The 55,549-nt window shown below is 65.2% G+C and carries 55 protein-coding genes and 2 tRNA genes (2 of these 57 running past the window's edge); 27 read left to right on the top strand and 30 right to left on the bottom strand.

Annotated elements, in window-relative coordinates:
- The 3 genes from U9J33_RS17085 to U9J33_RS17075 form a co-directional block, all read right to left on the bottom strand.
- Nucleotides 1–87, bottom strand: partial view of a thermonuclease family protein gene (locus U9J33_RS17085; RefSeq protein ID WP_324696935.1) — the beginning only. It extends 423 nt beyond the left edge of the window; only the first 87 of its 510 coding nucleotides appear in the window; the start codon lies at nt 85–87; its stop codon lies beyond the left edge, outside the window.
- Nucleotides 88–102: 15 nt separating this feature from the next.
- Nucleotides 103–456, bottom strand: a complete 354-nt coding sequence (locus U9J33_RS17080; protein ID WP_054439521.1) for a PilZ domain-containing protein — start codon at nt 454–456, stop codon at nt 103–105.
- A gap of 107 nt (nt 457–563) precedes the next feature.
- Complete coding sequence (locus U9J33_RS17075) at nt 564–926, bottom strand: DUF4870 family protein (RefSeq protein WP_054439523.1); 363 nt, start codon at nt 924–926, stop codon at nt 564–566.
- 218 nt (nt 927–1,144) lie between these two features.
- Here U9J33_RS17075 and U9J33_RS17070 point away from each other — a divergent pair, with 218 nt between their 5' ends.
- Nucleotides 1,145–2,605, top strand: coding sequence for a carboxylesterase/lipase family protein (locus tag U9J33_RS17070; RefSeq protein ID WP_324696932.1), 1,461 nt, complete (start codon nt 1,145–1,147; stop codon nt 2,603–2,605).
- Nucleotide 2,606: 1 nt separating this feature from the next.
- Here the strand turns inward: U9J33_RS17070 and U9J33_RS17065 are convergent, their stop codons facing one another.
- Nucleotides 2,607–3,944: a NupC/NupG family nucleoside CNT transporter gene (locus U9J33_RS17065; protein WP_054439526.1), complete on the bottom strand. Its 1,338-nt coding sequence runs from the start codon at nt 3,942–3,944 to the stop codon at nt 2,607–2,609.
- A 102-nt stretch (nt 3,945–4,046) separates the two neighbouring features.
- Here U9J33_RS17065 and U9J33_RS17060 point away from each other — a divergent pair, with 102 nt between their 5' ends.
- The 7 genes from U9J33_RS17060 (at nt 4,047) to U9J33_RS17030 (ending at nt 8,965) form a co-directional block, all read left to right on the top strand.
- A complete protein-coding gene (locus tag U9J33_RS17060) occupies nt 4,047–4,724 on the top strand; it encodes a queuosine precursor transporter (protein WP_054439528.1) in 678 nt (225 codons plus the stop codon).
- 65 nt (nt 4,725–4,789) lie between these two features.
- Nucleotides 4,790–5,689, top strand: a complete 900-nt coding sequence (gene argB / locus U9J33_RS17055) for an acetylglutamate kinase (RefSeq protein ID WP_054439530.1) — start codon at nt 4,790–4,792, stop codon at nt 5,687–5,689.
- A gap of 48 nt (nt 5,690–5,737) precedes the next feature.
- On the top strand, nt 5,738–6,295 hold the full coding sequence (locus U9J33_RS17050; RefSeq protein WP_185998633.1) for a hypothetical protein: 558 nt from the start codon (nt 5,738–5,740) through the stop codon (nt 6,293–6,295).
- Between the two features lie 127 nt (nt 6,296–6,422).
- Complete coding sequence (locus tag U9J33_RS17045) at nt 6,423–6,704, top strand: YggT family protein (RefSeq protein ID WP_054439534.1); 282 nt, start codon at nt 6,423–6,425, stop codon at nt 6,702–6,704.
- A 1-nt stretch (nt 6,705) separates the two neighbouring features.
- Nucleotides 6,706–7,605, top strand: coding sequence for a bifunctional methylenetetrahydrofolate dehydrogenase/methenyltetrahydrofolate cyclohydrolase FolD (gene folD / locus U9J33_RS17040; RefSeq protein WP_324696927.1), 900 nt, complete (start codon nt 6,706–6,708; stop codon nt 7,603–7,605).
- Complete coding sequence (locus U9J33_RS17035) at nt 7,602–8,324, top strand: hypothetical protein (protein WP_324696926.1); 723 nt, start codon at nt 7,602–7,604, stop codon at nt 8,322–8,324. Before folD ends, U9J33_RS17035 begins: the two co-directional genes overlap by 4 nt.
- 5 nt (nt 8,325–8,329) lie before the next feature.
- On the top strand, nt 8,330–8,965 hold the full coding sequence (locus U9J33_RS17030; RefSeq protein ID WP_054439535.1) for a MarC family protein: 636 nt from the start codon (nt 8,330–8,332) through the stop codon (nt 8,963–8,965).
- 84 nt (nt 8,966–9,049) lie between these two features.
- Here U9J33_RS17030 and U9J33_RS17025 read toward each other — a convergent pair whose 3' ends face one another.
- The 3 genes from U9J33_RS17025 to U9J33_RS17015 form a co-directional block, all read right to left on the bottom strand.
- Nucleotides 9,050–10,591 carry a Do family serine endopeptidase gene (locus U9J33_RS17025; protein ID WP_197283087.1) on the bottom strand — a complete coding sequence of 514 codons (1,542 nt, stop codon included), beginning with the start codon at nt 10,589–10,591 and terminating at the stop codon, nt 9,050–9,052.
- Nucleotides 10,592–10,717: 126 nt separating this feature from the next.
- On the bottom strand, nt 10,718–11,557 hold the full coding sequence (gene hflC / locus U9J33_RS17020) for a protease modulator HflC (protein ID WP_054439538.1): 840 nt from the start codon (nt 11,555–11,557) through the stop codon (nt 10,718–10,720).
- On the bottom strand, nt 11,557–12,801 hold the full coding sequence (locus U9J33_RS17015; protein WP_324696924.1) for a protease modulator HflK: 1,245 nt from the start codon (nt 12,799–12,801) through the stop codon (nt 11,557–11,559). Before U9J33_RS17015 ends, hflC begins: the two co-directional genes overlap by 1 nt.
- Before the next feature lie 149 nt (nt 12,802–12,950).
- On the opposite strand from U9J33_RS17015, the gene U9J33_RS17010 reads away from it, so the two are divergent.
- From U9J33_RS17010 to U9J33_RS16995, 4 genes are all read left to right on the top strand, one after another.
- Nucleotides 12,951–13,919: an Mrp/NBP35 family ATP-binding protein gene (locus tag U9J33_RS17010; protein WP_324696922.1), complete on the top strand. Its 969-nt coding sequence runs from the start codon at nt 12,951–12,953 to the stop codon at nt 13,917–13,919.
- Nucleotides 13,919–16,174 carry a molybdopterin cofactor-binding domain-containing protein gene (locus U9J33_RS17005; RefSeq protein WP_324696920.1) on the top strand — a complete coding sequence of 752 codons (2,256 nt, stop codon included), beginning with the start codon at nt 13,919–13,921 and terminating at the stop codon, nt 16,172–16,174. The genes U9J33_RS17010 and U9J33_RS17005 overlap by 1 nt, the downstream gene beginning before the upstream one ends.
- A complete protein-coding gene (gene hemH, locus U9J33_RS17000; RefSeq protein WP_324696918.1) occupies nt 16,174–17,181 on the top strand; it encodes a ferrochelatase in 1,008 nt (335 codons plus the stop codon). The genes U9J33_RS17005 and hemH overlap by 1 nt, the downstream gene beginning before the upstream one ends.
- Nucleotides 17,182–17,375: 194 nt before the next feature.
- Nucleotides 17,376–18,239, top strand: a complete 864-nt coding sequence (locus tag U9J33_RS16995; RefSeq protein WP_324696916.1) for a winged helix DNA-binding protein — start codon at nt 17,376–17,378, stop codon at nt 18,237–18,239.
- A 9-nt stretch (nt 18,240–18,248) separates the two neighbouring features.
- Here U9J33_RS16995 and U9J33_RS16990 read toward each other — a convergent pair whose 3' ends face one another.
- Entirely contained in the window at nt 18,249–18,659 is a 411-nt protein-coding gene (locus U9J33_RS16990; protein ID WP_185998639.1) for a PilZ domain-containing protein, read from the bottom strand.
- A gap of 703 nt (nt 18,660–19,362) precedes the next feature.
- Between U9J33_RS16990 and U9J33_RS16985 the strand changes: the two genes are divergently transcribed.
- From U9J33_RS16985 to U9J33_RS16975, 3 genes are all read left to right on the top strand, one after another.
- A complete protein-coding gene (locus U9J33_RS16985; protein ID WP_185998640.1) occupies nt 19,363–20,430 on the top strand; it encodes an acyltransferase family protein in 1,068 nt (355 codons plus the stop codon).
- A 512-nt stretch (nt 20,431–20,942) separates the two neighbouring features.
- A complete protein-coding gene (locus U9J33_RS16980) occupies nt 20,943–22,457 on the top strand; it encodes an arylsulfatase (RefSeq protein WP_324696912.1) in 1,515 nt (504 codons plus the stop codon).
- Nucleotides 22,458–22,663: 206 nt separating this feature from the next.
- The gene (locus U9J33_RS16975; protein ID WP_324696910.1) at nt 22,664–24,301 is read left to right on the top strand and encodes an arylsulfatase; all 1,638 of its coding nucleotides are present in this window, start codon (nt 22,664–22,666) and stop codon (nt 24,299–24,301) included.
- Nucleotides 24,302–24,704: 403 nt separating this feature from the next.
- Here U9J33_RS16975 and U9J33_RS16970 read toward each other — a convergent pair.
- The 4 genes from U9J33_RS16970 to U9J33_RS16955 form a co-directional block, all read right to left on the bottom strand.
- A tRNA-Thr gene (locus U9J33_RS16970) sits at nt 24,705–24,780 on the bottom strand.
- Nucleotides 24,781–24,880: 100 nt separating this feature from the next.
- Nucleotides 24,881–26,617, bottom strand: a complete 1,737-nt coding sequence (locus tag U9J33_RS16965) for a DUF885 domain-containing protein (RefSeq protein WP_420719890.1) — start codon at nt 26,615–26,617, stop codon at nt 24,881–24,883.
- A 79-nt stretch (nt 26,618–26,696) separates the two neighbouring features.
- A complete protein-coding gene (locus tag U9J33_RS16960) occupies nt 26,697–27,560 on the bottom strand; it encodes a hypothetical protein (RefSeq protein ID WP_324696908.1) in 864 nt (287 codons plus the stop codon).
- 30 nt (nt 27,561–27,590) lie between these two features.
- Nucleotides 27,591–28,913, bottom strand: coding sequence for a replication-associated recombination protein A (locus U9J33_RS16955; RefSeq protein ID WP_054439556.1), 1,323 nt, complete (start codon nt 28,911–28,913; stop codon nt 27,591–27,593).
- Between the two features lie 92 nt (nt 28,914–29,005).
- On the opposite strand from U9J33_RS16955, the gene U9J33_RS16950 reads away from it, so the two are divergent.
- Entirely contained in the window at nt 29,006–29,443 is a 438-nt protein-coding gene (locus U9J33_RS16950; protein WP_054439557.1) for a hypothetical protein, read from the top strand.
- Between the two features lie 18 nt (nt 29,444–29,461).
- Here the strand turns inward: U9J33_RS16950 and U9J33_RS16945 are convergent, their stop codons facing one another.
- The 3 genes from U9J33_RS16945 to U9J33_RS16935 form a co-directional block, all read right to left on the bottom strand.
- On the bottom strand, nt 29,462–30,613 hold the full coding sequence (locus U9J33_RS16945; RefSeq protein WP_185998940.1) for a glycosyltransferase family 4 protein: 1,152 nt from the start codon (nt 30,611–30,613) through the stop codon (nt 29,462–29,464).
- Between the two features lie 111 nt (nt 30,614–30,724).
- Nucleotides 30,725–31,234, bottom strand: coding sequence for a hypothetical protein (locus tag U9J33_RS16940; protein ID WP_054439558.1), 510 nt, complete (start codon nt 31,232–31,234; stop codon nt 30,725–30,727).
- Nucleotides 31,235–31,467: 233 nt separating this feature from the next.
- Nucleotides 31,468–31,848: a hypothetical protein gene (locus U9J33_RS16935; RefSeq protein ID WP_324696904.1), complete on the bottom strand. Its 381-nt coding sequence runs from the start codon at nt 31,846–31,848 to the stop codon at nt 31,468–31,470.
- A gap of 274 nt (nt 31,849–32,122) precedes the next feature.
- On the opposite strand from U9J33_RS16935, the gene U9J33_RS16930 reads away from it, so the two are divergent.
- Entirely contained in the window at nt 32,123–32,998 is an 876-nt protein-coding gene (locus U9J33_RS16930; RefSeq protein WP_054439561.1) for an outer membrane protein, read from the top strand.
- Nucleotides 32,999–33,123: 125 nt separating this feature from the next.
- Here the strand turns inward: U9J33_RS16930 and typA are convergent, their stop codons facing one another.
- The gene (gene typA / locus U9J33_RS16925) at nt 33,124–34,953 is read right to left on the bottom strand and encodes a translational GTPase TypA (RefSeq protein WP_054439562.1); all 1,830 of its coding nucleotides are present in this window, start codon (nt 34,951–34,953) and stop codon (nt 33,124–33,126) included.
- A gap of 616 nt (nt 34,954–35,569) precedes the next feature.
- Between typA and U9J33_RS16920 the strand changes: the two genes are divergently transcribed.
- Nucleotides 35,570–36,052 (top strand): RDD family protein, encoded by a 483-nt coding sequence (locus U9J33_RS16920; RefSeq protein WP_054439564.1) that lies wholly within the window; start codon nt 35,570–35,572, stop codon nt 36,050–36,052.
- Nucleotides 36,053–36,079: 27 nt separating this feature from the next.
- Here the strand turns inward: U9J33_RS16920 and U9J33_RS16915 are convergent, their stop codons facing one another.
- Both U9J33_RS16915 and U9J33_RS16910 read right to left on the bottom strand, forming a co-directional pair.
- Nucleotides 36,080–38,608, bottom strand: a complete 2,529-nt coding sequence (locus U9J33_RS16915) for an ABC transporter permease (RefSeq protein WP_324696899.1) — start codon at nt 38,606–38,608, stop codon at nt 36,080–36,082.
- On the bottom strand, nt 38,601–39,338 hold the full coding sequence (locus U9J33_RS16910; RefSeq protein ID WP_324699078.1) for an ABC transporter ATP-binding protein: 738 nt from the start codon (nt 39,336–39,338) through the stop codon (nt 38,601–38,603). Before U9J33_RS16910 ends, U9J33_RS16915 begins: the two co-directional genes overlap by 8 nt.
- 37 nt (nt 39,339–39,375) lie before the next feature.
- Between U9J33_RS16910 and U9J33_RS16905 the strand changes: the two genes are divergently transcribed.
- On the top strand, nt 39,376–40,107 hold the full coding sequence (locus tag U9J33_RS16905) for an arylesterase (protein WP_420719848.1): 732 nt from the start codon (nt 39,376–39,378) through the stop codon (nt 40,105–40,107).
- Between the two features lie 228 nt (nt 40,108–40,335).
- Here the strand turns inward: U9J33_RS16905 and recF are convergent, their stop codons facing one another.
- Nucleotides 40,336–41,439, bottom strand: a complete 1,104-nt coding sequence (gene recF, locus U9J33_RS16900) for a DNA replication/repair protein RecF (RefSeq protein WP_324696897.1) — start codon at nt 41,437–41,439, stop codon at nt 40,336–40,338.
- 53 nt (nt 41,440–41,492) lie between these two features.
- Nucleotides 41,493–42,332, bottom strand: a complete 840-nt coding sequence (locus tag U9J33_RS16895; RefSeq protein ID WP_324696895.1) for a queuosine precursor transporter — start codon at nt 42,330–42,332, stop codon at nt 41,493–41,495.
- Between the two features lie 98 nt (nt 42,333–42,430).
- On the opposite strand from U9J33_RS16895, the gene U9J33_RS16890 reads away from it, so the two are divergent.
- From U9J33_RS16890 to U9J33_RS16875, 4 genes are all read left to right on the top strand, one after another.
- Nucleotides 42,431–42,507 (top strand) — tRNA-Arg (locus tag U9J33_RS16890).
- A 258-nt stretch (nt 42,508–42,765) separates the two neighbouring features.
- Nucleotides 42,766–43,761, top strand: a complete 996-nt coding sequence (locus tag U9J33_RS16885) for a bile acid:sodium symporter family protein (protein WP_185998294.1) — start codon at nt 42,766–42,768, stop codon at nt 43,759–43,761.
- Nucleotides 43,762–43,813: 52 nt separating this feature from the next.
- Complete coding sequence (locus U9J33_RS16880; RefSeq protein WP_243692639.1) at nt 43,814–44,176, top strand: PilZ domain-containing protein; 363 nt, start codon at nt 43,814–43,816, stop codon at nt 44,174–44,176.
- A 135-nt stretch (nt 44,177–44,311) separates the two neighbouring features.
- Nucleotides 44,312–45,574 (top strand): MFS transporter, encoded by a 1,263-nt coding sequence (locus U9J33_RS16875; protein WP_324696890.1) that lies wholly within the window; start codon nt 44,312–44,314, stop codon nt 45,572–45,574.
- Nucleotides 45,575–45,637: 63 nt separating this feature from the next.
- Here U9J33_RS16875 and U9J33_RS16870 read toward each other — a convergent pair whose 3' ends face one another.
- From U9J33_RS16870 to U9J33_RS16835, 8 genes are all read right to left on the bottom strand, one after another.
- Entirely contained in the window at nt 45,638–46,441 is an 804-nt protein-coding gene (locus U9J33_RS16870) for an NUDIX domain-containing protein (RefSeq protein ID WP_132469151.1), read from the bottom strand.
- A 391-nt stretch (nt 46,442–46,832) separates the two neighbouring features.
- The gene (gene grxD, locus U9J33_RS16865) at nt 46,833–47,162 is read right to left on the bottom strand and encodes a Grx4 family monothiol glutaredoxin (protein ID WP_054434738.1); all 330 of its coding nucleotides are present in this window, start codon (nt 47,160–47,162) and stop codon (nt 46,833–46,835) included.
- Nucleotides 47,163–47,192: 30 nt separating this feature from the next.
- The gene (locus U9J33_RS16860; protein ID WP_054434740.1) at nt 47,193–47,426 is read right to left on the bottom strand and encodes a BolA/IbaG family iron-sulfur metabolism protein; all 234 of its coding nucleotides are present in this window, start codon (nt 47,424–47,426) and stop codon (nt 47,193–47,195) included.
- Between the two features lie 23 nt (nt 47,427–47,449).
- Complete coding sequence (locus U9J33_RS16855; protein WP_185998654.1) at nt 47,450–47,773, bottom strand: DUF1476 domain-containing protein; 324 nt, start codon at nt 47,771–47,773, stop codon at nt 47,450–47,452.
- A gap of 109 nt (nt 47,774–47,882) precedes the next feature.
- Nucleotides 47,883–48,482, bottom strand: coding sequence for a 3-isopropylmalate dehydratase small subunit (leuD, locus tag U9J33_RS16850; RefSeq protein ID WP_132469150.1), 600 nt, complete (start codon nt 48,480–48,482; stop codon nt 47,883–47,885).
- Nucleotides 48,482–48,646 carry a hypothetical protein gene (locus tag U9J33_RS16845; RefSeq protein ID WP_165913233.1) on the bottom strand — a complete coding sequence of 55 codons (165 nt, stop codon included), beginning with the start codon at nt 48,644–48,646 and terminating at the stop codon, nt 48,482–48,484. The genes leuD and U9J33_RS16845 overlap by 1 nt, the downstream gene beginning before the upstream one ends.
- A 7-nt stretch (nt 48,647–48,653) precedes the next feature.
- Nucleotides 48,654–50,087 (bottom strand): 3-isopropylmalate dehydratase large subunit, encoded by a 1,434-nt coding sequence (leuC, locus tag U9J33_RS16840; protein ID WP_324696883.1) that lies wholly within the window; start codon nt 50,085–50,087, stop codon nt 48,654–48,656.
- A 101-nt stretch (nt 50,088–50,188) separates the two neighbouring features.
- A complete protein-coding gene (locus U9J33_RS16835; protein ID WP_054434780.1) occupies nt 50,189–50,560 on the bottom strand; it encodes a hypothetical protein in 372 nt (123 codons plus the stop codon).
- 316 nt (nt 50,561–50,876) lie between these two features.
- On the opposite strand from U9J33_RS16835, the gene U9J33_RS16830 reads away from it, so the two are divergent.
- The 3 genes from U9J33_RS16830 (at nt 50,877) to U9J33_RS16820 (ending at nt 53,301) form a co-directional block, all read left to right on the top strand.
- Nucleotides 50,877–51,398, top strand: coding sequence for a sterol desaturase family protein (locus tag U9J33_RS16830; RefSeq protein WP_324696881.1), 522 nt, complete (start codon nt 50,877–50,879; stop codon nt 51,396–51,398).
- Between the two features lie 247 nt (nt 51,399–51,645).
- Complete coding sequence (locus U9J33_RS16825) at nt 51,646–51,891, top strand: hypothetical protein (protein ID WP_324696879.1); 246 nt, start codon at nt 51,646–51,648, stop codon at nt 51,889–51,891.
- An 18-nt stretch (nt 51,892–51,909) separates the two neighbouring features.
- Complete coding sequence (locus tag U9J33_RS16820) at nt 51,910–53,301, top strand: L,D-transpeptidase family protein (RefSeq protein ID WP_324696876.1); 1,392 nt, start codon at nt 51,910–51,912, stop codon at nt 53,299–53,301.
- A 10-nt stretch (nt 53,302–53,311) separates the two neighbouring features.
- Here U9J33_RS16820 and U9J33_RS16815 read toward each other — a convergent pair whose 3' ends face one another.
- Both U9J33_RS16815 and U9J33_RS16810 read right to left on the bottom strand, forming a co-directional pair.
- Nucleotides 53,312–53,671, bottom strand: a complete 360-nt coding sequence (locus U9J33_RS16815) for a YbaN family protein (RefSeq protein WP_054434752.1) — start codon at nt 53,669–53,671, stop codon at nt 53,312–53,314.
- Entirely contained in the window at nt 53,668–54,084 is a 417-nt protein-coding gene (locus U9J33_RS16810) for a SufE family protein (protein ID WP_324696873.1), read from the bottom strand. Before U9J33_RS16810 ends, U9J33_RS16815 begins: the two co-directional genes overlap by 4 nt.
- A 78-nt stretch (nt 54,085–54,162) precedes the next feature.
- Here U9J33_RS16810 and U9J33_RS16805 point away from each other — a divergent pair, with 78 nt between their 5' ends.
- Nucleotides 54,163–55,549, top strand: the 5' portion of a protein-coding gene (locus U9J33_RS16805) for an NAD(+) synthase (protein ID WP_324696871.1). Its footprint extends 677 nt past the window's final position; the window shows 1,387 of its 2,064 coding nt (coding positions 1–1,387); the start codon lies at nt 54,163–54,165; the stop codon falls past the right edge of the window.

Below are 55,549 nucleotides of genomic sequence, written 5' to 3'. Positions count from 1 at the left end.
GTAGAGACCCGCGAGAGCCGCGAGCGGGAGCACGAAGCCGATCGGCGTCAGGCTCCAGCGGCCCCGCCGACGATATGATCTTGGCATTATGGAGAGCTGTCCTCAGGTTCCGTAGTCGCGTGCCTCTGGCGTGTCGAATTCGCCCCGGCAAGTGCGGATCAGCAAGTCCAGCTCGTGGTGGTGGAGTGCTTGCAGGAGCCGGAAGCCGAGCGTGCCGTTGCCGGTCCAGCGCACGCAGGCGTCGAGCGGCTCGGCCCCATCCGCTGCCACGACCAGCAGGTCGCCATTGGCGATGTCGGCAGGAACGAGATCGACGGGCATGACGCAGCCTAGCCGGCAACCCTGCTGCGAGACTTCCACCAGCAGCCCCGTGCCGACAAGATTTCCGTCGCGCAGGATCGATGCCCTCCGGCGCACGGCATAGCGCTGATGGGCGCGTATTCTGAGCGTATTCACAGGCAAGGCCCCCCGGCCATCCGATTCCCTGGAACTGTGGTCTGACGCCATGTTCTTATGATCCGGTTACCGGGCGCTTCCGCTCCCGATCCCGAATTCCCGTGCCTTCAGACCAGCCAGCTGCCGGGATTGGGCATCGGCGCATGCTTCTGGGCATTGAGCAGGCTCATCACGCAGCGCACGATCACCAATATGCCAACGGCCGCCAGCACGAACACGCCGATCAGCACGATCATCAGCAATATGCCCAGGATGCTTCCCGCCAGGCCCAGCCAGAAGGTGTTGATGAGGTACTGGTAGTGGGACTGTTCCCAGTCCGCCTTGGGCTCTCCCCGCCAGACGTAGGCGAGCACCACGCCGACGATGGCGGTAATCCCGGTAACGCAGGACGCGAGATACAGCAGGCTGATTATCGTCGGTTGATTGAACTCGAATCCCGAATTCGTAGTCGAGCGGTTCAGGTCGTCCATGGCTTTCTCTCCATGATGTACCCCAGGCCCTTGATGCTGCCCGCTTTGCGACTTTGGCGCAAGCATTGGATTCTCGGGCGTTTCCGGAGGGATTTCAGCGGCGCGGGAAAGGTTCGCGGGCCCACACCCGGGCGATGATTGCCGGATGGCTGCAATTGCGCTGGCGCTGCTCCGCCGGGGAGCTAGGCTGCGGCAAAACGGGGGAGAGGACGCAAGCGATGACGGAAACGATCGTCCAGACGCGCGCGGGGCGGGTTTCCGGCCTCGAAGGGGCCGGATTCACGCGATTTCTCGGCATACCTTATGCCCGCGCGGAGCGTTTCGGCGAGCCGGAGGCGGTCGCGCCCTGGTCCGGCGCGCATCCGGCCAACCGCTTCGGGCGGCAATGCCCGCAGCAGTACGGCGGCAAGGTGCGCCGCGATGTGCTGGAAGGCCCGGACTACGGCGAGGATTGCCTCCACCTCAACGTCTACCGTCCCGATGGCGGCGCGGCCGGGCCGAAGCCCGTCATGGTGTGGATCCACGGCGGAGCGTTCATGGCGGGGGGCTCGAATGCCTACGATGCCTCCCGGCTTGCGCAGGAGGGTGACATCGTCGTCGTCACCATCAATTACCGCGTAGGGGTGCTCGGTTTCGTCAACTTCGGCGATGCCCTCGGGCTTCCGGCCATTCCGTCGAACCTCGGCCTGCGTGACCAGATCGCGGCGCTCGAATGGGTGCGGGACAATATTGCGGCGTTCGGCGGCGACCCCGGGCGGGTTAAGATCTGCGGACAGTCGGCGGGGTCGATGTCGGTCTCGCTGCTGATGGTCTCACCGCGGGCGAGGGGGCTGTTCCACGGCGCGGTGATGCAATCGGGCGCCGTGAGCCTCATTCACGATCGCGCGCGTTCGATCCGCGACGCGCAGCGTTTCGCGGCAGTTCTCGGGCTGGACCAGTCGAGCCTCGAACGTTTGCGGACGATGGACCTTGCGGAACTGATCGGCGCGCAGGCTGCCGTGAGCGGGCAACTCAGCAATGCCATTCCGGCGGCGCCCTGGTACGACGGCGACGTGCTGCCGGCCTCCTTCGAGGAGACCCTGTCGGCCCCCACCGCGCCGGTGCCGCTGCTTGCGGGCGCCGCGCGGGACGAGATTCGCCTGTTCGATCTCATGCCCGGCAATATCCTGCCGTCGAAGTGGCCCGATCTCGAAGCCCTGCTGCGCGAGCAACTGGGCGAGGCCCATGCCGCCCGCGTGCTTGCGGCCTATCCGCGCAACCGCAAGGGGCGGATCGCGCTGGGATCGGACCTGACTTTCATCATGCCGACGCGGCATTTCGCCGAGCGTCATTCCGCCGCCCAGCCGACCTGGTTCTATCGTTTCGACTATGCGCACCCGATCGCCGGGGCCACGCACGGATTGGACCTGACGGTGTTCTGGCCGTTCAAGGGCTTCAAGATGGCGCTTGCCCGCGGCGGGCCGGATGCCGGGCGCCGGGCGGAACTGGGCCGCCGGATGCGCGCGCATGTCGCCCATTTCGTGCGCCATGGCGATCCGGGCGACATCTGGCCGCGCTATGACCGCGCGAGCCGGAAACTGCGGGTCTACGATCTGGCCGACCGGATCGAAGCCGACCCCCTGGCCGCGCGCTACGCCGCCTGGGAAGGACGGGACGTGCAGCCGGGGCTCGGGAAGTAGATCAGCCCAGCCCGAGGAACAGGCCGGCCAGCGCGGCGCTCATCAGGTTTGACAGGCTGCCCGCGCAGAGCGCGCGCACGCCGAGGCGGGCGATGATCGGGCGCTGGTTGGGGGCGAGTCCGCCGGTCACCGCCATCTGGATGGCGATCGAGGAGAAGTTGGCGAAGCCGCAGAGCGCGAAAGTGACGACGGCCACGGTGCGCGGGCTGAGCGCCGACATCTGTCCGAGGTCGATGAAGGCGACGAATTCGTTGAGGACGATCTTGCTGCCGAACAGGCTGCCGGCCTGCATCGCCTCATGCCAGTCGGGCGTGGCGAGCAGGTAGAAGATCGGCGCGAAGAGGTAGCCCAGCAGGCCCTGGAAGGTCACGCCGGAGAAACCGAACAGCGCGCCGATCCAGCCGACGATGCCGTTGGCGAGCGCGATCAGGGCGACGAAGGCCAGCACCATGGCGCCGACGGCCACGGCCAGCTTCACGCCGGTCTGCGCGCCCTGCGAGGCGGCCATGATGATGTTGGCGGGCTTTTCCTCGTCGTGCTCGACCGCTTCGGGTTCGTCGACGTGGACGCCCGGCAGGTGAGTCACGTCGGCGCGGTTGAGCGCGGCGGCGGCGGCGCCGGCGGGTGGCAGCGTGCCCTCGTGGACTTCAACTTCGCCGGATGCGGGGTCGACCGGGGCGGGGCGCGGGTCGGGCATGATCATCTTGGCCATGAAGATGCCCCCCGGCGCCGACATGAAGGCAGCGGCGACGAGATAGTCGATGCGGATGCCCATCGAGGCATAGGCGGCCAGGATCGTGCCTGCCACGCCGGCAAGGCCCACGCTCATCACGCAGAACAGCTGCGAGGGGTTGAGCGAGGCGAGGTAGGGGCGGATCACCAGCGGTGCCTCGCTCTGGCCGACGAAGATGTTCGAGGCGGCGCAAAGGCTTTCGACCTTGCTGATCCCCGTGAGCTTTTCCAGCCCGCCGCCGATCCAGCGGACCACCAGCGGCATGATCTTCAGGTAATAGAGGATCGAGATCAGCGAGGCGAAGAAGATGATGACCGGCAGGGCCGAGATCGCGAAGCTGTGTCCGCCGATTTCCGGGCTGGCGAGGGGGCCGAACAGGAAATCGACACCGGCATGGGCATAGCCGAGCAGGCTTTCGACGCCCGAAGCGGCCCCGCCGAGCAGGTCTTTTCCGAAAGGCACATAGAGCACGAGCGCAGCCAGACCGGCCTGCAGCGCGAATGCCGCTCCCACCACGCGCAGGCGGATCGCGCGGCGATTGGTGGACAGAAGAAAGGCGGCAGCCATGATGAGGACGATGCCGAGCAGGCTGTAGGCGACGTGCATCGTCCCCATTTCTCCGAAAAACGTGCTGAATCTGTGCGCAAACCTAGAGGCGCGCATTCGTGACGGCTAGTGCAATTGTTTCGCGCCCGTTAGAGCATCGTCATGGAACCGCAAGCCCCTGCAAGCGCGCAATCCCGCGCCGTCGCCATTCCCCGCTCGATGTTCGTGTTCTCGACGCTCTATGGCGGGCTGGTCGTGCTGGCGGGCGTGCTGGGCATCAAGATCGCCTCGCTGGGCGAGTGGCCCGTCGTCGGCAATCTTGCCGTCGAGTCGGGAATCTTCGCTTTCCTGCTGCTCGTCGTCCTGTCGAGCGCGGTGGCCGAACTGCACGGAACCGCCGTGGCCAACCGGCTGGTGCGCTTCGGCTTCATCCCGCTCATCGTTTCGATGAGCCTGCTGACACTGGTGATCCACGCCGTGCCGCCGGCGCCGTTCTGGCAGGATCAGGAGGCCTTCGCCCGCCTCCTCGGTCAGGGCGCGCGGATGCAGTTCGCCGGTCTTGTCTCCTATGGCGTGTCGCAGACGCTCAACGTCACCGTGTTCTCGCGGCTTGCCGCCGGGCGCGAGGGCGGAATGCTGCTGCTGCGCGCATGGATCGCCAGCCTGCTTTCGCAAGTGGTGGACACGCTGATCTTCATCACGATCTCGTTTGCCGGTGTGCTGCCGCTCTGGGGCATCATGGAGGGCCAGATCATCTCTAAGCTGCTGCTTTCCACGATCATGGTGCCGCCGTTCATCTGGCTTTTCGTGAAGCTCGGTCGCAAACTGGACGGCGAATGAAATATTCGGCCGTCAGGGGCCGAAAACTGGGTTTTAATTCTGCGCAAGGGGTCTAAAGCGCGCCCATGCCGATTCCGCACGATCCCGCCATGCTCTCGAAGGCCGAGACGCTCGTCGATGCGCTGCCCTACCTGCAGCGTTATGCCGGTCGCACGTTCGTCGTAAAATACGGCGGCCACGCGATGGGCGATCCCGAACTGGCGCGAGATTTCGCGGAAGACGTGGTCCTGCTCAAGGCCGTGGGCATCAATCCGGTGGTCGTCCATGGCGGCGGTCCGCAGATCGGCGCCATGCTCAAGACCATGGGCGTCGAATCGCGCTTCATCGACGGGCTGCGCGTAACCGACAAGCAGACCGCGCAAGTCGCCGAGATGGTGCTGTCGGGCGTCATCAACAAGGAAATCGTCGGCTGGATCGCGCAGGCGGGCGGCAAGGCCATGGGGATTTCCGGCAAGGACGGCGGTCTCGTCACCGCCGCCAAGGTGCAGCGCACCGCCAAGGACCCGGACAGCAATATCGAGCGCGTCGTCGACCTCGGCTTCGTGGGCGAGCCTGCGACGATCGATATCGGCGTGATCGAGACGATCTCGTCTGCGGGCATGATCCCGGTGATCGCGCCGATCGCACCGGGAGAGGACGGGCAGACCTACAATATCAACGCAGACACCATGGCCGGCGCCGTTGCCGCCGCGCTGGGTGCCTCGCGCCTGTTCCTGCTGACCGACGTGCGCGGCGTGCTGGACAAGCAGGGCGAACTGCTGACGGACCTCACCCCTTCCGACATCGTGAAGCTCCAGCAGGATGGCACGATTTCGGGCGGCATGATCCCCAAGCTCGAAACCTGCATTCACGCGGTAGAAGCAGGCTGCGAAGCCGCAGTGGTGCTTGACGGGCGGGTTTCCCATGCCATGTTGCTGGAAATATTCACGCAGGAAGGTGCCGGCACGCTGATCCGCGCCGGCTAAGCCGAACTGCCCGGGGGAACTTTCCTGCTGAAAGGCAATTCGACCCACATGCGTAATACCCTCGTTCTCGCCAGTGCCGTTTCGGCCATCACGCTCCTGCTTGCCGCGTGCAACAAGGAGCCTGCAGCCGAGCCCGGCAATGGCGCGACGATGGAAGCGAGCGAGGCAGCCGTCACGACTGACGGACCTTCGGCGGAAGCCACGGGCGCTGCCAGTGCAGGTGCCGGTGTCGCCAGCCCGCTCGATCAGGGCGCGCTCACCGAACGGCGCGATCCGGAACGCCTGCTGCGTTACTACACCAACGCGCTGCGCATGGGTGCATGGGACGAGGCTGTGAAGGCCTGGACCCTGGACGCGCAGATGACCTCGGAGCGACTGGCGAGGGAATTCGGCGGCGATGCCGGTCCAAAGATCGCGGTCGGCAAGGGCGACTTGGCCAATGCGGCCGGTTCGCTCTATTACGAGGCCCCGCTGGTGATCGACTTTGCCGATGGCCGTCCGTCACGCCGGGGCACCATTGTCCTGCGGCGCGTCAACGATGTGCCGGGCGCCAGCCAGCAGCAGCTCAACTGGCGGATCGAGCGGACCTCCACGCTGCCTCAATAAGGCAGCTCACGACCTGAGAGCGCACGGTGTGTAACCGCGCGTTGCTCGAAAGCGGGCCGCGCTTGCCCCGCCTGCCCTGCCTCGGCTATCAGGCGGGCGCTTCATTCCTCAGAAAGGCCCCACGCCCATGCTCGGCGGTGTGATCAACGCCCTTATCTATCTCGTACAGATCCTTACCACGCTGGTGCTTGTCCAGTTCGTGCTGGGTCTGCTGATCTCCTTCAACGTGGTGAACCTGCATAACCGGTTCGTCGAGGCGATCTGGCGGGCGCTCAATGCGTTGCTCGATCCGATCCTCAGCCCGATCCGGCGGATCATGCCCAATACGGGCGGGATCGACTTCTCGCCGATGGTGCTGATCATCGGCCTGAACGTGCTCATCATGATCCTCCAGCCGATGGCCTACTGACATGACCACCGAGAACCAGATCATCGACGGCAAGGCGTTTGCCGAGGGCCTGCGCAGCCGCATCGCGGTTGCCGCCGCGGCATTCGAACGGCAGGCCGCCCGCAAGGCAGGCCTCGCGGTCGTGCTGGTGGGCGAAGACCCGGCAAGCCAGGTCTATGTCCGCAACAAGGGCAAGCAGACCGTGGCCTGCGGCATGGAGAGCTTCGAGCACAAGCTGCCCGCCGACACGTCCGAGGAAGATCTGCTGGCGGTTGTCGAGCAGCTCAATGCCGATCCCGCCGTGGACGGCATTCTCGTCCAGCTTCCCCTGCCTTCGCATATGAACGAGCAGAAGGTCATCGCCACGATCAACCCCGACAAGGACGTTGACGGCTTCCATGTCGTCAACGTCGGGCGCCTCGCCACCGGGCTGCCGGGCTTCGTGCCGTGCACGCCGCTGGGCTGCGTGATGTTGCTCAAGGACCGGCTGGGCTCGCTTTCCGGGCTGAACGCGGTGGTGATCGGCCGTTCGAACATCGTCGGCAAGCCGATGGCGCAGCTCCTCATCGCGGAAAGCTGCACCGTCACCGTGGCGCACAGCCGCACCAGGGACCTGCCCGAAGTCGTGCGCGGCGCCGATATCGTGATTGCGGCCGTCGGCCGCCCCGAGATGGTGAAGGGCGACTGGCTCAAGCCCGGCGCAACCGTGATCGACGTGGGCATCAATCGCGTGCCGGCGGCCGAAGAGGGCAAGAGCAAGCTGGTGGGCGACGTGGACTTCGCCTCGGCCGCGCAAGTTGCGGGCGCTATCACCCCGGTTCCGGGCGGGGTCGGCCCCATGACCATCGCCGTCCTGCTGCGCAACACGATCGTCGCCGCGCATCGCAATGCGGGTCTGTCGCTGGACGAGAGCGTGCTTTGAACCGCGCGCTGCTCGGCGCCCTTGGCGGGGTCGCGACGCTTCTGCTGATCGCCGCTCCCGCCGTGGCCGAGCGGCGCCCGCCGCGCGCACCCGGCGTAGGCACCGCCAATCCCAGCGCACTGATCGCGTCCGAGATCGCCTTCGCGCGCATGGCGCGCGAGAAAGGCCAGTGGAAGGCCTTCGACGAATTCGCGGATGACGCGGCAGTGATGTTCGTGCCGCAGCCGGTTCGCGCCAAAGAATGGCTGAGCGGCCGAAAGGAACCGGCCGCCGCCGTGCAGTGGCAGGCTCACCAGGTCTGGATGAGCTGCGATGGTACGATGGGCGTGACCAGGGGTGCCTGGCAGCAGGCAGACGGTTCGGTCGGCTATTTCACCACGATCTGGCAGCAGCGCAAGAAGGGCGATTTTCGCTGGGTGCTCGACCAGGGCGATACGCTCGCCCAGCCGATGCAGGAGCCGGAGATGCTGTCTGCCTCCGTGGCGGACTGCGCGCGGGGCGGGAACGGCGCCTCGCCCGGCGATGAGCTGCTGGTCGAGCGGGATTCGGCCAAGGCGGCGCCGGGCATGGATGGCAAGGGGCGTTCGAAGGACGGCACTTTGACCTGGAGCTATCACGTGAACGCCGACCATTCGCGCTCGCTGGTCGTCTCGCTGATGAAGAATGGGGGCATGGCCGAAGTTCTGCGCAGCGATGTAGCGGCCCCGAAGGGACAATAACCGGCATGTACGAGCTTTTCCTGAGTGCTTTCGTCACGCTCTTCGTGGTGATCGATCCGCCGGGCTGCGCACCGATCTATGCCGGGCTCTCGGCCGATGCCAGCCGGTCTCAGGCGATCTCCATGGCCGCGCGTGCCTGCGTGATCGCGACCGCCATTCTGGTGGTCTTCGCGCTTTTCGGCGCGCGGCTTCTGGGGGCGCTGCATATCGAACTGAATGCCTTCCGCATCGCGGGCGGCATCATGCTGTTCATGATCGCCATCGACATGGTGTTCGAGAAGCGCACCCAGCGCCGCGAGGAGCGGGCGGAGAAGATCATCGCCCATAATGCCGAAACGCCCGAGGTGGACGATGTTTCGGTGTTCCCCATGGCCATGCCGATGCTGGCGGGGCCGGGCTCGATCGCGACGATCATGCTGCTCACCTCGCGCGCGCACGGCGCGGAGCAGACCATGGCGATCCTCGCGGCGATGGTCGCGGTCATGGTGCTGAGCTTTGCCGCGCTGGCGGCTGCCGGCCCGCTGATGCGCATTCTGGGCGACAAGGTGGAGGCGGTTATCACGCGGCTTCTCGGCGTGTTGCTGGCGGCGCTCGCGGCGCAATACGTGATCGACGGCGTCAAGGCCGTGCTGCTGAACTGACCTTCCCGCAGCAAGCCATGAGCAGGCAATGAAAAGGCCCGCCGGATCGCTCCGGCGGGCCTTTTTTGTCGAAGCCCCTAAGCCTCAGCGCAGGCGCAGCGGCACGAAGGCGGCGGGCTGACCACGCGGCTGCACGCGCAGCAGGATCGCCGAGCGGCCATCGGCCTTGGCGGCCTTGATGGCGTTTTCGAGGTCGGCCTGCGTCGAAACCGGCGCATTGTTGGCCGAGAGGATGATGAACCCGCGGGCAAAGCCCTTCTGGCCGGCATCCGAGCTCGGATCGACGGCGACGATGACGAGGCCCTTGGTGCCTTCCGAGGCCCCGAGCTGCCGCGCGATCTGCGAAGTCAGCGGCGTTACCGAGAGACCCAGCGACTTTTCGACAACGCTCTGGCCCTGTTCCTTGGGCGGATTGTTGAACGGATCGCTGTCCTGATCGGTGCTGGGATCGAAGGTCTGCTGGAGTTCGTCCTCGCTCGGGCGCTTGTCGACCGTGGCGGTCAGCGTCATGCGGCGGCCGTTGCGGATCAGCTCGATCGGGATGCGCGTTCCCGGCGCGGTGTTGGCGACGAGGAACGAGAGGTTCTGGTCGCGCGTCACTTCCTTGCCGTCAACCTTCACCACGACGTCGCCCGCCTGGATTCCGGCCTTGGCCGCGGCACCGTCCGGCACGACGGCCTGGATGAATTCGCCCTTGTTGTGTTCGAGGCCCATCGAATCGGCAAGATCCTCGTTGAGGGCCTGGATGGTCACGCCAAGGTAGCCGCGCTCGATCGCCTGGCCCTTCATCAGCTTCTGCACGATGGGAGCGGCGGTTTCGGCGGGAATCGCGAAGCCGATGCCGACGCTGCCGCCAGTGGGCGAGAAGATCGCGTTGTTGATGCCGATGACCTGGCCGTTCATGTCGAACATCGGCCCGCCCGAGTTGCCGCGGTTGATCGCCGCGTCGGTCTGGAGGTAGCGATCATAGGCGCCCGAGCCCGAGCCGGTGTTGCGGTAGACGGCCGAGATGATGCCCGCCGTCACCGTTCCGCCAAGGCCGAACGGATTGCCGATGGCGATGATCCAGTCACCCACGCGGGCCTTCGAGCTGTCGCCGAACTTCACGTAGGGCAGCGGCTTGCTGGAAGTGATCTTGAGCACCGCGAGATCGGATGCGGCGTCCTTGCCGATCAGCTTGGCGGGATACTCGGTGCCGTCCGGCATGGTCACGGTGATCGATTCGACCTGACCCTTGCCTTCCGCGGTGATGACGTGGTTGTTCGTCACCACATAGCCGTCGGCCGAGACGATGAAGCCCGAGCCGAGCGACTGGGCTTCGCGGGTTTGCGGGCTGGCGCCGCCACCGCCGCCGCCGCCGAACAGACCCTCGAACGGGGTTCCGGCGAAGGGATTGCCGCCGCCCTGCACCTGGACGCGCTGGCGCGTCGAGATGTTGACTACCGCAGGCTGAAGCTGCTCGGTCAGGTCCGCAAAGCCGCTGGGCGCGCCGGCGCGGGGCACCACGTTGGCCATCTGGCTGGCTTCGTTCTGGGCAACCTGGGCCCCTGCGGGATAGCCGGTCACCAGCGTGGCGGTGGCGCCTCCCAGCAGGAGCGCTGTGGTCAGTCCATAAGCGTATCGCACGGGCTTCACGTCCTTTGATTCCTCCGTCTTGGCGGTGCAGCGTCACCATCCGCCGACTGATGCCGATTGAAGCTCTGGGAGCTTAACCGGATTTGAATAGGCGGCCTTTCAAGCGCTTCGCGCCGGTCACGGTTCCCTGAAGTGGTTGAGATAGGCATTGTCGGGAGAAAGCAGGATGGTCTTCCCGGCCTCTCCCTTGGCGAACGAAATTCCATAGCTCTGCATGGAGCGGTAGAAATCGTAGAATTGCGGGTCCTTGCCGAAGGCGGCCGCATAGATCTTCGAGGCCTGCGCTTCCGCGTCGGCCTGAATGATCTGCGCGTCCTTCTGGCCCTGCGCGGTGATCGTCTTGGCTTCCTCGTCGCGCGAGGCCTGCATGCGGGTGAAGGCGCTTTCGAGCGCGCCTTCGGGAAGATCCGCGCGCTTGATCCGCACGTCGACGACTTGCGCACCATATTCGCGCGCCTCGCGGTCGAGCCCGTCGCGGATGTTCTCCATCGCCTTGCCGCGTTCGGCGGTCAGCAGCGACTGGAACGTGCGCTTGCCCAGTTCCTGGCGAAGCACCGAGGAAAGGATCGGTTCGAGCTGTTCGGTCACGCGTTCGCTGGTGCCCGCGGTTTCGACCATCTTGACCGGATCGATGATGCGATAGCGCGCATAGGCATCGACGTTCAGGCGAAGCTGGTCGGTCGAGAGGACCTGCTGCTGCTGCATGTCCACGGACAGCAGGCGCTTGTCGATGCGGATCACGCGGTCCACCATCGGAATGCGGAAGTGAACGCCCGCGCCGGTCTGGCCGTAGTCGGCCTTGGGCACATAGGGGTTGTACACCGCAATGGGCCTGCCGGTGCGAACGATGACCGCCTGCTCCGTTTCCGGCACCACGATCATGCTGAGCATCAGCCCGACAACGGCGGCCCCGCCCAGGAACCAGGCGGCCTTGTAGTCCTGCCAGAGGCGATTCATCACTGGCCTCCCTTGGATGCGTCGACGGTGGCGGCCGGCGCGGGCGCGGCAACCACGGTTTCCTCGGCGACCGGGGCCCGGCGCTTCATCTCGGAAAGGGGGAGGTACGTGTTCATGTTCTTGGCTTCGGCGACGACGGTGTCGTTGTCGCGCAGCACCCGCTCCATCGTTTCGTAGTACATGCGGCGCTTGGTCACTTCGGGCGCGAGCTTGTACTGTTCATAGACCTTGTCGAACGAGGCGGCCTCGCCCTGGGCGCGGGCAAGCGTCTGCTGCGCCCAGGCACGAGCCTTGGAGCGATCGCGGTCCGCTTCCTGCTGGGAGACGTTGACCTGGTCGAACGCTTCCTTGGTCTTGGCCGGGGGATCGGCCTTCTTGATTTCCACGCCCTGGATCGAGACGCCCGAGCGATAGTAATCGAGAATGCGCTGGGTCCGGTCGCGCACGTCCTGCTCGACCACGGCGCGGCCGGCGCCGGACAGCGTCTCGTTCAGCGTGATCTGGCCGATAGACGCGCGCATTGCCGCTTCCGCCACTTCGCGCACCGTTTCGTCAGGATCGGCGAGACGGTAGGTGTAGTCTTTCAGGTTCTTGATGTTCCAGCGCACCAGATAGCTGAGATCGACGAGGTTCTTGTCGCCCGTCAGCATCAGCTTTTCGCCCTCGCCCTCTGGGATCGTGTAGACGGTGAACGAACGCACGTCCTTCACGTCGACCTGTTCGATCGGCCAGGGGAGGGTGAGCGAAAGGCCGGAATCGATCGTGCGGGAATACTGGCCCAGCCGCGAAACGATGCCCTGCTCCTTGGGGCCGAGCATGTGGACCATGGAGATGCCGAGCATCGCGGCAACCGCGATGCCGATGCCGAGCGGCAGCCACGACTTGCCGTCGGGGCGGCGCGGCAAGTTGGGGAATCCGCCGCCGGGTCCGAAGCCGCCGCCTCCGCCGCCGGGGCGGCGCGGATCGCGCGGGCGGAAGATGTCCTCGATGCCGGCGGAGCGGCGCGGCGGGGTTTCACTGCCGCTGGGAAGCCACGGGTTGCGAGGGCCCTTGCGATCATCGGGACGGCTTTCCGGCGGCTTGCCCTGTTCGCCCCTGCTGCCGGGGGCTTCGCCTGAAGGCTCGTCGTTACGGCCTTCGTCCTGACCCTCGGGCACGCCTTCGTTGCCGCCTTCGCCGGGTTCTCCCGCAGGACCATTGCCGTCATTTCCGCCGCCGCCCCAAGGGCTTTGACGTCCGGTCATGGCGAGGCCTGCGCGCGTGATTGCACCACCAATAGCTTTCATAGGCTTATCTATAGGTGCGCTATTCGCACAAAAACAGTGCCTCTCTTGCCCTTTTTCCTCGACTGCTTCACCTGAGCGGCAAATTCACCATCATGTGAAAGGACGAAATGACAAGCCCGGATGCCGATCGACTGAAAGCGCTCCTGCCGCCGGAGGTGGCTCGCAGAGTGCAGTCGTTGCGGCTCGCCGACGGCAGGGCGAGCGTCGTGATCGATGCCACCGGCCTTTCCGTGCAGGACCGCGCCGGGCTTGAGCAGATCGTATCCGGTGCGCTGGAAGGCAAGCCGGGCGTCGCCGACGTGCGCGTGGCGATCACGGCCGAAAAGCCGGTGCAGCGCATTCTCGCGGTGGGCTCGGGCAAGGGCGGGGTCGGCAAGTCGACGCTGGCCGCAAACCTGGCGGTCGCGCTTTCGCGCATGGGGCGCAAGGTGGGGCTGGTCGATGCGGACATCTACGGGCCGTCGCAGGCGCGGTTGCTCGGCATCGAGGGGCAGCGTCCGGTGGCGCACGAAAGCCGGCTGGTCCCGATCGCCAGCGCCTTTGGGGTGCCGGTGCTGTCGATGGCCAATCTGCTGGAGCCGGGGCAGGCGATCGCCTGGCGCGGGCCGATGGTTGCAGGTGCGCTGACCCAACTGCTCGAAGGGCACTGGGACAACGCCGAAATCATCGTCGTCGACCTGCCCCCCGGTACCGGCGACGTCCAGTTGACCATGCTCCAGAAGTTCAAGCCGGCGGGCGCGGTCATCGTGTCCACGCCGCAGGACCTTGCCCTCATGGACGCGACCCGCGCCATCGAACTGTTCGAGAAGAGCGGGGTGCCGATCGTCGGCGTGGTGGAGAACATGGCCGGATATGCCTGCCCCCATTGCGGCGAAGTGAGCGACCCCTTCGGCGCTGGCGGGGCCGAGGCTGCTGCCGCGGAGATGGGCAAGGCCTTCCTCGGCCGTATCCCGCTCGATATCGCGATCCGGCGTGAAAGCGACGCAGGCACGCCTCCGGCCGCCGGACAGGGGCCGCAAGCAGAGGCTTTCGCGGGGCTTGCGCTCAAGGTCGCCGATTGGCTGGACCGCCCCTGATGGCGGTCACGCGCCGGGGTGTCCTGATCGGCGCGCTGGCAGGCGGCGGGCTCGCAGTCGGATATCTCCTGCGCCCGCGCCGCTTTCCGATGCCCTTGGAACCGGGCCGGGACGAATATGCGTTCGGGGCCTGGATCAAGATCGCCGCTGACGGGGTGGTGAGCGTGGCCGTGCCCCAGGTGGAAATGGGGCAGGGAATAACCACGCTGTTGCCGCAAGTGGTGGCCTACGAACTGGGCGCCGACTGGCGGCAGGTGGCCGTCGAGCCCGCGCCTGTAAGCGCGATCTACGCCAATGCCGTGCTCGCCGCGAAATGGGCGCCGCTCTGGCTCCCGTTGTTGCCGGAGATCGCCGAGAATCCCGATGGCTTCGCCGCGCGCCGCTTTGCGCAGGACCATCGTTTCAACGTCACAGCCGACGGCACCTCGCTGGCCGCATACGAGGGTCCGGCCCGCGCCGCCGCCGCTTCGGCCCGCGCGCTGCTCGTGCAGGCGGCGGCTGCCCGCTGGGGCGTTGCCCCGGAACAATGCGAAGCGGCGAACGGCCTTGTCCTGCATGAGGGCAAGCGCTTGCCCTTCGGGCCGCTCGCCGCCGAGGCAGCAGGGTTCTCCCCGCCCGATCCGCCGCCCCTGCGCGCGGATGCCATGGCGGAGAAGCCCGGAGAGTTTCCGCCCGGTGCTCCTTTGCGCTGGCCCCGCCTCGACCTGCCGTCCAAGGTCGATGGATCGTGGACTTTTGCCGGAGACGTGCGCCTGCCGGACATGTTGCGCGCGGCGATCCGCCACGCGCCCATCGGCAAGGCGGAACTCTCGGGCTTTGACGAAAGCGCGGGGAAGGGCCTCAAGGGTTTCAGCCGTTTCGTGCGCGGGCCTGACTGGATCGCCGCGCTGGCGGGCGACTGGTGGACTGCCGAAACCGCGCTTGACCGCGCCAGGCCGCGCTTTCGCGTCGCCCGCGGAAGTGACAGCAGCGAGGCCGACAATGCGCTGGACGAGGCCATGCGCATGGGCACGCCCACCCGCCTTCACGCAGAGGGCGACATGGCGGCGATCGAGGGGGGCTTGCCGGTGCAGATCCGCTACGAGGTCGCCCCGGCCGTCCATGCTGCGATCGAGACCGGGAGCGCCACGGCGCGCTTCGAGAATGGCCGCCTCGAACTCTGGATCGGCACCCAGGCGCCCGAGGCGGCGCGCGAAGCCGCCGCTACCGCGCTGGGACTGCGTGCGGCGGATGTCGTCCTTTATCCGATGCCGATCGGTGGCAGCTTCGACCGGCGGCTGGAATGCGCCCACGCCGCACAAGTCGCGCTGCTGGCGAAGGAGGCCGGCCGCCCGGTGCAACTCACACTCTCGCGGCGGCAGGACCATTTCGCGGCTTATCCGCGCACGCCGGCCGTGGCGGTCATGGCGGCGCGAACCGACGCGGAAGGGGGCGTGGCAGGCTGGCGCGCCCGCATCGCCGTGCCCGCTACCGCGCGGGAGTTCGGGCGTCGGTTCTTCTCCGGCGAAGCCTCGTTCGGTGCACTCGACGCGGTGGCCGATGTCGCCGATCCGATGGCGCTGGAAGGTGCGGTCCCGGCCTATGCAGTGCCCAGCCTGGCTGTCGACCATGTGCCCGCCAATATCGGTCTTCCGTCCGGGCGGATGCGCGGTAATGCCCATGGCTATACCGCCTTCTTCAACGAGAGCTTCGTGGATGAACTGGCGCACCGCGCCGGACGCGAGCCCCTGGCCTATCGCATGGCCATGCTGGGGCACGATCCGCGCCTTGCCGAATGCCTTCAGCGCGCGGCGGGGCTTGCGCAATGGGGCGGCGGCGGGGACAACAGCGGGCAAGGCATCGCGTGCCACCTGATCGGGGAGGGGCGCATCGCCGTGGTCGCCTCGGCCCGGCGTGACGAGAACGGGGTGCGGGTGGACAAGCTCAGCGCCGTTGCCGACATCGGCCGCATCGTGAACCTCGATATTGCCCGGCAACAGATCGAGGGCGGGCTGGTCTTCGGTCTCGGCCTCGCGCTGGGATGCAGTCCCAACTATACGGGAGGCAGGCCTGACAGCGAACGGCTGGCCGACCTTTCCCTGCCGACGCTGGCTGACTGCCCTGCCATAGAGGTGGACTTCATCGAAAGCACCGACGATCCTGCCGATCCGGGGGAACTGGGCGTAGCCGTGGTCGCCCCGGCTGTCGCCAACGCACTCTATTCGGCTACGGGATTGCGATTCCGCCGCCTTCCGCTTTTTGCCGAGGACATGTGATGCCCCCCCAAGACAGAAATTCCGCCGCCGCGGGCGAGATCGGCGTGCTGCTGGTCAACCTCGGCACGCCCGACGCTGCCACCCCTGCCGCAGTCCGTCGCTATCTCGCGGAGTTCCTCTCCGATCCGCGCGTCGTGGAGATTCCGGCCATCGCCTGGAAGCCGATCCTGCACGGGGCGATCCTGCGGACCCGGCCTGCCAAGTCCGCTCAGGCCTATCGCCAGGTCTGGACCGACAAGGGCTCGCCGCTCGCTGCGATCACCGCCGCGCAGGCGGCCGGGCTTCAGGCCTTGCTGGGGACTCGCGCGAAGGTCGACTGGGCGATGCGCTACGGCAATCCTGCCATTCCCGCGCGTCTGCAGGCGATGAAGGATGCAGGCTGCGACCGGATACTCGTCGCGCCGCTCTATCCCCAATACTCGGGGGCGACGACGGCCTCGGTGATGGACAGGCTGGGCGAGGCGCTGCGCGCGATGCGTTGGCAGCCCGCGATCCGCACCCTGCCGCCCTATTTCGGCGATGCCGCCTATATCGGCGCGCTGGAGGATGATCTGGTCCGTCAGATCGGGGGGCTGGACTTCGTGCCGGAAGTGCTTCTGCTGTCCTACCACGGAATGCCCCAGCGAACCGCGGATCTCGGCGATCCCTACCACTGGCACTGCCGCGAGACCTCGCGCCTGTTGACCGAACGCCTGAATCTGCGCGTTCCGGGATTACGGATTGAAACGAGCTTCCAGTCGCGCTTCGGCAGGGCAAAGTGGCTGGAGCCGTCCACCGAAGACGTGCTGGCGGCAGAGGCGAAAGCGGGCACGACCCGCATCGCCGTAGCGGCGCCGGGCTTCTCGGCAGACTGCGTGGAAACGCTGGAGGAACTGGCGATTCGGGGCAGGGAGGTCTTCGAGGAGGCCGGACGCCGCGAGATGGCCGTACTGTCCTGCCTGAATGATGGTGCGTCGGGCATGGAGATGCTGCAAGCGCTTGTTAATCGGGAACTTTCCGGTTGGTGACAAGGATTTAATAGCCGCGTTTCTTGACTATCGATGGCTTCGTTCTACTCCTGTTCCTGATTGTTGGAATGGGGCGAACGGTCATGTGGAACACCGATGCCACCGATTTTTCCTATGGAACGTCGCAAGACGTGTCCGGAGGAAGATCGGTTTCACTATCAATCTTTGCGGATCGGGCACACTTGCGCTCGACCATGCAGGAAGATGCCGCGGGTGCCGGCCTCCACGTCGCTTTCGCTGGATCACTCGGCGATCTACCGGCCGCGGAGGGGCGCTCGCTCGGCGATGTCGTCATGCTCGATTGCCCCGTCATCGATGCTGCAACCCTGGCGGCGCTCGCACGGTTGGACCTGCGTGCAGCGGGCGGTGACACGCGGTTGATCGTATCCACCAGCGTCGAGATGCTGGATGAGGTATTCGCCTGCATGGACATGTCGATGCCGGTGCTGCTGGTCGATCCCAACCGCGCGGAGCGGGTGATCGCATTGGGGCAGGTCATGGCCGGTTTCCCCGCTGCCCGGCTGCGTGAATTGTCTGAAGACGATCGCTTGATGCTGCTTCGTCTGAGCGAGCAGGTCGGGCAGATCGCCGGCCATATGGACAGGCTGGCGCCTGCAGGACCGGCGCGGGCAGGGCGATCGGGCGCTTCTGCCGAGGCCCCGGATTTCGCGGGCAATGGCCCTCCTTACGCGGCGAAGGACCCTTCCTTCTTGTCCGACGCGCGCATGCTGCGCAGGATCATCCGGCAGCGCCAGTTGCGCGCTCGCTTCATCGAGGGAGACCTGTTCGCAGACCCTGCCTGGGATATGCTGCTGGATCTTGCCGCCGCGCGGGCCGAAGGCAAACAGGTGTCGGTCACCTCGCTCTGTATCGCTTCGGCCGTCCCGCCCACTACAGCGCTGCGCTGGATCGGCCAACTGGTGGAGGCGGGCCTGTTCCAGCGTGTTTGTGACGAGAACGATCGCAGACGAGCGTTCATCGAACTGACGGACCAGGCGGTTGACCGGCTTGCCCGCTACTTCGGAGAAATCGCGCTGACCCAGCCGGTCCCGGTCTGAACCGGCGCTTCAAACGGCCATCTTGCGCGGGGCATGCGTGGCCGGCGGAAGGTGCTCGCAGTCATCGACGAGGCGTGTGGCGAGCACGATCTGCAAGGGCAGCGGTTCAAAGAACGCGATGCCGCAATGGTTTGAGCGACACCAGATCACTTCCCCGAATCCTTCATGGCCCGGCGCGTCATGGCCGAGGATATGACGCTTTGCCCATTCGACGACCACTTCGCATCCGGTCCTGAGTTGAGCCTGGACGTGCAGTCTGGCGCCTGAGGCCGACAGGTCGAGCAGCACCGCCTGATGTGTACTCCCGAGCGTGACGAGCCTTGCGGGGAGTCGTACATGAAGGCGGCTCTGCCGGCGCCGCCCATAAGCGGTCAGATTGCATGGCGGCGGTTCATCCTGCGGGAGTTCGTGGCTTTCCATGGGCACGATCTTCCGCAACCGATGCTAGCGCAGGGTTTCGAACGCCTAGCGACTTCAACCTAGGCCCGTCTGAAGGAAGTGGCTGCCTGTTCTCCTCCTTCCGGGCAAGCTTCGCCACCAGACCCGTCAGACCACCACACTGCCGCCGGGATCGATCCCGTTCAGGCGGGTTCAGGCCCGGCTTCTCCAGGTTCCGCGCTTGATCCGCCGAATGCCGGTGCCGCAGTGAAGGCACTCGCTTTCATACTCGATTCCCGTCCATCGGGTCTTGTTGCCTCGGCTGTGCCGGTCGAAAATGCAGAAAATTCGCTTAATGCGAGAAATCATGAAAGCCCCCCTCCACCCCCCAATGGATGGCGGCCGGACTATATGTTCACTTTTCACACTTCCCAGCCCCGATTTTCTATATGTTATATAATCGGACATACTGAAAAACGATATCGCTGTGGCGGTGCAGAGCGCGGAGCCGAATTACCAGGCGGGACACTGGTTGTCCGCTTCGAAAGCCGCGGCCAGAGGGCCCTTCACGGAAAAGATCAATTCGGCTCTTATTTTGGTCAAACTTCGCAGAAAACCTTCGATCTGGCGCAAATTGTAGTTAAATTGTTGCAATGGGTTGGTAGCTTGGCGATACCGCGGGAAAGGGGAGCGACTGGCGATATCTGCCTGACCCCTTTTTTTCTCGCAGGGGTGCCTGAGCAGAATGCGCAAGTATTACAACGCCATAGATTTGATCCGGTTCGTTGCGGCCTGCCTGGTTCTGATCCACCACATGGCGACGAAGGCCTGGTTTCGGCCCGAGGAGTTTCCGGCCAAAATTGCGCATATGTCCGGCCCCGTTTCCTTTTTCACTCAATATGGCGGGCCGGGCTGGGTCGGCGTGGAAATCTTCTTCGTCATATCCGGCATCGTGATCGCCAATTCTGCATTCGGACGTGGGCCTGCGAAGTTCGTGATCGGGCGCGCCTCGCGCCTTTATCCTGCGGCTATCCTGTGTGCGCCGCTTGCCGCGGTCCTTCTCTATCTGACCGGGGCATTACCGGCGGGTTGGCCATTGATGGTCATCAAATCGATGGTGCTGCTGCCGAAAGGTCAGTGGATCGACCCGGTCTTCTGGACCCTGGGCGTAGAGATCGTGTTTTATGGCCTGGTCGCGCTCTGGACGATGCAGAAGCGCGTTTCCCTTGAGCAAGTGGCGGTGGGGCTGACGCTGTGGTCCACGATCTGGACCATACTGGCGCTTGGCGGCGTGGAATTCTACGTTCCCGTGGAACGGGCGCTGCTTCTGCGCTTCGGTTCGTTCTTCGCCCTTGGCATTTTCATGTGGTTGCGCTCGGAACAGCGCGCGACGCTGGCAACTCGGATTTTCATGCCGCTCGCGGTATCGCTGGGCGCCATCGAGATCGTCCTCAACAGCAAGACCTTGACCGTTGTGAGCTACAACAGCGTTGCTCCGCTGTGCCTTTGGGGCGCTGCGGTTTGGGTCATGGCAGATTCGCTGGCAAACGCATCCACCGCGCGTTCCGGATGGATGACCGGGCTCGGTAAGCTGACCTATCCGCTCTATCTCAGCCATACTACGGTCGTGGGTGCGGCCATGTACGGCCTCGGGTTGATCGGCTTCAACGCGACGTGGGCGTTCCTGATTGGCTCCGGCGTCGCGATCTTCGTGGCCTGGGTCATTGCGAACTACTGGGAGCCGCCGGTTTGCGCCGCAATCAAGGCCGCGCTGACAAACTGGCGCGGCCGGCTTTCGCGGTCGATAGCGTAGGCTGCGCAAGGCATGCGAGCCGGAAGATGTCCGGTGCGCATGTGCCTGGCAAGTTCGGCGGATATTTCAGCGACGGAAGAAGCCTGCAGCGCCGGCAGTGATGCGCTCTGCAGAGGGCATGGGAAAAAGCCATTGCCGCGCCCGAAATCGTCGGCTGCGGTTGGATATTCCGAGAGCGCTTTCGACCTAGTATCGGGCAGATCGACGCCGCGCTCGGGGATTTGCCCATTCATAACATCCGCAAGAAACGGTGGTGTCCGCTTTGGACATGAGGCCGGCGATATCTGAATTCTACTATATTTGAGATGGTCGCGCGCGATTGGCCATCCTTGCGGCAAAGTAGAGCTGCATTACCGATGCGCGGACAACCCCGCTGATATCTCAGGGATAACCCCGATCCCTCGCCCCCAGGTGATGCCTTAGCACATGGGGCCTGATGTTCGGCATTTCACGAGACCGATTCTATTCTCATGGGAAGCCCGTTTTTCACACCACGCGTGGAGTTGGAAATTATGGCAAAGCGTCCCAATATCCTTGTCATCTGGGGTGACGACATTGGCTGGCAAAATGTCAGCGCTTACGGCCTGGGAACAATGGGATACACCACGCCCAACATCGACAGCATCGGCTATGGCGGTATCCGTTTTACCGACCACTATGCCCAGCAGTCCTGCACGGCGGGCCGTGCGGCCTTCATCACCGGCCAGTACCCGATCCGCTCGGGCATGGTGACGGTGGGGCAACCGGGAGACCCGCTCGGCCTGCAGAAAACCTCGCCGTGCCTTGCCGAAGTGCTCAAGGCCGCGGGTTACCGCACCGGCCACTTCGGCAAATCCCATCTCGGCGATCGCAACGAGCATCTGCCGACCAATCACGGCTTCGAGGAATTCTTCGGCAACCTCTACCACCTCAACGTGTCGGAAGAAGACGAGCAGCGCGACTATCAGGCCTTCGCCAAGGCTTACGCGGGTAGCCTCGAGGAATACGAGAAGAAGTTCGGCGCGCGCGGCGTAATCCACTCGTGGGCGACCGAGGAAGACGATCCCACCGAAGACCCCCGCTTCGGCAAGGTGGGCAAACAGAAGATCGTCGACACCGGGCCGCTTCACCAGGAGCGCATGCACGAGATCGACGAGAAGGAGTTCATTCCTCCCGCGCTCGAATTCATGAAGAAGGCGAAGGACAGCGATGAGCCGTTCTTCGTCTGGCTCAACACCAGCCGCATGCACCTCTACACGCGCCTCAACGACAAGTGGCGCTATGCGGCCGAGAAATACACCTCGGAAGCCGACCTCCATGGCTCGGGCATGCTGCAGCACGACCATGACGTGGGCATCGTGCTTGATTGGCTGAAGGAAAACGGGCTCGATGAAGATACCATCGTTTGGTACTCGACAGACAACGGCCCCGAGCATTCCTCATGGCCGCACGGCGCGACGACGCCCTGGCGCGGCGAGAAGATGACCACTTACGAAGGCGGCGTGCGCGTCATCTCGATGCTCAAGTGGCCCGGCGTGATCGAGCCGCTGCAGCTCAAGAACGGCATCCAGTGCCACCAGGACATGTTCACCACACTCGCCGCCGCAGCCGGGGTAGAGGACGTGGCCGAGAAGGTCATGGAAGAGAAGCAACAGTACATCGACGGCGTGAACAACCTACCCTACTGGAAGGGCGAGGCTGAGGACTCGGCGCGCAACCACGTGTTCCACTACAATGAATCCAAGCTCACCTCGATGCGCATGGGCCCGTGGAAGTGGCACTTCTCGACCAACGAGGACTACTACGGGAACATGGTCGGCCGCTCGAAGCCGCTGGTCTTCAACATCCGCATGGACCCCTTCGAGAGCTACGACAACTCGGACAGCTACGGGCACCTCATCCAGAAGGTCTCCTGGCAGACCGGGCCTATGGGCGAAATGATGAAGGACCACCTCATGACGCTCGCCAAGTACCCGCCGGTACAGGGCGGCAAGAGCTTCGACATGTCCAACGTGGTCGAACAGTTCATGAGCAAGGGCCACGACTGACGACTCCACCACGGGCGACATCATCCGCGCCTGCATCTTTCCATTTGATCCGGATTCAGGGTTTCCCGCAGTGGGACAAACCCTGGATCCGGAAATTCTGGCAGTGTGAATGGAGCGTTGGGCAGCCGCGCCTGTGCATCCATTGAGGCAAGGGGATATTCATGAATCACGAAGACTAGGATGGATTGAACAGGGTCGATAATGGGATGGAGGCTGGTGCCGACAGCCGCCTCTCACGCCGCAAGCTGCTGCTGGGATCGAGCATGCTGGCCGCGACTCCGGCACTATCCTCGTTGATCGGTTCGAACCCGGCCCAGGCACAGACGGTTTCCGGCAGGCGCCCGAACATCCTCGTTATATGGGGCGATGACATCGGGTGGCAGAACGTTTCGGCCTACGGCATGGGCATCATGGGTTACCGCACCCCCAATATCGATCGGATCGGCAAGGAAGGGATCAAGTTTACTGACCACTACGCGCAACCTTCCTGCACTGCAGGACGCGCGGCCTTCATTACCGGTCAGTATCCGATCCGCTCAGGCATGACGACAGTGGGCCAGCCGGGTGCCGCGCTCGGCCTCCAGGCGGCTTCGCCCTGCCTTGCCGAGGTCATGAAGTCGGCGGGATACCGCACTGGCCAGTTTGGCAAGAACCATCTCGGCGACCGTAACGAGCACCTGCCTACCGTTCACGGCTTCGACGAGTTCTTTGGCAACCTCTACCATCTTAACACCCAGGAGGAGTCCGAGCAGCGCGATTATGAGCGTTTCGGCAAGGATTTCTCGGGCGATCTGGAAACATATGAAAAGCGCTTCGGCACACGAGGCGTCCTCCACTGCCGTGCCACAGCCAAGGACGATGCCGCAGTCGATCCGCGCTTCGGAAAGGTGGGCAAGCAGACCATTGAAGACACCGGCCCGCTCACGCAGGAACGCATGAAGAACTTCGATGCGGGAGAGGTAATCCCCAAGGCGTTGGCATTCATGGGCGCTGCAAAGGCGGATAACGAGCCGTTCTTTGTCTGGCTCAATACCAGCCGCATGCACCTGTACACGCGCCTCAACGACGAATGGCGCTACGCCGCCGAAGAGGACACCAGCGAAGCCGACTTTCACGGCTCGGGCATGAAGCAGCACGACCACGACATCGGCCTCGTACTGCAATGGCTTGAACAGCAGGGTATGCTCGACAACACGCTGGTCTGGTATTCGACCGACAACGGCCCGGAACATTCCTCTTGGCCCTATGGCGGTACCACGCCCTTCCGTGGCGAGAAAATGACCACCTATGAAGGAGGTGTGCGTGTAATCTCGATGGTGCGCTGGCCGCAAGGCCTCCCGCAGGGTGTCGAACTCAACGGCATCCAGGGGCACCAGGACATGTTCACCACCCTTTCAGCGGTCGCCGGGGTGCCCGATGTCGCAAGCAGAATGCTGAGCCAGAAGAAGCAGTACATCGACGGAGTCAACAACCTCCCGTACTGGACCGGACAAACCAAGAAATCGGCGCGCAGCCACATCTTCCATTACTACGAAAGCAAGCTCACAGCGGTGCGTATGGGGGTGTGGAAAATGCATTTCTCTACGAAAGAGGACTACTACGCCAACGTCATTCCGCGCACCGTGCCGCTCTTCTTCAACATCCGCATGGACCCCTTCGAGAGTTATGACAACTCGGACAGCTACGGACATCTCCTGCAGAAAGTCAGTTGGCTGATCCAGCCGATGAGCGCGCTCATGCAAGAGCACCTGAAAACACTTTCCGCCTATCCGCCCGTCCAGGGCGGTGCCTCGTTCGACATGTCGAACATCGTCAAGGAATATCTCGAAGCCGGCAACCAGTAGCTGTTCGGTGCGGCAAGTGCCTGCATGACCAATGCGGTGCTTATCAAGCTGAAGGTCAGCCTAGGCGGCGTGGACAAGTTCGACAGACCAACCCCTTCGGGGCCGTAGCCAAAGCCATCCCTTCGGCGGCGGCTCGGTTGGAAATATCGACATATTCCGTCGCCTCGCCTTCTTGAATTGACGGCTCTTGGCTGCGGCCGTGGCTACACCGAACTTGTCCACGCCGCCTAACCCCGGAAGCGATTGACCGCTCGCTTCCACACTGGCTCATCCGGCATGAGAAGGCTGATCGTCGGCGTAGCGCGCCACATCAACACGCGCCCTGGCGCTTCGCCAGCACGGTCGCGCAGGCGATGGCGCCGGTCATCTAGGGGCCACTTGGGGCAAGGTTGGGAATAGTGAGTGGTGCCGGCTACAGGATTCGAACCCGTGGCCCCCTGATTACAAATCAGGTGCTCTACCAACTGAGCTAAGCCGGCCCGGCGCGTCGGCGATGTGCGATGCGCGAAACAAGTCCGGCGCCCTTACCGCGAGGGAGGGGCGCCGGTCCAGTGCTTTTGTATCTATCTGCGTTCAGGCTCAGAATACCGCGTGCGGCGCGGCTTCCTTCATCATTGCCTGACGGACGAGCGGGACCGGTGGGCCGCCGTAGCTCAGGAATTCGTCATGGAACGGCTTCCACGCAGTGCGGCCGCCACGCGTGGCTGTCCAGTCTTCGCGCAACTTGCGAATCATCAGCTTGCCGAGCGTGTAGTTGAGGTAGGCCGGGTCGTATGTGCCGCGCGCGGCCTGCTGTTCGGCCGTGCCTTCGTCCTGATAGCATTCGTCCATGAACATGCGCTTGGATTGTTCCTGTGTCATGCCCCGCGCATGCAGGCCGATGGCCGACAGATAGCGGCAGTTGCGCAGCAGGGCATTGGAAAGCTGGCCGACGTGGACCCCCGCGTCTCCGTTTCCGAGCCCGGCGTCCCACATCATTTCCTCGGCATAGTGCGCCCAGCCCTCCGCGAAGGCGTAGCCGACCCACAGGCGCCCTACCCAGGAAGGCGAGCGGTTCGAATGCAGGAATTGCAGGAAATGGCCGGGCATCACCTCGTGGACCGAGGTGAACAGCAGGTCGTCCTTACCGGGGATATAGTCCTGCTGCATCTGCTGGGACCACGATGGGTCGGGCGGCGAGATATAATAGACGGAGGGGATGCCCTTTTCCAGCGGACCGGCCGGATCGATATAGGCGGAGTTCTGGCGGTTGTAGGGCGGGCTTTCCTCGACGAGGGCCTGTTCGGTGCCGGGTATAGTGGCGATGTCGTGCTGCCGCACGAAGGCGGTCAGTTCAGGAATCTGCAGGCGCGCTGCGGCAACGGGGCCACCTTCCGGCTTGTCGGCGCGCATCTTGTCGAAGCAGCCCTGGATGTCCTTGCCCGGCGCATATTCCGCGCAGGCGGCCTTGAGGAGATCCTGGTTGCGTTTGAGATCGGCGCGCCCCACCGCCTCCAGTTCATCCAGTGACGCGTCCACCGCCTCGGTGGCGGCCACCATCCGGGAAAAGCGGGCCGCGCCCAATGCGAAGTCCTGCGTCGGCTTTGCCTTGCCGAGCCAATCTGCCAGATCCTGCATGGATTTCGCGGCCGCTTCGGAACTGGTCCTGAATTCCGCCTGCAGCCTTGCGTCCTTCACGTCGGCGAAGGCGGTTCGGGCATCGCCGCGATAATACTCCGCAAAACCGCCGAAGCCTGCGACCCCGAGCTTGATGAAGCTGGCGGGCATCTGCGTCTTCAGGTTGCCGCGAATCTGGGCAGCAGCCTTGGGTACGGCCTTGAAGAAGGCGATCATGGCTTTCATGCGGGTAGGCTTGTCGGCATAGCCGCGGCTCACGTAGACGTTCGGGTCGAGGCCGTTCTCGATGTAGTAACCGGGATTGGTATGGGGCTTGTCGGCGTCTTCCAGCCAGAACAACTGCCCCTTGGCCACCTGCACCAGATAATCGCGCTCGAACCGGTCTTCGGCGGAAAGGGCGTTGAAAGCGCCGGCCTGCGCGATCACCTTGCGAAGGAAATCCCCTCTAGCCTTGAGGCCCGCGGGGCTCCAGTCAGGAAGCCTGCCGTCGAACTGGTGAGCGCCCTGATAGACCGCGAAAGAAGGGTCCTGGGCCATCCAGGCCTCGATGGTGCGGTTGACGAAGGCTTTCCACGGCGTTGCCGGCTTGCCGAGTTCGGCGGCCGCCGATGTGGCTGCGGGTGCGGCGAAGGCGGAAGGCATTTGCGCGCCGAGGCCGAGGGCAAGGCAGGCAATGCCTGCCAGCAGCGTGTTCTTCATAGCGGGGCAGTCCCTGTCAGTCATGTTGGGGGCCATGGCGTTCGAAATCTCGCCGGGCCCCGATGGCGCAGGTTGTGAGCTAAGGCGCGCCGAAGGTCCAGCCCTCGGTACGGGCCAGTTCCTCCGTAAGATCAGTGGGTTTCCACAAGTCCGCGCGCGGGGCGGCGATGCGTAGCCAGGCGGCGGTGAGGAGTGCATCGGCGCTGTGATCGTCTATCGGGCCATGGCCCTCGACCGGCGGAGAGCCAAGTCCCGCAAGGGCGCCGTTCAGCGCATCATGGTCGGTCATCTTGGCCCGGCCCGCTGGGCGTCCTGCGGCGACGGCAGCGAGGGTCGTGTAAATTTCGGTGACCACCGATCCCGCCTTCGGGAGCGGATCGACCGGCCATACCGGCAGGGATCTGCCAAGGCGGTGCAGCAGCCGCATGCCGGTGAGGCTGGACTTGCCGACTTGCGCGGCTCCGACCAGGTTGAAGTTGGAGTAGGGCCGGCAGCCGGCGCGTGCCTGCGCCCGTTCGGTCACGCGCATGCGCCCTCTTCGATCCGGCGCATCCGGCAGATGGAAGTGCACGCCTTCCCGGCCGCCGTGACGGCGGAAGAATGCGCTGAGTTCCGGGTGATCGACGAAACTGGTCGCCGCGAAATGGCCGTCAGTCGCGCAGATGGCATCGACCAGCGCCCATAGCGCGCGGGCATCGGGAGGGCTTGCCGGCCAGCCGGGAAAGAACGCGCCTGCATCGGCGAAGGGAAGTGAGATGCCAAGGTCCAGGCCGATGAGCGTGTTTTCCGGCAGGCCCCGTTGCAGGAGGTCAAGCGCATCCTCGCGGGACCAGTGGACATGACCTTGCGGACGCAGCAGGACGGGCGGGCCTTCCAGTCCGCAAAGAGCCACCGCGATGCCCTTTTGCCGCGGTCCCAGTGCACCGGACCAGTCGATTCCCATGAAATGCCGGAAGCGCGGCATGAGTTTGCCCTATTCCGCGCGGCGTTCGGCGCGCTTTCGGTCCCACCATTCCAGGCGCTTGAGGATTTCCCGTTCGAACCCGCGTTCCACCGGCTGGTAATAGGTCTGCGGTGCCATGTCTTCGGGCCAGTAGTCGTCGCCCGAAAAACCGTCAGGCGCGTCATGGTCGTAGGCATAGTCCTTGCCGTAGCCGATGTCCTTCATCAGCTTGGTCGGCGCGTTGAGGATATTGGCGGGCGGGGCGAGGGAGCCGGTTTCGCGGGCGCTCTTGAACGAGGATTTGAACGCGGTGTAGGCCGCGTTCGATTTCGGCGCCGTGGCGAGGTAGAGGCAGGCCTGCACGATCGCCAGTTCGCCTTCGGGAGAGCCGAGGAATTCGTAGGCATCCTTGGCCGCAAGGCATTGGACCAGCGCCTGCGGATCGGCCAGTCCCACGTCCTCGCTGGCGAAGCGCACGAGGCGGCGCAGCACGTAAAGAGGCTCTTCGCCCGCCGTCAGCATTCGCGCCATGTAGTAGAGCGCGGCTTGCGGATCGGAGCCGCGCAGCGACTTGTGAAGCGCGGAGATGAGGTTGTAGTGCCCGTCCCGGTCCTTGTCGTAAACCGCCACGCGGCGTTGCAGGAACTGGCCCAGTCCGGCCGGATCGAGCGGCTCGGGGATTTTCGCGGAATAGAGCGTCTCGGCCTGGTTGAGCAGGAAGCGTCCGTCCCCGTCGGCCGATGCCACCAGCGCGGCACGCGCATCGCCATCGAGCGGAAGCGCGCCTTCGAGCGCTTCGCCTTTGTCGAGCAATGCACCGAGCGCCTCGGGGCCGAGCCGGTGCAGGATCAGCACTTGCGCGCGGCTGAGCAGCGCGGCGTTGAGTGCGAAGCTGGGGTTCTCCGTCGTGGCGCCGACAAGAGTGACGGTCCCGCGCTCGACGAACGGAAGAAAGCCGTCCTGCTGGGCGCGGTTGAAGCGGTGGATCTCGTCCACGAACAGCAGCGTGCGCTGGCCGGCCCGCGCGGCGAGATCCGCTTCGGCGAATGCCTTCTTGAGGTCTGCCACGCCCGAAAATACCGCGGAGACGGCGGTGAAGCGCATGCCCACCGCATCGGCGAGCAGGCGTGCGATGCTGGTCTTCCCGGTGCCGGGCGGACCCCAGAGGATCATCGAGGACAGGCGGCCCGCCGCGACCATGCGGCCGATCGGTCCTTCCGGCCCGGTCAGGTGTTCCTGTCCCACGACGTCGGCAAGCGTGCGCGGCCGCAGGCGGTCGGCGAGCGGGGCATCCTCGCGCGGGGCGTCAGGCGCGGGGGAGGGCGGAAGATCGTCGGCGAAAAGGTCGGCCATGGGAGCTATCTAGCGATTATGGCGCGCAATTGCATCGGTTCGGCGGCAGGAGTAGCCTGCCTGTCCATAAAACGGGACGAAAGGGACGGGAGATGATCGGATCCACGCGCGTCAGGGCGCCTTGGCAGTTGTGGGTGGTAGGCCTCGTCTCGCTGCTGTGGAATGCCTTCGGCTGTACCGATTTCGCCATGACCGTGACGCGCAACCCGCAGTGGATGGCGCCTCTATCGCCGGAGATGATCGACTGGCTGGACGCCGCGCCGACCTGGACCGTGGTGACCTGGGCGCTCGGTGTCTGGGGTGGGCTGGCGGGATCGCTGCTCCTGCTGCTGCGTTCGCGCTGGGCCGTCGCGGCCTTCACGATCTCGCTGCTCGGGCTTGCGGTGAACCAGCTCTATCCCTTCCTATCCGACGTGCCCGACATGATGAAGGGCGCCGGCAGCATTGCGCTGACGGCGACCATCTGGGCCGTGGCGGTGTTCCTGCTCTGGTATGCCGTCAGGATGCGGACGCGCCGGGTACTGGCCTGACGGGCGCGCGGGGGCCGGTCAGCGCTTCGTACGCTGCCGGATCAGGCGGACATACGTATCGGCGACGGCCTGGTTGATGCGGTCCCAGCTGAATTCGAGAGCGCGGGCTTCGCCGGCCAGGCCGTGGCTTTCGCGCAGGGCAGGGCTTTCGATATAGGCCTTGAGCGCTTCGGCGAACTGGTGGATCGCGCCGGGCGGGATCAACCTGCCGGAAGCGTGATCGCTGACCAGGCTCTGGCTGCCGGTTGCGGCGGCGGCCACGACCGGCAGGCGGCAGGCCATGGCTTCCAGCGTGACATTGCCGAAGGTTTCGGTGACCGAGGGGTTGAACAGCATGTCCATGCCGGCGACCGCGCGGGCGAGGTCCGTGCCTTGCTGGAAACCGACGAAGGCAGCCTGCGGAAGGCGTGCCTCGAACCATTCGCGGGCAGGGCCTTCGCCGACCACGAGAACCCGGTGCGCGACGTTGCGGCGGCGCAGGTCGTCAAGCGTGTCGGAAAACACGTCGAGACCCTTTTCCATGACAAGCCGGCCGAGGAAGCCGACCACGACCTCATGATCGGCAATGCCGTGGCTGCGACGCCACGCCATGTCCCGCCGGTCGGGGTTGAAGATCTCGCGATCGACCCCGCGTGACCAGATCGACACGTCGTAGTTCATGCGCTGCTCGCGCAGGAGCTGCGCCATCGATTCCGAAGGCGCCACCAGGGCGTCGCAGCGGCGGTAGAAGCGGCGCAGGATCGCCTCGATCAGCGGCTCGCCCCAGGCCATGTTGTAATAGCGAAGATAGGTCTCGAAACGCGTGTGCACCGATGCGAGTACGGGCAGCTTGCGGTTGCGGGCCCAGGTCACGGCCTGATGGCCAACCGGATCGGGCGACGAGACATGGACTATGTTCGGCGCGAATTCCTTGAGATCGCGCCGCGCCTTGCCGGCTATCGACAAGGGCATCCGGTATTCCGAACGCGTTGGGATAGGCATCGCGCGGATGCCGACGAGATCTCCGGTCGGTTCGAATGCGGGATTGTCGACGACGGGCGCGTAGACGCGAACTTGCGCGCCCTGGCGCAGAAGGTAGCCGACGAGGCGATTCAGCGCCTGGTTCGCTCCGTCACGGACATAGTTGTAGTTGCCCGAAAAAAGGGCAATTCGCAGGTCGGCGGTTTCCATGGTGGGCAGCCCCATAGCCTCCCTCGCTGCAATTGGCGAGTGGACTTCACGGATGCGTGTGGGAACCTGCGGAAAACCGCCGACTGCGTTCATTGCCTTGGGGACGGTCGCCTAGCGGCGCCAATCCCTGCGGCGATCGTCCCGGCGCCGGTCATCCCTGCGCCAGTCCCGCCGGCGATCGTCCCGCCAGCCATCCCGGCCGCGATCCCAGCGGCGATCGTGGCCCCAGCCACGACGATCGTCCCGCCAGCCGCGACGGTCGTCCCGCCAGCGGTCCCGGCCGGCCCAACGGTCGCGGTAGTAGGGGGCATAGTACCGGTCGTAGTAGCGATCGCGGTAGTAGCGGTTGGGCGCGCCCTCATAATAATAGTAATAGCCCGGCCGATCGCGCACGGTAACGTAGCGACGGGAATCGTAATAGCCGCGATCGTAATAGCGACCATCATCCCGGTCGGCGAGCGCCGCCCCGAGAGCCAGGCCGATGATTCCGGCGCCGATGGCCACGGCAGCATCGTTGCCGCCCCGATCGTAGTAATCGCGCGCCATCGCGGGCGCCGATGCGGTCAGGGCCGATGCCGCAAGGGCGGTGGCCAGACCCAGGGTCTTCCAAGTCAGTTTCATGATATCGCACTCCTTTCCGGGCCAACCAAGTTACGGCGGAATCAGCGGGCACGTTGGATTGTCAGGATCGCCTGGGGGCACTGAACTAGGGGTGAACTTTCCGTTCAGTACAGGACGAGGCGAGACGCGCTTTCGCCGGGATGCAAACGAAAGACGCCCGGCCAGGAGGAATGGCCGGGCGTCTCTGGCAGGCGGCGAGGGGTATTGTCCGCCTGCCTCGGTGGCTCGTGGGATCAGTAGCCGCGGCGGTAGTCGCCACGGTCATGGTCGTAGCCCCGGCGATAATCGCCGCGCTGGTTGCGATAGTAATCGTCACGGCTGTGGCGCCCGCCATCGCGGTCCCAGTACCAGCCGTCGCGATATTCCCAGCCGCTGCCGTAGCTGGGGGTATAGGCATAGCTGCTGTCGTAATAGCGATCGCGATCGCGGTCATGATCGTTGCTGTTCGAGGCGATGATCGCGCCGAGAGCCAGACCGATCACGCCCGCGCCGATGGCGACGGCTGCGGTATTGTCGTTGCCGCGATGATAGTCGCGGGCCATCGCCGGAGTGGCGCCGGCAAGCGCGGTGGCGGCAAGAGCGGCGGTAATGGTCGCGTTACGGAAGAAGGTCATTGGTCGAAACTCCTTGCGGGGAAGGTGCTCCGGAGGGGCCGGGGTCTCATCCCTTGTTGAGTTTCTTCTACGCCCCCGCTTCTGAACCGGATCGAAGCAGGTTCAGCAGAATTCGTTCAGGTTTGTACGAGTTTGTATGAACCTGGCACACCTTTTCCGGTCGGCGTTTTCGGCCTGCCCCATCCTGCTCCTCGGCTCGGCGCAAGACCGGCAACTAAAGCGGCGCTCCAGTCTTCGGGGAAGGCAAGACACGAATAGTGACAGGGATATTATCATGAAAACGCTACGCTTTCTCACGTCGGCGGTGAGCCTCGCCGCTGCCGCCGCGGCTCTGCCCGCCATGGCGCAAGAGGATGCCGCCGCGCCGATGGCGACTGACACGCCCGCACGCAACAGCCATTTCGACGGTCCTTACATCCAGGCCTTCGGCGGTCTTTCCGCTCGTGGAAACGATCGCGGCGACAGTCTGCGTTTCGATACCGATGGCGATGGCCGCTACGACAACACCGTGAATACGGCGGGCGGCGCCAATGCGTTCAGTCCGGGCTTCTGCAATGGCCGTGCGCGCGGCGCCACTCCGGCGGATGGGTGCCGCAGTGACAAGGACGGTGCGGAGTACGGCGTCCGTTTCGGATATGACAAGCGCATGGGCAACTTCGTGCTCGGCGGCCTGGTCGAGGGCGTCAAGAGCGAAGCAAAGGACGCGACCTCCGGCTTCAGCACGACGCCGGCGAGCTACTCGATCCAGCGCAAGCTCGACTACGGTGTCTCCGGTCGTCTGCGGGCAGGCTATACGCCCGGCGGCGGGGCGCTGTTCTATGTGACCGGCGGCGGCGGGATGGCCAAGATCGACCATCAGTTCCAGACCACCAATGAAGTGAATTCGTTCGATCCGCAGCGCAACAACAAGATGGTCTGGGGTTGGCAGGCCGGCGGTGGCGGCGAGATCATGGTCGCCCGCAATGTCAGCCTCGGCCTCGAATATCTCTACAATCGCTACAACGACAACAAGTACAATGTCGAAGTGGGTCCGGGCACTGCCCCGGCAACCAATCCATTCCTGATCGATTCGGGCTCGACCCGGATCAAGGGTTCGGACAAGAACTTCGACTATCACTCGCTCCGCGCGACCCTGGGTTTCCAGTTCTGACCATCTGACAAGATTGGGAGAGAGCCGAAAACGGCAACGGGCGGCAACCTTGCGGTTGTCGCCCGTCATGTTTCCGGATCCGGCTTTCAGATCCTGTCCGATCCCGGCGCCAGGGCGCCGAGAGATCAGGCGTCCTTCTTGCGGCTCTGCTTCTTGCGCTCGTTCGGGTCGAGGTAGGCCTTGCGCAGACGGATCGACTGTGGGGTCACTTCGACCATTTCATCGTCGTCGATGTAAGCGATCGCCTGCTCCAGCGTCATGACGCGGGGCGGGGTGAGGCGGATGGCGTCGTCCTTGCCGGTCGAACGGAAGTTCGTCAGCTGCTTCGACTTCATCGGGTTCACTTCGAGATCGTCGGGCTTGGCGTTTTCGCCGATGATCATGCCTTCGTAGATCTTTTCCTGCGGCTTCACGAACAGGATGCCGCGATCTTCGAGGCTGTTCAGCGCGTAGCCCACGGCCTCACCGGTGCCGTTCGAGATCAGCACGCCGTTCTGGCGGCCTTCGATCGGACCCTTGTGGCTGTCGTACTTCTCGAACAGGCGGTTCATGATGCCGGTGCCGCGGGTGTCCGAGAGGAACTCGCCGTGGTAGCCGATCAGGCCGCGCGAAGGAGCCGAGAAGGTGATGCGGGTCTTGCCGGCGCCCGAAGGGCGCATGTCGGTAAGCTCGGCCTTGCGGCGCTGCATCTTCTCGACGACCGTGCCCGAGAATTCGTCGTCCACGTCGATCACGACGGTTTCGTACGGTTCGGTGCGGCCACCCTTCTCGTCCTTGCCGAACAGCACGCGCGGACGGCTGATGCCCAGCTCGAAGCCTTCGCGGCGCATCGTTTCGATCACGACGCCCAGCTGAAGTTCGCCGCGACCGGCCACTTCGAAGCTGTCGCGGTCGGCCGATTCGGTGACGCGGATGGCGACGTTGGTTTCCGCTTCGCGCATCAGGCGGTCGCGGATCATGCGGCTGGTGACCTTGTCGCCTTCACGGCCCGCGAGCGGCGAGTCGTTGACGGCAAAGCGCATCGCCAGGGTCGGCGGATCGATCGGCTGCGCCTGGATCGCGGTGGAAACCGAAGGATCGGCGATGGTGTTCGACACGGTGGCCTTTTCGAGGCCGGCCAGCGCGATGATGTCACCGGCGCGGGCTTCTTCCACGGGAACGCGGTCAAGGCCACGGAACGACAGCACCTTGGTGGCGCGGCCGACTTCGATGACCTTGCCGTCCATGTCGATGGCGCGGATCGGATCGTTGACCTTCAGCGTGCCCGACTGGACGCGGCCGGTGAGGACGCGGCCCATGAAGTTGTCGCGATCAAGCAGGGTGGCTAGGAACGAGAACGGCGCGTCCTGATCGAGGTCAGGGGCCGGAACGTGCTCGACGATCTTTTCGAACAGCGGGGTCAGGTTGCCTTCGCGGGCATCCGGATCGTAGCTGGCGTAGCCGTTGCGGCCCGAAGCGTAGAGGGTCGGGAAGTCGAGCTGTTCGTCGTTGGCGTCGAGGCTGACGAAGAGGTCGAACACTTCGTCCAGCACTTCGGCGTGACGGCCGTCGGGACGGTCGATCTTGTTGACGACGACGATCGGCTTCAGGCCGAGGCCGAGCGCCTTGCCGGTGACGAACTTCGTCTGCGGCATCGCGCCTTCCGACGAGTCCACCAGCAGGACGACGCCGTCGACCATCGAGAGGATGCGTTCCACTTCGGCGCCGAAGTCGGCGTGGCCGGGGGTGTCGACGATGTTGATGCGGTAGCCGTTCCACTCGATCGAAGTCGGCTTCGCAAGGATGGTGATCCCGCGTTCCTTTTCGAGGTCGTTCGAGTCCATCGCACGTTCTTCGATGCGCTGGTTGTCACGGAAGGTGCCGGACTGGCGGAAAAGCTGGTCGACGAGGGTGGTCTTGCCATGGTCGACGTGCGCAATGATCGCAATATTGCGCAAGGGAAGCGGGGCTGACATGCAGTGCCTATCGGTTCGAGGAGTTGGCCAGCAGCGCATGCTGCGCCGCAAAATTGGCGCGCCCTTACCTGATATGCGCGTTTGCGGCAAGCGCTGAGCCGATGCGCGCAACCGTTGCCTGTCTGCCACAGCTGCCCGGAAGACCTGCCGGAACCCTTTTGAGTGATTGTTCAGGCCGCACAAATCGCCTAATGTCCTCCCTGTAATCAAGGCGAGACGGCGCTAACAAAAAAAGTGCCGCCGCATGGAGAGAGGAATGCCGAGGCTCCCCCACACAGGGCGTTTCGCCAGACCTGGTTGAACAAGAATCCAGTCGTGCCTTCTGGGCGCGGCGGCGCGTTGCCGGCTAAAGCTCGGAACGCGAAAGCGCGGACCTGAGCGGCAGGGAGGAGACGCAAGGGATCGCAAACTCAGCCAGGGGCGCCGGGCTTTGCCTGAGCGCCCCTTTTCCTGTGGCATCTGCCCGGATCGGCTGAAGCGGTCTTTTCGGCAGGTAAACGTGTCATAACATTTGCAATTTTGGCTTCGTCATCGCGGTTTCGATGGCTACGCTGTTTCAGGGCGGCCGTGTCTTGCGGTCGGCAAACATCGTGCTTCGAGCAAGGGGATAGCGAAGATGGTGCCATACGGTGGATTCTGGTGGCGGGTTCTCGCCTACTTCATCGATTATTTCATCGTGAACATAGGCATCGGGATTCTCGGCATGTTTACCGGCTTCGGGATCGGTTCGATCATGAGCGGGGGCGCGAACGCCGACATGGCAGCGGGGCTTTCCATGCTGCTGGGGGCCGGCCTCGGGCTCGTCTGTTCCTGGCTTTACTTCGCGGTTCTCGAAAGCTCGCCCTGGCAGGCGACTGTCGGCAAGCTGGCGGTGGGTGTGATCGTTACCGACATGCACGGAAACCGCATCAGCTTCCTGCGCGCGACGGGGCGCTATTTCGGCAAGATCCTGTCGGGGCTGCTCTTGGCGATCGGCTTTATCATGGTGGCCTTCACCGAGCGCAAGCAGGGTCTGCACGACGTGCTGGCAAGCACGCTCGTCTATCGGACCCGCGATCCGCACGAAGTCCGCCAGATCGAAAACAGCGTTTTCGCCTGAACGCTCAATCTGCCGCTGGGGAGGGCTCTACAACTCCCGTAGAGCCCTTGCGGGTTTCGCCCGCAGCAGCGGCAGCGAACCGGCCAGGGCAAAGCTCACGATCAGCACCAGTCCGGCGCCGAGCACGGCCAGGATGCGCGGCCAGTCCGGCAGCCACTCGAATTCGAAGAGCTTGACGATGACCGCCCAGGCCATGGCGCTTCCCGTGGCCAGCGCGATGACTGCCAGCACCCCGGCGATCAGTCCGTATTCGGTGATTTGCAGGAGCAGGAGCTGCCCCCGGCTCGCGCCCAGTACGCGCAGGATCACGTTGTCGTAAGTCCGGCTGGCGCGGGCGGCGGCGATGGCGCCAAGCAGCACGGCCAATCCCGCCAGCACGGCAACCGAAGCGGCGGCGAGAATGGCCAGCGTCATCTGGTCGAGCAGGTCGCGGGCATCGCGCAGCAGGGTTCCGGTCTCGATCACCGAACTGGAGGGGAATGCGCGGACGAGCATGGGCAACAGGCCTGCCGTGGCCTTGCCGCGCGGAAGCTCGATGGTGGCGGCAAGGTTGTGCGGCGCATCGGCGATGGCATTGGGCGAAAACACGAGGACGAAGTTGAAGCCCAGCGTATCCCAGTCGATCCGGCGCAGTGCGGCGATCCGGGCAGTGCGCTCCACGCCGAGCAGGCCGACGGTCACATAGTCGCCGACTTTGAGGCCCACGGTCTGGGCGAATTTTTCATCGACGGAAACCAGCGGCTCGCCGCGGTGGATCTCGGGCCACCACTTGCCGGACGTGACGGTGCTGCCTTCGGGCACGCCGACCGAATATGTCAGGCCGCGCTCGCCCTTCAGTGCCCAGGCATCTTCGGGAATTTCCTTCAGGTCGGCCACGCGGGTCATGTGATCCCTGGGGCCATAGGCGAGGATGCGGCCGCGCAGGTTTGGAACCATGCGGACAACCGCTCCGGGGACCTCGGCCTTGACCGTGTCGCGAAATGCCCCGGCCTTGTCCTTCGGAACGTCAAGCACGAAGAAGTCCGGCGCCCGGGCGGGGACGGTCCTGCGGATATTTGCGTCGAGGCTGGTTTGGACGGCAGCGATCAGCACGAAAGCGGAGAGACCGAAGCCCAGCGCGGTGACGAGGGCGCCGGTCTGGGCTCCCGGGCGGTGAAGATTGGCGAGCCCTGCGCGCAGCATCGGGTTGCGAGGCCGGGGCATGCGGGCCGCAAGAGTGCGGATGCCGGTGCCGATCAGTGCCAGCAGTCCGAGCAGGGCGGCTGCTCCGGCAAGGAACCCGAGCGTTACCAGCGGCTGCGCGGCATTGAGCAGCGCCAGCGCGACGATGGCGCAAAGGCCGAGGCATACCGGCAGCAGCCACGCCTTGGAATTGCCTGCAAGTGGAGAGACCCGCGCCCGCATGAGCGCCATCGCCGGAAAGCTGCGTGCCCGCGCAAGCGGCGGGGCAGCGAATACCAGCGCCACCAGCAGGCCATAGGCCATTGCCGTCAGCAATGCTGCGGGCGATATGGTGAAGCCGGTATCGACGGGCAGCAATGCGCCCAATGCCTGTGCCAGCAGCGGCGTTACCAGAACGCCCGCGAGCAGCCCGGCAAGGCTCCCGGCCAGCGCGGCCGCGCCGACCTGAAGCACGTAGATTCTTGCGATGTCGCCGCTGGTCGCGCCCAGCACCTTGAGCGTCGCGATCGAGGTGCGACGGGCTTCGAGATAGGAGGATACACCGCCGCCGATCCCGATTCCCGCGATCGCCAGCGCTGCGAGGCCGACGAGCGCGAGGAACTGGCCCATCCGGCTGACGAAGCGCTGGGTGGATGGCGATGCGGCGTTACGGGTGCGGGTTTCGAAGGCATCGTCTCCGAACTGCTTTGCCAGCGCATCGATCACGATTTCCGGGTCCCGCTGCGGATCGGCGAAGCGGACGCGCGTGGCGCTGCGGTACATCGCGCCTGCCGTGGTCAGCCCCGCGCGTTCGGGAAGATCGAGCGCGGAGATCGCCGAATCGCCCAGTGCGAAGCCTTCGGACAGCTTTTCGGGGTCGCTGGCGATGATGCCGCCGATCCGCTGGTCTACCCCGCCGAGCGATATCCTGTCGCCGGTCCGCGCGCCGAGCCTTGCGGCGGTTCCTTCGGAAAGCCAGACGCTGCCGCGGGGCGGCGCGCCGACCTTGCGGCCGTCCTGAAGCTCCAGCCGGCCATAGAGCGGCCAGTTGGTGTCCACGGCCTTGAGCGCGACAGGTGCCGTCAATTCGCCCTTGCGGGCGATGGCCTGCAGGCGCAGCCCCGGCGAAACCTTGCCGTAGCGGGCAAGTGCCTTGATCTCCTCCTGGGACAGACTGCGCTGCCAGGTCCTGAGTTCGATGTCGCCGCCGAGAACTTCCCTGCCCCGCGTCGTCAATTCGCGGTCGATGGAGCCGGTCAGGGTGCCGATGGCGGCGATCGCGCCGACGCCCAGGAACAGGCAGACCAGCAGAAGCCGCAGGCCCCTGAAGCGGGCGGAAAGATCGCGACGGGCGAGTGTCCATGCCGTTCGCCACGGCAGCGCGCGGTCAGGCAAGGACGGAATCCGTGCCGCGGGCTGCAAGCGTGTCTCTCGCGATCCTGCCGTCAGCCAGTGCCACCACCCGTTCGCAATGTCCGGCAAGGCCTTCGTCATGCGTGATGATGAGCAGGGTCGCTCCCGTCTCGGCGCGGCGGGCGAAGAGCAGGTCGATGATCGTGGCGCCGGTCGCCGCGTCGAGATTGCCGGTCGGTTCGTCCGCGAAGACCAGCGAAGGGCGGGGCGCCAGGGCGCGGGCAATGGCGACACGCTGTTGCTCGCCACCGGAAAGCTGGGCCGGGTAGTGCGAAAGACGGTGGCCGAGGCCGACCGCGACGAGTTCTGCCTCGGCTCGCTCGCGCGGATGGTCCAGCCCGGCAAGTTCGAGGGGAGTCGCCACGTTTTCGAGCGCGGTCATGGTGGGGAGAAGGTGGAAGGCCTGGAGCACGACGCCGATCCGCCCCCGCCTGGCGCGGGCCAGCGCGTCCTCGTCCATCGCCGCGAAATCCTGTCCGGCGATGCTCAGCGAACCGGAACTCGCCCGCTCCAGACCGGACAGCACCGCCATCAGCGAAGACTTGCCGGAACCTGAAGGCCCGAGCAGCGCCAGTGTCTGTCCTTGCGGGACGACGAGGTCGATGCCCTTGAGGATTTCGACCGCGCTTTCGCCGCTGCCGAGGGTGAGGCGCAGGTCCTGCGCACGAATTGAAGGGGCGGGGGGCTGGGAAGGATCGCTCACCTGCACCATATGGGTGGGCAAAGCCCCGTAGTTCAAGGAGAAAGCCTTGCGCGCTCACGCGAAAGTCCTGCTCGTCCCGTCGCTTCTGCTGCCGTTCCTGCTCAGCGCCTGCGACAAGGCGGCGCCTCCCGTGCCCGAGCAGACACGGAGCGCGGTCGATACGTCGCCCTCGATTCCCGTGATGGGACCGGAGCGACCGATCCTCGCCTTCGGGGATTCGCTGCTGGCGGGTTATGGCCTGGATGACGGCGAAAGCTACCCGGACCGGCTCGAACAGGCCCTTCGCGCACGGGGCGTGAACGCGAAGATCGCCAATGCGGGGGTTTCGGGAGACACGACGGCGGCCGGGCTGGAACGGCTCGATTTCACGCTGAAGAGCCAGTCTCCCAAACCGGAACTCGCGATCGTCAGCCTTGGCGGCAACGACATGCTGCGTTCGCTTCCTCCGGCAGAGACGCGCAGGAACCTCGAAGAAATCCTCAAGCGGTTGAAGGGGGACGGCATCCGCATCGTTCTGCTCGGGATGATGGCCGCACCGAACCTGGGCAAGGACTATGCGGCGAACTTCAATCCGATCTATCCGCAACTCGCACAGAAGTATGGCGCGGTTCTGGTGCCGTTCTTCCTTCAGCCGGTGATCGACAAGCCGGACCTCATGCAGAAGGACCATGTCCACCCGACCGCGATCGGCATCGATGCCATCGTCACCGCCACGGTGGACGACGTGGCGGACGCGCTTCCGAAGACTGCGGAGGCAAGTGCCGACCCTAGGTCGTAAACTCATAAACGGAACCATCGAGGCGCCCAAATGGCGAACGGCTTCGGCCCGAGATGGAAGCCATTTGGGCGTCCCTTCGGGATTTACCTTGCGGTGAACTACGTTTGACCAAAATGGCCCAGCGCCGCGTCAGGAAGGATTGAAATATCGACATATTCCAGCGCCTTCCCTTCTGGCGCTGAGCCATTTTGCCTCAAGCCTCGATGGTGTCGTTTATGAGTTTACGACCTAGTCCAGCCGGTGCACCGAACCCGAACTGACTTCCCACACGGCGGCCTCCCGGGCGATGGCATCGAAGGGGGCGAGTTCCGTGCCCGTCAGCCAGACTTGGGCCGATCCGGCGCGGAGACGGTCGAACAGAGCTTCGCGGCGAAGCGGGTCGAGATGGGCGGCAACTTCATCGAGCAGGAGCAGGCGAGGGCGTTGCTCCACACCGCTTTCCAGTAGCTGCGAATGAGCCAGCGTGATCGCGATCAGCATGGCTTTCTGCTCGCCGGTGGAGCATTCGGCGGCAGGCTGGCCTTTTCCTGCCATGGTTACGAGCATTTCGTCGCGGTGAGGGCCGGTCAAGGTGCGCTGGGCCGCGCGTTCGCGGGGGCGCCCATCGCGCAAGGCGCGGGCAAGGGCTTCGGCGTCGATCGGCCCGCCGGGCTGATAGGCGAGGGAAGGCCGCGCGAACGGCGATTCCGGTAGGGATGTGAGGGTTTCCTCAAGCCTTTGCACCAGTTCCGCGCGCGCTGCGGCAACCATTGCACCGGCTTCGGCCAGTTGCGTCTCGATTGCATCGAGCCAGCGCGGGTCGGGCGCGAGGTCGTCCGAGAGCAGGCGATTGCGTTCGCGCAGGGCATTGTCCAGCCGAGTGGCATGGCCGGCGTGATCCGGCCGGACCGCCAGGACCAGACGGTCGAGAAAGCGCCTGCGCGCGCCGGCCCCTTCCACGAAGATGCGGTCCATCGCGGGGGTCAGCCAGCCGATCGACAGCCATTCGGCAAGGCGCACCGCCGGAGCCTCGGCGCCGTTAATCTGCACGACCCTGCGGCCGGGACGTTCGGCCATGATGCCGGTTCCCAGTTGCACGGGTTCCTCCTCGGCCCCCGCCCCGGGCGTTGCCAGAGCGGCGCTTACCGCGAAGCCGCCGTCGAAGCCCTGCCCGGGCATGTCCGCCAGGCTCGCCCGCCGGAGTCCGCGTCCGGGCGAGAGCAGGGAGATGGCCTCCAGCACGTTGGTCTTGCCCGCGCCGTTTTCTCCCACGAGGAGGTTGAACTGAGCCGTGCCTTCCACCGCGGTCTCGCGGTGGTTGCGGAAACGGGACAGGAGGATGCGGTCGAGCATGGTCGCGCCGGACCTACCGGGGCGGGCCGGTCATGCCAAGCGGAAGGCGCGCTTTATTCGGGGGTTGCCACGGTCTTGCGGGTCTTGGCGAAAGGCGAGAAGTCCACGTTGCTGTCGAACACGTCCACGCCTTCACGCTTTTTGAGCCAGCCGACGACCACGTAGGTCACGGGGGTCAGCACGACTTCCCAGCCCGTCTTGATGAGCCACTGGGTCAGCGCCAGCAGAGCGATGGAATGAGGGGTGAATCCGGCCACGCCAAGGAAGGCGAGCGGATAGAACAGCGCGCTGTCCACGCCTTCGCCGAACACCGTCGATCCGATGGTGCGGGTCCACAAGTGCTTGCCCTGGGTCATGACCTTCATGCGCGCCAGCACGAAGGAGTTGACGAATTCCCCCGCCCAGAATGCGCAGACCGAGGCGAAGACGATACGCGGGGTCTGGCCGAAGATCGAATAGTAGGCCGCCTGATTGGGCGCGGTCACCTCCTTGCCGGCGACCGTATAGGTCGCCGAGGCGAGCGCCCATTCGGGGTTGGCGGGTATTTCGACCACGACCACGCTCATCAGTACCATGAACAGCAGTGCGAAGAAGCCCACCCAGATGCAGCGGCGGGCGTTGGCATAGCCGTAAACCTCGGTGAGCACATCGCCGATGATGTAGGAAACCGGGAAGAACAGCACACCGGCGCCGAATGTGACCGGCCCGATGAAGGGGAACGAAACTTCGGCCTGCTTGGCGGCGCCGATCAGGTTGGAGAGCAGCAGGATCACCACGAAGGCGACCAGCATATAGTCGAAATATCGGAAGTGGCGCCGGGCGCCGGCCATGCCGTCGATACGGGAAAGGCCTGAGCCCGAAATGCCGGGGCTTGAAGGGTCTGCTTCGCTCATCGGCTGTGCGTAACCTGCCACTGCAACGTCGCAAAGCACAACTTGCGCCGTCCATGCGGTTTGCGCTGGCGGCGAACCGCGCTATGGGGAGCCGGCGCGCGCCCGTAGCTCAGCTGGATAGAGCACGAGCCTTCTAAGCTTGGGGTCGCAGGTTCGAACCCTGCCGGGCGCGCCAATTCTCGCGAAAATAGTCATTCGGCGCCGCGTGAGGCGCGCTGCTGGGCCGGCGATCCGTAGTCAGAGATGGCCGGTGCAATAGGCCAGCAGCAGAATGATTGGAATGGGCACGCCTATCAGCCACAAAAGTCCGGAACGCATGGTAGATCCTTTCCCGAGTTGTTGAGGAGATCAACCCGTCGCCGCGCGACTTGTTCCTCGCAAGGAGGCGCTTCGGGGGCTTTTGCCGGGCGCGGCAAGGCTTTAGAGAAGCGGGATGAATCGCCTGCTTTCGCGCCTGAACATCGACCCTTATCTTCTCCTGCTGGTCTCGACGGTGGGGCTGGCCTCGGTGCTTCCGGCGCGCGGGGTCTGGGCGGATGTGGCGGGCGGGGTGGCCGATGCGGGGATCGCGCTGCTGTTCTTCCTGCACGGCGCCAAGCTCTCTCGCGAGGCTATCCTCGACGGGGCGCGGGCGTGGAAGCTGCATCTGACGGTGGCCTGCCTGACTTTCGTGCTGTTCCCGCTGATCGGCCTTGGCGTGAGTGCCATTCCGGGCCTCGAACCCTCGCTGGCAACCGGGGTGCTGTTCCTGACCCTGCTGCCCTCGACGGTGCAGAGTTCGATCGCCTTCACCGCGATTGCGGGCGGCAATGTGGCGGCGGCGGTGTGCAGCGCCTCGTTCTCGAACCTTGCGGGCATTTTCCTGACCCCGGTGCTCACCGCGCTGCTCATCACCGGCAAGGCGCAGGGCTTCTCGACCGATCCGATCGTCACGATTTCGCTCCAGCTGCTGCTGCCGTTCGTGGCGGGGCACCTGCTGCGGCCGTGGATCGGGGGCTTCGTCCAACGGCACAAGAAGCTGCTGGGCTATACGGATCGCGGTTCGATCCTGCTGGTGGTCTATACCGCGTTCGGGGCCGCCGTGCTCGAGGGACTGTGGCAGAAGGTGACGCTTTCCGAACTGGCGCTCATCGCGGCGCTTTCGCTTGGGATTCTGGCGCTCGTGATGGTGCTGGGAAATGTGCTGGGCAGGCTGCTGGGCTTCAATCACGAAGACCGCATCGTCATCCTGTTCTGCGGCTCGAAAAAGAGCCTGGCGACCGGCGTGCCGCTGGCAGGCGTGCTGTTTCCCGCCGCGCAGGTGGGCGCGATCATCCTGCCGCTGATGTTCTTCCACCAGATCCAGCTCATGGTCTGCGCCGTTCTCGCCCGAAGGCTCGCCGCCAAGGCCGAAGAGCGGAAGGGCGACGGGGCGCTTTCTCCGGCGTGATCAGGCCTTGCCACTTAAGGGTTGGTCAACCGGTTTGCGCCATAAGCAGACCATGAACCGCCCCTTCCTCCAGCGCCGCGCCGAACGACAGCCGATATCGCTGGCGGCACAATGCCGAGCGAACAATGGTTTGCACGATGGGGGGCTGCACGACGGGGGGGGCTTGCACGACGAGGGCGAGATTTCCGACCTTTCGACCGAGGGATGCTGCGTGCGAATCGCGGCGCCTTTCCTGTGTGTGGGCAGCCGTGTCGTCATCCGGCCCCAGGGTTTGGCAGGCATGACCGGCATCGTGCGCTGGCTCAGCGGCGACTTCGCCGGGATCGAGTTCGATCGCCCGCTCTTCGGCTCCGTGATCGAGCATCTGGTTCGGCTCCACCCCACGTTCGTGCCGGAGCGCCGCGCCATCGGCTGAGCGGTGCCTGGTTCGCCCCGGCGGTATCTTGCCGGGCCTCGGCCAATCTCCTCGTCAGCATCACAGGGCCACGTATCCTCCCCGGGACATAATGTCCGGCGCAAAGCCGGCACCTTCGTCTCTTGGGAGAGAGCCATGGCACATGCACCCGGTCAATCGCCGGATATTCCAAATCATCCGCTTGCCGTCCGCATGGGCGTGATCGCGGGCGTTTCGCACAATCTGGTGATCGGCACCGTGATGGGCTCCTTCGGGATCATGCTCGCTTCGGTGGAGCAACGGCTCGGTGTGAGCGCGGAAGCGGCGGCGGCCGGCATTCCGCTGGTGCTGGTCGGGTCCTGCCTGCTGGCGCCCTTCGTTGGCGTGCTGATGGCCCGGGTGTCGTTGCGGTTGCTTCTTCTGGCGGGCGCGCTGCTGACGGTGGGCGGCTACATGATGCTGGCCTTCACGCAAAGCTATGCTCTCTACCTCGTTGCCTACGGCCTGTTCTTCGGTCCGGCGCTCAGTCTGGCGGGCTCAGTCGGGCCGGCCACGCTCGTCACGCGCTGGTTCCACCGCAATCGCGGACTGGCGCTGGGCGTGGTGCATCTGCCGGTCGCCATCGCGATCATGCCCTGGCTGCTGCATGAGGCGCTCGACAGTTTCGCGCCTGGCACGCTCTATCTTGCCATCGGCCTCGTTGCGGGGGCCGTGATGATCCCGCTTTGCCTGTTGACGATCGACCATCCCCCCGGCCTCGAAACCGCTGCGCCCGTCTCGCCTGACCGTCGCACGTCGGACGGTTCGTTCAGCGTCGCGCAGCTGCTGGCCCGGCCGCGCTTCTGGGCGCTGTGCATCGCGGCGGTGGCGAGCATGACAAGTTCGGTGCTGCTGGGATCGCTTCTGGTGCCGATGGGCGAATCCTGGGGCTTCTCCCGTGCCGAATCGGCGCAGCTCCAGTCGATCATGTCGCTGGCCGGGATCGCGGGGTCGGTGCTGTTCGGCTGGCTTGCGGACAAGATCGGCGGCGGGCGTTCGCTGGCGCTGATCGGCTTCGATTGCGCGCTGCTCTGGGCGCTCCTGTTGCTGCACCCGCCTTTCGCCTTCACCGCCGTTGCGGTGGCGCTGATCGGAATGCATGGCGTCGGCGCGATCCCGACACTGGGGAGGGGGCTTTCCGACGCGTTCGGACAGGCGAGCTACAGCCGCGGGTTCGGCCTCAACTCCCTGATCAGTCTGCCCTTCGTTGCCTTTGCGGTGATCGGATCGGCAAAGGCTTTCACGCTGACCGGCAGCTACGATCTGGCGATCAAGGCGATGGTGGCCCTGTTCGTCCTGGCTATCGCTCTGGGGCTTTACGGGGCAAGTGGCCGCAAGATCGAGGGGCCGAACGCCTCGGCCGCGCCCGAGCCGGCCTGACGGGGCGAACCGGACCGGCGAGGTGCGCGGGGAACCTCGAGCCTTCCCTGCGCACCCTGCAGGTCAACCGCGATCGGCGCTGGCCTTGACCTGGCCCCGCACCGGATAGCCGTGGCCGTCCGGGATCATCAGCCATTCCTCGCCGTCCACCAGCTCTATCCGGGGATGGATGCGTTCGACCGGATGCCGGGCGATGTCCGCCAGCGCATCGTCGTGGTTCGCAAAGCGGGCCAGGCGCTCCAGATTGCGGCGCGTGGGGAATATGACCGAGATTTCCCCGCGATCCGCCATGTCGATGGCGTGGGAGGCGCTGGTCCAGAACAGGCGGGTGTTCTCCGTGGCATCCACGGTAACGTCCACCGCGCCGGTCCCGAGATCGGTGACGAAGAAGCGCGTATCGAAACCCTTGTCCCACGGCGGGCACCAGTGTGCATAGAGCGTGAGCCGCTCAGGCTCCAGCTCCCAGCCGAATTGGGCAAGGACCGGGGCGAGGCGGCCGTCCTTCAGCAGCATGTGCCGTGCTTTCGCCGCAGCCGGTGCGCTTACCGGTTGCCGGACCGCGACCATCAGGCCGGTCTCCTCCAGCGTCTCGCGGATTGCGGCGATGCGCGCGGCGGCCAGTTCGATGGGCGCGTCCGGCATGAGGTTTGCCGCCAGATCGCGGTCGGCCGGATCGACCCGTCCGCCCGGAAAGACGGCGGCGCCGCCGGCGAAGCGCATTTCGCGGGCGCGCTGGACCATCAGCAGTTCAGGCGGTTGTCCGGCTGCTTCCCCTGCGGGCCGGCGGAAGATCACGAGTGTGGCTGCTGGCACCACGCTGGGGCCGTCCGCCGGCATCGGTTCGTTGCTGGGAGTGTAGACCGTCATCCCATGGCATTCGCGCGGGGGGCCATGGGAGGCAAGCGGAATTGTCCTGCCGGCCGGGCGGCAGGATGTGTCGCTCAATTTTACAGTCATGCTGCTGGAGGATGGCCGGCCGTGCAGGGAAATCCCGGAATTTCAAGGAAATCGGGAACTGGCACGGGTCATGCTTTGTTTAAAAGGTACCTCGAGTAGTTTCGACCGAGGCGGGGCCGAAATGTCTCCCGGCCCCGCCTCCCCGAGCATTCGGTTCCCAACATCGCCAGGGCGAAGGCCTGCAACGGGCCGGACAAGGCGCCGGACGCGCGCCATGAACGGCAAAACGCCCGGGGTTTCCCCCGGGCGTTCGGAATGCCTGTTTCGCGGAAGCGCTGGAAGCGCTGGAGGCGCCCGGCGATCAGCCCTGGGTCGCGAGCCCGGTGTCGATGAAGAGCTGGTGCAGTTCGCCAGCCTCGTACATCTCCATCATGATGTCGCTGCCGCCGACGAATTCGCCCTTCACGTAGAGCTGCGGGATCGTCGGCCAATCGGAATAGGCCTTGATGCCCTGGCGGATTTCCATGTCCTGCAGAACATCGACGCTCTCGTAAGGGGCGCCGAGCTGTTCGAGGATGGCGATCGCCCGGCTGGAAAAGCCGCACTGCGGAAACAGCGGCGTGCCCTTCATGAAGAGGACGATGTCGTTGTTCTTTACAATCTCGCCGATGCGGGCGTTGACGTCGGACATTTCAGAGTACCTTCAAACTGTGCCAACAAGTCAGTTGGGAACGGCGGTGGTGAGTTGCAAGGCGTGAAGCACGCCGCCCATGCGGCCGCCCAGGGCTTCGTAGACCATCTTGTGCTGGGCGACGCGGGGCTTGCCCGCGAAGGCGGCGCTGGTCACGCGCGCGGCATAATGGTCGCCGTCTCCGGCAAGATCGGTGATCTCGACCGAAGCATCGGGCAGGGCGGCGCGGATCATGGCTTCGATTTCGCTGGCGGACATCGCCATGGCGGGGTTCCTTTTCGTTCGACTTACGCTTCGCCGAGGAAGGCGCGGCGGGCCTCGACCTGCTTGGCTTCGAGCGCGGCGCGGATTTCCCCTTCCGAAGCATCGACGCCCGCGGCGATAAGGTCGCCCAGCAGCTTGCGGATCACGTCCTCGTCGCCGGCTTCCTCGAAGTCGGCCTGGACCACGGCTTTGGCGTAAGCCTCGGTCTCGGCGGTGGAGAGGTCCATCCGGACGGCCGCCCATTCGCCCAGCAGGCGGTTGCGGCGCGCCTGGATGCGGAACTGGGTGTCGGCATCATGCACGAACTTAGCCTCTTCGGCGCGCTCGCGATCCTGGAAACTCGTCATTCGGACAACCTCGGTTAGGGCTTTATCCTGCCGATAGGGTGCGAAGCGGACGGGGGCAATGCCGATTTGCGTTACCGCGTCCCGGACCGGGTCCGGGACGACGGCCGCGTCACACGGTTGCGGGAGTTTTCGCCAGGAACGGCAGCTCGTTGCGCGCCTTGGCCTCGTGCGCCGAAATGGCATCGCCCTGCGCCATGGTCAGGCCCACTTCGTCGAGGCCGCCAAGGAGGCAGTGCTTGCGGAACGGATCGATCTCGAAGCTGTAGCGGTCCTGGAAGCGCGTGGTGACGGTCTGCGTTTCAAGGTCGATGTCGATCGGATCGGTTTGCGCCACTTCCATCAGACGGTCGATCGCCTCCTGCGGCAGTGCCACGGTGAGGATGCCGTTCTTGAAGGCATTGCCCGAGAAGATGTCCGAGAAGCTCGGCGCGATCACGCAGGTCACGCCCATGTCGAGCAGAGCCCAGGCGGCGTGCTCGCGGCTGGAGCCGCAGCCGAAGTTGTCGCCCGCGATCAGGATCGGCGCGCCCGCGAACTCGGGGTCCGCAAAGATGTTGCCCGGTTCCTTCTTCACCGCCTCGAACGCGCCCTTGCCCAGCCCTTCGCGGGTGATGGTCTTGAGCCAGTGCGCCGGGATGATGACGTCGGTGTCGACGTTCTTGCGGCCGAACGGGATGGCCCGCCCGGCGACGTGGGAGATCGCCTGCATCAATCGGTCTCGGGGGCCTGTTCGGGATGCAGCGGCTTTTCGTTCGCGCGGGCCTTGCGGCGCTTCACGAAGAGCAGGGCAGCGGCGATCGCGGCCGAGCCGATAGCGGCACCGGCGGCGAGAGCGGCCTTGCTGGCGAGGTTGTTTTCGGGATCGTTGGACATGTCGTGCTTATCCTACCAGTTCGCGCACATCGGTGAGCTTGCCCGTCACGGCGGCGGCGGCGGCCATGGCGGGGCTCATCAGGTGGGTACGGCTGCCGGGGCCCTGACGGCCGGTGAAGTTGCGGTTGCTGGTCGAGGCGCAGCGCTCGCCTGCCGGAACCTTGTCGGGATTCATGGCGAGGCAGGCCGAGCAGCCCGGTTCGCGCCATTCGAGGCCCGCGTCGATGATGATCTTGTCCAGCCCCTCGGCCTCGGCCTGCGCCTTCACGAGGCCGGAGCCGGGGACGACGATCGCCCACTTCACGTTGTCGGCCTTGTGGCGGCCCTTGAGCACTTCGGCAGCGGCGCGAATGTCCTCGATGCGGCTGTTGGTGCACGAGCCGATGAAGACGTTCTGCACTTCCACGTCCGTGAGCCGGGTGCCGGGTGTCAGGCCCATGTATTCGAGGCTGACCTTGACCGCGTCGCGCTTGGAGGCATCGGCGAAGTCTTCCGGTGCGGGCACGAAGCCGCCGATCGCCGACGTGTCCTCGGGGCTGGTGCCCCAGGTGACGGTCGGCTGGATATCCTCGGCACGGATCGAGACGGTCTTGTCGAAAGTTGCGCCTTCGTCGGTCGCGAGGCTCTTCCACCAGGCCAGGGCCTTGTCCCAGTCCTCGCCCTCGGGCGCGTAAGGACGGCCCTGGACATAGGCGAAAGTGGTCTCGTCCGGTGCGATCAGGCCGGCGCGGGCGCCGCCTTCGATCGCCATGTTGCAGACGGTCAGGCGGCCTTCGACGGACATTTCCTCGAAGACGTTGCCGCGGAATTCGATGACGTAGCCGGTGCCGCCCGCCGTGCCGATCACGCCGATGATGTGGAGCACCACGTCCTTGGGGGTGATCCCGGCGCCCAGCTTGCCGTCCACGCGGACTTCGAAGCTCTTCGACTGCTTGAGCAGCAGGGTCTGCGTGGCGAGCACATGCTCGACCTCGCTGGTGCCGATGCCGAAGGCCAACGCGCCGATGCCGCCGTGGCAGGCGGTGTGGCTGTCGCCGCAGACGATCGTGGCGCCGGGCAGCGAGAAGCCCTGCTCGGGGCCGACGACGTGGACGATGCCCTGCTCGGCATCTGTGGCGTCGATATAGCGAATGCCGAAGGCGGGCGCGTTCTTCTTCAGCGCGGCAAGCTGCTGCGCGCTTTCGGGATCGGCGATGGGCAGCACATGCCCTGCCGCGTCCTTGCGGGCCGTGGTCGGCAGGTTATGGTCGGGAACCGCAAGGGTAAGATCGGGACGACGCACCAAGCGTCCGGCCACGCGAAGGCTCTCGAAAGCCTGCGGGCTCGTCACTTCGTGGACGAGGTGCCGGTCGATATAGATGAGGTTGGTACCGTCGTCGCGCGTGTCGACGACGTGGGCGTCCCAGATCTTCTGGTAGAGGGTGCGCGGTTTCGTTGTCATGGTGAAAGCGCGATTAGGCGCGCCGGACCCGCAATTCAAGGGGAACCGGCGCGCCTTTTCGCGCAACATTATTCGCTGGGCGATCAACTGGAGCTATTTGCTCAGCGGCGATGGCCGTTGCGATCGTTCCGTTCCGCGTGGAGCGCGGCGTGTACGCGATTGATCTTGCTTTCGAGCGTCTGCATCTCGCGGGGGTTCAGTCCGCCGCGCGCGTAGCTGGCGTGCAGGCGCTGGATTTCGGCGGCATCCCGGCGCAGGCCGGTCGCTTCGCGCTGGCTGATCGTGCGGCGCGCGGCGGCGCGGTCGATCTGGCTGCGCAGGCCGGCGATGTCCGAGCGGATCTTCGCTTCGCGATTCGGCGTGTAACGGGCAGCTTCGTGGCGCGGCGCGGCTTCGGCGATGCCGGGTGCGATGGCCGAGATACCCAGCGCGGCGACGAGGGCGGGAGCGATGAAACGGGCGATCTTGCGCATGGGACTTTCCTTCTCTTTCCGGGTCTTGTTCCGTGCATTCAGATTTAGTGCGGCGAACATGAACGGGAGAAGACTGACACGTCACAGTCCTGTCGGCATTTGTAACTAAGTGTCGCGGCTCTGCTCCGGTAAGCGAGCCGGGCGACCCGAAGGGAGAGGGTAGCCTGAAAGACAAGAAGGAATGCAGGGCAGCCGCGATGGCCCCGCGCTCTCGCGGTTGCATCTGCATTCCGAACAGGCCGCCTGTCGCCGGACCTGACCCCCGGGCCCGACGCCGGACCTGACAAGCGCGCGAGGACAGGCTAGAAGCCGGTCCATGTCCATTCTTGCCGCCTGCCTTGTCGTGCTTGCCGCCGCCGCCGCGATGGAATTCGTCGCCTGGGCGAGTCACAAGTATGTGATGCACGGCTTCGGCTGGGCCTGGCACCGCGACCACCACGAGCCGCACGACGGCTTTCTGGAAAAGAACGACCTTTTCGCGCTGTTCGGCGCGGCGATCTCCATCGGCATGTTCGCGCTCGGATCGCCGCTGGTGATGGGCGAGGGGGCTTGGGAGCCGGGAACCTGGATCGGCCTTGGCGTGCTGATCTACGGCGTGATCTACACGCTGATCCATGACGGGCTCGTGCATCAGCGCTATTTCCGGTGGGTGCCCAAGCGCGGCTATGCCAAGCGGCTTGTTCAGGCGCACAAGCTTCATCACGCCACGGTGGGCAAGGAAGGCGGGGTCAGTTTCGGTTTCGTGATCGCGCGGGACCCGGCCGTGCTGAAGCGCGAACTGCGCGAGCAGCGCCAGCGCGGCATCGCCGTGCTTCGCGAGGCCGTGGAAGAACGCTGAAGGGTGGGGCTTCTGTCCGCGTGCCATGCCGCCGGGCACCCTGTTAATCTGGCGTACACTATCGAAATCGGCGTTTTTCAGGGGCTCGCGCAATCCGGCGCGAAAGTGCCACCATTCGTCTCTGCGCTGGTGGCCGCGCTATTTCCCTGATTCGCAGTCCCGATAAGCGTGACAGGGTGTCAACGGGAGCTGCGACAGTCCCGCCTCTCCCAAGCTCCGACACGGACACGAACCGGGAGGACATCGCATGAAAAAAGCACTCATCATTCTCGCCGCAGCGGGGGGCATCGCCCTGGCCGGATGCGCGAGCAAGAAGGAATCGCTTCCCCCGCCGCCGCCGCCCGGCGCCGTTCCCGGATCCGTCGCGGCCGACCGCGACGGCGACGGCATCATCGACGGTTACTACACATCCGACGGCATCTATCACCCGAACTACACGCCGCCGCCGCCTTCGCCGCCGCCCGCTCCGACCCGCACCGGTGAACGCGGCTGAGGGCGAAGCAAGCACACGATGAATTTCCGCCAGTTTCCCTGCGGCCAGACCGGGGCCGCGCTGTTCGGCCTGGCCATCCTGACCATCGGTCCGGGCTTGATATCGACGGCTCTGGCTGCTCCGGCCAGAACAGGCGTAAAGGCAGGCGCGGCGAAGCCCGCGTCGGTCAGAGCCACTGCCCCCGGTGCCGGAGCCACCGGCGCCGGGGCCATGGCAACGGCGCTGGCGATCCGGCATGAAGCTGGCGGAAAGATCGCGAAGTTCTACCAGGGCCGCGGTTTCCAGCCGGTCTGGGTTAGCAAGGGCCGCATCGGCGCGGATGCACAGGCGTTCCTGCGTTATCTCGACGAGGCGGAACTGGATGGCCTGAAGCCCTCGCGCTACGGCCCGGACAAGCTGCGCGAGGCGATCTCGCAGGCCAATCGCGGCGGGCCCGAGGACGTGGCCACTGCGGAAGTTGCGCTGTCCAGCGCCTTTGCGCGCTATGTGCGCGACATGCGCAAGGCCGGGAACGTGGGCATGACTTATGTCGGCAAGGGGCTCGCCCCGGCGAAGCTGGCCGACGATGCGATCCTGCGGGTTGCGGCGCTGAACGATTTCGGCGCCTATGTCGGCGGCATGGGCTGGATGAGCCCGCACTACCTGCGCATGCGCGACCTGCTGCGCGCCGCCGAAAACAAAGGTGCCGACGAGCGCACGATCGAGGTCGTGCGGCTCAATCTGGAGCGCGCCCGCGTGCTGCCCTCGGCGGCGGTCCGGCATATCGTGGTGGACGCGGCGACCGCGCGGCTGTGGTATTACCAGAACGGCAAGATGGTCGGCACCATGCGGGTCGTGGTGGGCGCCGAAAAGACGCAGACGCCGATGCTGGCAGGCTACATCAACTGGGCGATCTTCAACCCCTACTGGAATATCCCGGATTACCTCACGCGTGACAACGTCGCCCGCAAGATACTCTCCGGCCGCACGCTCAAGTCCATGAACATGGAAGTCCTGTCGGACTGGAGCGCCAATCCGCAAGTCGTCGATCCGGCGACGATCGACTGGCGGGCCGTGCAGGACGGCAAGGTGGACCTGCGCATTCGCGAACTGCCCGGTCCTGCCAATTCGATGGGCAAGGTGAAGTACCTGTTCCCCAACGACGAGGGCATCTACCTTCACGATACGCCGAACCGCGACCTGCTGGTCAAGGAGGACCGCCACCTCAGCAACGGCTGCATCCGCCTCGACGATGCGGAGAAGCTCGGCCGCTGGATGATGGGCAAGGCCTTCGACCGGCACGGCAAGGGGCCGGAACAGCCAGTGGTGATGCCGGCGCCGGTGCCGGTCTACCTCACCTATCTTACGGCCACGGCGACCCGGTCCGGCGTGGCGCTGCTGACTGACGTCTATGGCAGGGACCGGCGCTAGCGCCGCGATCCTATTCGGCGCGCGTCCAGATCCACGGGCCGATCGTTGCCAGCACCGCCGCCGGGATCAGGACCCAGGGCCAGCCCACGGTGAACCAGGTAAACGGGATCGAGGCGCTCATCGCCAGGATCGCGGAGACCTTGCCCTTGCGGCTGATCGCCCGGCGGTCTCGCCATTCGCGCAAGTTGTGGCCGTAATGCGGGTGGTTGTAGAGCCGCTCGGCCCATTCAGGATGGCTCTTGCCGAAGCATGCCGCCGCCAGCAGGTAGAACACCACCGTGGGCATCACCGGCAGGAAGATGCCGATCGTGCCGAGCGCCACGAAGAACAGGCCCGCCGCCATCCACAGAGGGCGGCCGAGCCGCTTCAAGACTGCTGGGTCGCGTAGCGCGCGGCGGTTTCGCGGATCAGCGCGATCATGTTCGGCACGCCCTGGGTGCGGTTGGACGAGAGCTGGTTCTTGAGGTCGAACGATTCCAGCGCGGCGGCGATGTCGGTTTCCGCCACTTCGGCGGCGGGCTTGTCCTGCACGGCGGAGATCACCAGCGAGACGATGCCCTTGGTGATCGCGGCATTGCTGTCTGCCAGGAAGTGCAGCGTGCCGTCGTCCTGCGCCATCGGATAGACCCAGACGCTGGCCGAGCAGCCGCGCACTTTGGTGGCGTCCGTCTTCAGCGCATCGGGCATGGGATCGAGTTCGGCGCCGAGGCCGATCAGCAGGCGATAGCGTTCATCGCCTTCGGAAAACTCGTATTCTTCGCGGATGTCGTCGAGGCTGCGCATGCCCTGCCATTTAAGCGCGGCGCGGGGGAGGGCAAGGGGAAGTTGCCTCTCGCTTCCGATCCTGTCAGGGATTTGCCCATGAGTGCACATCCCTTTTTCTCCCATTCATTCTTCTCGGCGCACGAACACGGCTTCGTGCGCGTCGCCACTTCCACGCCCAAGGTCCGCACCGCCGATGTCGCCTTCAATCGCGACGCCGTGCTGGCAGAGGCGCAGCGCGCGCATGACGCGCATGTGGACCTCTTGGTCTTCCCCGAACTGTGCCTCTCTTCCTACGCCATCGACGACTTGCACTTGCAGGCGGCGATGATCGAGGCGGTGGAAGCGGCCGTGGCGGAAATCGTCCACGCCAGCGCCGATCTCTCGCCCGTGCTGCTGGTCGGCGCGGCGCTGCCGCACAAGGGGCGGCTCTACAACTGCGCGCTTGCCATCGCGCATGGGCGGCTGCTGGGCGTGGTGCCCAAGTCCTATCTGCCCAACTACCGCGAGTTCTATGAAAAGCGCTGGTTCGCCAGCGGCAAGACGCTGAAGGGCCAGACCATCCGCGTGAACGGGCAGGACGTGCCCTTCGGCGTCGATCTGGTCTTCGCGTCCGAAGTGCTGCCCAACTTCCGCTTCTTCATCGAGATCTGCGAGGATATCTGGGCCGCCACCCCGCCCAGTTCGCACGGCGCGCTCGCCGGGGCGACGATCCTGTGCAACCTCTCGGCTTCCAACATCGTCATCGGCAAGTCGGACGAACGGCACTTGCTCTGCCGCTCGCAGTCCGCCCGCGCGACGGCGGCCTATATCTACTCCGCCGCCGGGCATGGCGAGAGCACGACCGATCTTGCCTGGGACGGGCAGGGCATCATCTACGAACTGGGCGACCTTCTGGCCGAGAGCGAGCGCTTCTCGCTGGAGGCGGAACTGTGCATCGCCGACGTCGATGTGGACCGCATCGTCATGGACCGGATGCGCGTGCCCACCTTCAACGACGCGGCCGAAGTGGCGGGCAATCCCGACGAGACTTTCCGCACCGTGCCTTTCCGCCATGCTCCGGCGGGCGGCGACATCGGGTTGATCCGCCCGGTCTCGCGCTTCCCCTTCGTGCCCTCGCGCGCCGACAAGCTGGATGCCGACTGCTACGAGGCGTTCAACATCCAGGTCGACGGCCTGATGCGCCGGATCGAGGCTACGGGCGCCAAGTCCATGGTGATCGGCATCTCGGGCGGGCTCGATTCGACCCATGCGCTGATCGTCGCCGCCCGCGCCTGCGACCGGCTGGGCCTGCCGCGCACCTTCATTCGCGGCTACACGATGCCCGGTTTCGCCACCAGCGACGGCACCAAGTCCAACGCCTGGAAGCTGATGAACGCCGTTGGCATCACTGCCGAGGAGATCGATATCCGCCCCGCGGCGACGACGATGCTGCAGGACATCGGCCACGCTTTCTCGAACGGCGAGCCCGTCTACGACGTGACCT

This window comes from Novosphingobium sp. RL4, from assembly GCF_035658495.1.
Lineage (GTDB): Bacteria > Pseudomonadota > Alphaproteobacteria > Sphingomonadales > Sphingomonadaceae > Novosphingobium.
The sequence above is the reverse complement of the archived record's forward strand: the minus strand, read 5'-3'. Positions and strand labels throughout refer to the sequence as shown.

Bases quoted from the DNA above. Each gene is read 5' to 3' on its own strand.
- U9J33_RS17075 (WP_054439523.1), bottom strand. From the start codon at position 926: ATGGACGACCTGAACCGCTCGACTACGAATTCGGGATTCGAGTTCAAT.
- U9J33_RS17070 (WP_324696932.1), top strand. From the start codon at position 1,145: ATGACGGAAACGATCGTCCAGACGCGCGCGGGGCGGGTTTCCGGCCTC.
- U9J33_RS17065 (WP_054439526.1), bottom strand. From the start codon at position 3,944: ATGCACGTCGCCTACAGCCTGCTCGGCATCGTCCTCATCATGGCTGCC.
- U9J33_RS17060 (WP_054439528.1), top strand. From the start codon at position 4,047: ATGGAACCGCAAGCCCCTGCAAGCGCGCAATCCCGCGCCGTCGCCATT.
- argB (WP_054439530.1), top strand. From the start codon at position 4,790: ATGCCGATTCCGCACGATCCCGCCATGCTCTCGAAGGCCGAGACGCTC.
- U9J33_RS17050 (WP_185998633.1), top strand. From the start codon at position 5,738: ATGCGTAATACCCTCGTTCTCGCCAGTGCCGTTTCGGCCATCACGCTC.
- U9J33_RS17045 (WP_054439534.1), top strand. From the start codon at position 6,423: ATGCTCGGCGGTGTGATCAACGCCCTTATCTATCTCGTACAGATCCTT.
- folD (WP_324696927.1), top strand. From the start codon at position 6,706: ATGACCACCGAGAACCAGATCATCGACGGCAAGGCGTTTGCCGAGGGC.
- U9J33_RS17030 (WP_054439535.1), top strand. From the start codon at position 8,330: ATGTACGAGCTTTTCCTGAGTGCTTTCGTCACGCTCTTCGTGGTGATC.
- hflC (WP_054439538.1), bottom strand. From the start codon at position 11,557: ATGAATCGCCTCTGGCAGGACTACAAGGCCGCCTGGTTCCTGGGCGGG.
- U9J33_RS17015 (WP_324696924.1), bottom strand. From the start codon at position 12,801: ATGACCGGACGTCAAAGCCCTTGGGGCGGCGGCGGAAATGACGGCAAT.
- U9J33_RS17010 (WP_324696922.1), top strand. From the start codon at position 12,951: ATGACAAGCCCGGATGCCGATCGACTGAAAGCGCTCCTGCCGCCGGAG.
- U9J33_RS17005 (WP_324696920.1), top strand. From the start codon at position 13,919: ATGGCGGTCACGCGCCGGGGTGTCCTGATCGGCGCGCTGGCAGGCGGC.
- hemH (WP_324696918.1), top strand. From the start codon at position 16,174: ATGCCCCCCCAAGACAGAAATTCCGCCGCCGCGGGCGAGATCGGCGTG.
- U9J33_RS16995 (WP_324696916.1), top strand. From the start codon at position 17,376: ATGCAGGAAGATGCCGCGGGTGCCGGCCTCCACGTCGCTTTCGCTGGA.
- U9J33_RS16990 (WP_185998639.1), bottom strand. From the start codon at position 18,659: ATGGAAAGCCACGAACTCCCGCAGGATGAACCGCCGCCATGCAATCTG.
- U9J33_RS16985 (WP_185998640.1), top strand. From the start codon at position 19,363: ATGCGCAAGTATTACAACGCCATAGATTTGATCCGGTTCGTTGCGGCC.
- U9J33_RS16980 (WP_324696912.1), top strand. From the start codon at position 20,943: ATGGCAAAGCGTCCCAATATCCTTGTCATCTGGGGTGACGACATTGGC.
- U9J33_RS16975 (WP_324696910.1), top strand. From the start codon at position 22,664: ATGGAGGCTGGTGCCGACAGCCGCCTCTCACGCCGCAAGCTGCTGCTG.
- U9J33_RS16965 (WP_420719890.1), bottom strand. From the start codon at position 26,617: ATGAAGAACACGCTGCTGGCAGGCATTGCCTGCCTTGCCCTCGGCCTC.
- U9J33_RS16960 (WP_324696908.1), bottom strand. From the start codon at position 27,560: ATGGGAATCGACTGGTCCGGTGCACTGGGACCGCGGCAAAAGGGCATC.
- U9J33_RS16955 (WP_054439556.1), bottom strand. From the start codon at position 28,913: ATGGCCGACCTTTTCGCCGACGATCTTCCGCCCTCCCCCGCGCCTGAC.
- U9J33_RS16950 (WP_054439557.1), top strand. From the start codon at position 29,006: ATGATCGGATCCACGCGCGTCAGGGCGCCTTGGCAGTTGTGGGTGGTA.
- U9J33_RS16945 (WP_185998940.1), bottom strand. From the start codon at position 30,613: ATGGAAACCGCCGACCTGCGAATTGCCCTTTTTTCGGGCAACTACAAC.
- U9J33_RS16940 (WP_054439558.1), bottom strand. From the start codon at position 31,234: ATGAAACTGACTTGGAAGACCCTGGGTCTGGCCACCGCCCTTGCGGCA.
- U9J33_RS16935 (WP_324696904.1), bottom strand. From the start codon at position 31,848: ATGACCTTCTTCCGTAACGCGACCATTACCGCCGCTCTTGCCGCCACC.
- U9J33_RS16930 (WP_054439561.1), top strand. From the start codon at position 32,123: ATGAAAACGCTACGCTTTCTCACGTCGGCGGTGAGCCTCGCCGCTGCC.
- typA (WP_054439562.1), bottom strand. From the start codon at position 34,953: ATGTCAGCCCCGCTTCCCTTGCGCAATATTGCGATCATTGCGCACGTC.
- U9J33_RS16920 (WP_054439564.1), top strand. From the start codon at position 35,570: ATGGTGCCATACGGTGGATTCTGGTGGCGGGTTCTCGCCTACTTCATC.
- U9J33_RS16910 (WP_324699078.1), bottom strand. From the start codon at position 39,338: ATGGTGCAGGTGAGCGATCCTTCCCAGCCCCCCGCCCCTTCAATTCGT.
- recF (WP_324696897.1), bottom strand. From the start codon at position 41,439: ATGCTCGACCGCATCCTCCTGTCCCGTTTCCGCAACCACCGCGAGACC.
- U9J33_RS16895 (WP_324696895.1), bottom strand. From the start codon at position 42,332: ATGAGCGAAGCAGACCCTTCAAGCCCCGGCATTTCGGGCTCAGGCCTT.
- U9J33_RS16885 (WP_185998294.1), top strand. From the start codon at position 42,766: ATGAATCGCCTGCTTTCGCGCCTGAACATCGACCCTTATCTTCTCCTG.
- U9J33_RS16880 (WP_243692639.1), top strand. From the start codon at position 43,814: ATGAACCGCCCCTTCCTCCAGCGCCGCGCCGAACGACAGCCGATATCG.
- U9J33_RS16875 (WP_324696890.1), top strand. From the start codon at position 44,312: ATGGCACATGCACCCGGTCAATCGCCGGATATTCCAAATCATCCGCTT.
- U9J33_RS16870 (WP_132469151.1), bottom strand. From the start codon at position 46,441: ATGACGGTCTACACTCCCAGCAACGAACCGATGCCGGCGGACGGCCCC.
- grxD (WP_054434738.1), bottom strand. From the start codon at position 47,162: ATGTCCGACGTCAACGCCCGCATCGGCGAGATTGTAAAGAACAACGAC.
- U9J33_RS16860 (WP_054434740.1), bottom strand. From the start codon at position 47,426: ATGGCGATGTCCGCCAGCGAAATCGAAGCCATGATCCGCGCCGCCCTG.
- U9J33_RS16855 (WP_185998654.1), bottom strand. From the start codon at position 47,773: ATGACGAGTTTCCAGGATCGCGAGCGCGCCGAAGAGGCTAAGTTCGTG.
- leuD (WP_132469150.1), bottom strand. From the start codon at position 48,482: ATGCAGGCGATCTCCCACGTCGCCGGGCGGGCCATCCCGTTCGGCCGC.
- U9J33_RS16845 (WP_165913233.1), bottom strand. From the start codon at position 48,646: ATGTCCAACGATCCCGAAAACAACCTCGCCAGCAAGGCCGCTCTCGCC.
- leuC (WP_324696883.1), bottom strand. From the start codon at position 50,087: ATGACAACGAAACCGCGCACCCTCTACCAGAAGATCTGGGACGCCCAC.
- U9J33_RS16835 (WP_054434780.1), bottom strand. From the start codon at position 50,560: ATGCGCAAGATCGCCCGTTTCATCGCTCCCGCCCTCGTCGCCGCGCTG.
- U9J33_RS16830 (WP_324696881.1), top strand. From the start codon at position 50,877: ATGTCCATTCTTGCCGCCTGCCTTGTCGTGCTTGCCGCCGCCGCCGCG.
- U9J33_RS16825 (WP_324696879.1), top strand. From the start codon at position 51,646: ATGAAAAAAGCACTCATCATTCTCGCCGCAGCGGGGGGCATCGCCCTG.
- U9J33_RS16820 (WP_324696876.1), top strand. From the start codon at position 51,910: ATGAATTTCCGCCAGTTTCCCTGCGGCCAGACCGGGGCCGCGCTGTTC.
- U9J33_RS16810 (WP_324696873.1), bottom strand. From the start codon at position 54,084: ATGCGCAGCCTCGACGACATCCGCGAAGAATACGAGTTTTCCGAAGGC.